This is a genomic window from Streptomyces sp. BV286, from assembly GCF_019090165.1.
GTDB lineage: Bacteria > Actinomycetota > Actinomycetes > Streptomycetales > Streptomycetaceae > Streptomyces.
In genome coordinates, this window is record NZ_JAHRIB010000143.1 from 1 (window position 1) to 56,994 (window position 56,994).

The following is a 56,994-nucleotide window of genomic DNA, read 5'->3' on the forward strand; positions in this document are numbered from 1 at the left end:
CGCCGCGGTCTTGAAGGTGCCGCTGACCGGCGGCTTGCCCGGCTCGACCAGGGCGCCCTCCGAACGCGGGAAGAACTCGTACCAGGAGCCGTACAGCGCCCGCTCCCGCTCCACGCGCAGAGGGAGCGGTTCCGATCGGGAGATCCGCTCCCTGAGGGGGTGTTCGGCGAGCGCCGCGTCCACGTCCGGCGTCAGCGCGGCGGCCAGACGCGCGGCCAGGGGGCGGGACTCGTCGCGCAGAGCGGCCGCGGCGGTCAGCACGGCAGCCCGTCCCGCCTCGCGCGGAATCCCGGAGGCGGCCCGCTCGTACAGCTCGGCGCCCTCCTCCAGGACCAGGCCCACGTCGATGCCGGCCGGGATCTTGATGCGGGCGGACCGGCGCCAGGCGGACACGGGGTCCGACCACGCCTCCACCCAGTAGGACCAGTCGCCCACCGTCCCGGGAGTGACGTCGGCGCCCCAGCGGTCACTGCCGGGGGCGAGCTCCCGCATGGGCGTCCACGGGCCACTGCGGCCCTCGGGATCGCGCAGGACGACGTTCGCGGCGACCGCGTCGTGGCCCTCGCCGAAGAGGGTGGCGGAGACCTGGAACGTCTCGCCCGGAACCGCCTTCGCCGGGCGGTTGCCGCGGTCGACGGCCGGACGGACATCGACGACGGGGACTCGGCCGATCGGAACGACGGGCATGCGGCCAACAGGGGGGACGCGGCCGTCTGCCGGGTTCTCGGTCATGGGATTCACCTCCGTCGTCGTTGTCCTGGTCCGTGGCCGGCCGTCGGGTCGCAGCCCTAGGCCACGGGGCTCGCCGCGAGTCCGTCGGGACGGCCCGGGCGTTCGCCGCGCTGCGGGCCGGCGTTGGCCCGTTCGCGGCGACGGGCGGCCGAGGTGGCCGCCAGGTAGCGCTCGGCGGCGTGCACGGCCTCCCGGGCGCAGCGTTTGCCCATGAGGACACAGAGCGTGTAGCCCGTGTCCTCGAAGTTGCCCCGCGCGGCACGGTCGGCGGGGGCCGCGAGCATCATGCGTTCCCAGGCCCGGTACAGCTCCAGGTGCCTGGCGACCTCGTCCTTGGCAGGCAGCAGCATCTCACTGGTCACCTTCCACTCCCTCGGATGCGCACGGTTCGCTCGGATGTGCGGGAAGGCCGTGCACGCGGAGACACCGGCCGACTACAGCGGCCGACACCCTCACTCATGGTGCACGCGCGGGCACCGAACGTCCTGTTGTCGATTCAACGACACCAAGGGCAACGGACCGGCTCTCGTGTTGCACGAATGGAGTACCACTCCCACTCTGGTGGGAGTGACTCAGGAGCGATCACTGCTCACGCTTTGTGTTCGGGGCCCGGTCCGCGAGGGCCGGGAGGAAGCGAGAGCTTCGCCGGTGAGGAGCCAACGACGATGAAGACCGTAGTGCCCTGCTACTACCACCTCGACGTGGAAGTCAGTCCCGAGCGGGTCGATCACGCCAGGCGCATCCTGGCCGCCCACCTCCGGTACTGGAACCTGGAGAATCTCGTCGAACCCGTCTGTCACTGCGCCGAGACCCTGCTGCGAACCATCGCGGAGCACGCGACGGACAAGAACACCACCATCGAGATGTGGTGGAACGGCCAGCACCTCATCACGGCCGTCGCGGACCACGACGGGGAGTCCCACCCGGAGTCGGCGACGCGCGGCTGCCTGGCCCGCATCGCCGCGCTGAGCGACGGCTGGGGGTGCTGCACCACGGGAAGCGGCGGAAGGATCGTCTGGTTCTCCCGCCGGGCCCGTGCCATGGAACGCGCCCCGCTGGTCCCGCCCGTCCCCGAGCCCAGCCTGCGGGAGGCCCGGCGGACGCCCCGCGAGGTGCCCGTACCGGCTCTGGCGGGGCCGGTGCCCGAGGACCCGCTCGTGGCCGCGGCCGCCCACGCCCCTTCCGAGGGCCTCGAATCAGGCGCGCTCGCCACCGTGCTGCGCCGACCGGTCGGCTCTCCGACCGGGTGAGTTCCGCGCGGTACGGCATCCGGGTGGAACGCCGTCGGCCCGCGACCGCTTCGGCGGCCGGAGGCCGGCGGCGTCGCCCTGCGGTCAGCCGATACGGTCCTCCCCGTCGACGACGGTGGTCCGGGTGGCCGAGGCGCGGGGCCGCCGGTCCTGGACACGCGGGCGCCACGAGGCCAGTTCCCTCGGCTGCGGTACGTCCTTGAAAGAGGTGCGTGCGGTACGCCCGTCCGAGAGCACGGTCCGGTACGTGCCCGCGACCGTGGCGCGGACGGCCAGGCCGGTGTTCGTGCAGCGCACCTCACGAGGCGCGCGACACGGATTCCTGGAGGCGCGGCCTGCCCAGGGCGCCTGCGCGGCCCGTGTCAGACCATGGCCTCGTCGACATAGCACCAGCGCCAGTTCTCGCCCGGCTCCAGCGACTGCACGACGGGGTGCCCGGCTCCGGCCGCGTGCCGGCGGGCGTGCTTCAGCGGAGAGGAGTCGCAGCATCCGACGTGTCCGCAGGTCAGGCACAGCCTGAGATGTGTCCAGGGCGAGGCTAGACGAAGGCATTCCTCGCAGCCCTGAGGGGTGCGGGCCGTGACGGCCCGGACGAGCGCGAGATGCGGATCGGGTCGCGGCATGGCGGGCCTCCTCACGGAGCGGGCGGACACCGGTGGTCCGTGGTCCGGTCCTCGTCCGGCCCGGTCGACGTCCACCACGTCCAGCGTGACCTGTCCGGCGCACTCCCGCGCGACCTGCTCCGGCCCGCGGCTCCGGCCCGCTAACGGCGGACAGCCTTTTTGACGGCAGGCCCTAGCGGCGGATGTCCTCCACCTCGCCGAAACCGCCCGCCGGGCTCCAGCGCAACCGGGTGAGCCACTCGGTGGACGATCGCGAGAACAGCAGGTCCTCGGTGCCGGTCACCGCCCGGACCTTCTCCCAGCCGTCGAAGTCCTTGGTGGTCTTGGTGTCCCACGTCGACAGGTTCCGCGTGCCGACCGCGGCGAGGGACTCCGTCGGCGGTTCACCGTCCGAGCAGTACACGCCCCAGTTCGCCATGACCGCGACCGTGCCGCGGATCGCCTTCAGCGTGATGCTCTGGCAGGGGTCGCCCTCGGTCGCGTACACCAGACGGGGCTTGCTCCACGGGCCGCCCGCGGTGTCCTGGTGCTGCTCCATGAGCCCTCGTCCGGCGGCGTAGTACATGCCCACGCGGCGGCCGTCGGCCCACTCGATCTCCTCCACGAAGCGGGCGTGCGACGGCGAAGGACGGGACGCGGAGGTGGCGGGGGAGCCGGCGCCGGATCCCTCGGCTCCGGCTTCCGCGCTCCCGCAGGCCGCGGTCACCGCCACCAGCACTGCCGTCGTGCCGACCCAGGCCGACAGCCGGGCCCTGTGTACTCGTCGCATAGGTCTCTCCCGGCCCTCACCACGTCAGGTCCTGCGTGAACGGTCCATGTGATCATGCCCCGGCCGCGCGGACGTACGCGGCACCCGTGGAGGGCGCATCGCTCACCTGAAGACGTTGTCCGCGTCGTCCCAGTTGTACGGATCGGCGGGCATGAGGCTCTTGGGGGCGCGGGTGGACGACTGGTACATCGCGTCGATCTCGGCGGCGTAGCGGTGCGCGATGGCGTCCCTGCGCAACTTCATCGACGGGGTGAGCATCCCGTTGGAGAGGTCGAACGGTTCGGGCAGGACCCGGTACACGCGGATGGACTCCGAGCGCGACACGGTGCTGTTGGCCGCGGCGACGGCGCGGTTGATCTCCTCGCGCAGGGCGTTCTCCTCGCGCGTCTCGCGGTCGTGCGCCTCGCCCGGGACGGCGTGGACGGAGCGCCAGTGCGCGAGGAACTCGGGGTCGAGGGTGATCAGAGCCCCCACGCAGGGCCTGTTGTCACCCACGACCACCGCCTGGTGGATGAGCGGATGGACCCGCAGGCGCTCCTCGAGGGCCGCGGGTGCGACGCTCTTGCCGCCGCTGGTGATGACGATGTCCTTCTTGCGGCCGGTGATGCTCAGATATCCCTCGTTGTCGAGGCGGCCGATGTCACCGGTGGCGAGCCAGCCGTCGCGCAGGGCGGCCCGGTTGCCCGCGGCGTCGTTCACGTAGCCCTGGAAGACCGACGGGCCCCGTACGAGGATCTCCCCGTCGTCGGCCACGTGGATCTCCGTGTCGGGCAGGGGCTGTCCGACGGTGCCGAGTTTCTCCCGGCCGACGGGCTGGGCCGTGATGCCGCCGCTCGTCTCCGTGAGCCCGTACCCGTCGTGGACGAAGATCCCGATTCCCGAGTAGAACAGGGCGAGTTCGCGGTTCAGGGGAGAGCCGCCCGACACGGCGCCGCACACCCTTCCGCCCAGTGCCGCGCGGAGCTTGCGGTACACCGTCTTGTCGTAGAGGGCGTGCTGCATCCGCAGATCGAAGCCGGGGCCCGGGCCGGTCCCGAGCCGGTGCCGTTCGGCGGCCGCCGCGAAGTCCTGCGCGGTGCGGACCGCGCGCTCGAACAGGGCGCCCCGGCCCGCCTCCTGGGCCTTGCGGAGGAAGTTCTTGTAGAGCTTCTCGAAGACGAAGGGAACGGCGTAGAGATAGGTCGGCCGGAAGGACAGCAGGGCGTCGGCCAGTGTCTCCGCGCGCAGGTCGGGTTCGTGGCCCATGAGCATTCCGCCGCGCATGCACAGCCCCTGGATCATGAGGCCGTAGACGTGGGAGAAGGGCAGGAAGGCCAGGATGGCGGGCTGTTGTCCCGGCGGCGCCGCGGTGTGCCCCCAACCGGCCAGCAGCGTGTCGCAGGGGCTGGCCAGGCTGCTGTGACTCAGCGCGCAGCCCTTGGGGTGCCCCGTCGTGCCGGAGGTGTAGGCGATGACGGCCGTCGAATCGGGCAGCACGATCCGGCGCATGGACTCGACCGTGGTGAACGGTACCGACCGGCCCGACTCCGCCAGGTCCGCCAGCGCTCCGGCGTCGAGTTGCCAGACGTGCCGCAGGGCCGGCAGCGAGGCGCACACCGAGCCGACCGTCATGATGCTCTGCTCGTCCTCCACCACCACGGCCACGCAGCCCGCGTCGCGGAGGATCCACCCGACCTGCTCGTGCGAGGAGGTCGGGTAGATCGGCACGATCTCGGCGCCGACCGTCCACAGCGCGTAGCTGAGGACGGTCCACTCGTAGCGGGTGCGCGCCATCACGGCCACGCGGTGCCCCGGGAAGATGCCGGCGGCGATGAAGCCCCGTGCGACATCGACCACCTCGTCCCGCAGCTCGATCGCGGTCACCGGTGACCAGGCTGTGGGAGAGGTGTCGGAGCGGCGCGCCAACTGGGGCAGGAGAGGGTCGCGGTCCGCCGTCTCGAAGAGACTGTCGGCGAGTCCTCCCTGCATCAGCGGCGGAGCCGGTCTGGATACTTCCAAGGGGTGCATGTACCGCTCCAGAATCTCCTCAGAGCGCCCCTCCGATGGAGTCCGGAACCGAGGGCGTTCGAAATCTAGCCCACGACGGCCGGGGTTGTGTCACGAACGGTCGATCGCCCCTACCTGACGGCCTTTCAGGGTGCCGCCGAGCCACTTCAGCCCGTCGAGCAGGAACCGGTTCTGGGACGCGCTCGCGAAGGTCGACGACAGCGGGGTGTCGGTCGCGTAGTCCATCGCGTTGTGGCCGACGTTCGCGTACAGCATTCGGTACTTCGTGTTGGACCACAGGACCGGGTAGTGACCGCTGTACCAGGTCTGGTTCGGATCGGTGCCCAGCGGGAAGCTGCTGGGGTCGATCGAGGCCAGGATCCTGATGTCGGGGTTGCGTCGCAGGTCGTTCGACCAGCTGTACCACTCGTTGACCGACGACGTGAACGTGGCGGGCAGGTTCCGGGTCGAGGGGTGGACGCGGTCCTCCACCCGCAGGGCGGCCGTGGTCGGGCCCCAGGTGTTCGACCTGAAGTTCCCGCTGCCGAGGAACTGCTGGTGGTACCAGGGCCACCGCTGCGCCTCCGTCGTGAAGGCGGCGACGTGGAAGCCCAGCCATCCGCCGCCCGCGCGCATGTACCGCTCGAAGCCGGACCGCTGGGCGGCGCTCTGCGGCAGGTCGTCGAGGAACAGGACGACCTGGTAGGCGTCGACGCCCCCGTTGGCCAGCAGATTCCAGTCGGTGCTCGCGGTGTAGGCGAAACCGTTCTCGGCGGCCCGGGCGGGGAACCACCGGTTGGCCTCGCGGACGAAGCTGATGTGCGCGGCGTCCCACGTCCCGCTGTGCAGGGCGAGCACCTTGAACGGTGCCGCCTCGCGGGCCGCGTGGGCGGGCGGCGCCGCGAGCCCCAGCAGGGTCGCCAGCAGGACGAGCACCCGCAGAGCCACGCGTACCGGTCCGGACGGTCTGATTCCGTGCATGGTGTGCCCCTTCTTGTGGGCCTGCCTGTGGGCGTTCCTGTAGGCGGTCACGGGTGGCTGGCGAGGTTGGCGACGTTCGTGGCGGAGTTGGACGGGCCGCCGCGGTCGTTGACGACATGGCGGATCGTGCCGGTGCCGCCCAGCGAGACGGTCACCATGCTGCGGAAGCGCACGTTCGCGTGGTTCGGCGCCTCGATGGCGTGCTCCGCGGTGACGGCCGGGTTCACGTTGAAGTAGCAGTAGCTGCCGAAGCCGTACACCTGGTGGCTGGTCACGGAGTTCGCGACCTTGTAGGCGGCGTAGCCCTGGGTGGAGCCGTTCATCCAGGCCGACTGGGAGGGCGGGTCGTACGGCATCTCGTTCTGGTAGAAGTACGTGCGGCCGCCGTTGCCGTTCCAGATGGTCTGGTGCTTCTGGTAGTGCTCGACGAACAGGCCGTACATGGTGACGTCGTCGCCGTTGACCACGAGTCCGGTGTCGGCGGTGTTGGTGTTCCAGCCGACGCCGTTGCCGTGGTCGGCGCGCCAGATCCACAGGTGGTCGCCGATGACGTCGTCACTGTTGACCGTGAGGCTGGTGGTGGCCCTGCCCACGGCCGCGCCCCCGACACGGAAGAACACGTCGTGCAGGGAGCTGGGGTTGGCGCTGTGGTCGGCCGAGGAGCCGCTCGGACCCATCTCCAGGAGCTGCGCCGAGTTGGTGGTCCCCGCGTCGACGAGGATGCCGGCGAGTTTGACGCCGTCCACGTCGGCGACCGTCATGGCCGTGATGCCGTTGTCCGGGATGAGCGTGGCGAGGCCCAGACCGAGGACGACGGTGTTGGGGCGGGTGACCTTGAGCGTCTGGTCCAGGTGGTAGACGCCGGGGGTGACCAGCAGGTTCTTGCCCTGTGCGAGAGCGGCGTTGAGCTGGGCCGCGGTCGCGCCCGGCTTGACGACGAAGAAGTCGGACAGCGGCAGGGAGGTTCCCGCGGGCGTGCCCGCGCCCCAGGTGGTGCCGCGTGAGTCGGTGCGTACGGCGGGCACGAACACCTTGTAGGCGCCGGCCCCGTCGACGTACAGGAAGGGCTTCTCGCGTGAGAGGGGTGTGCGGTCGACCGTGGTGTACGGGGGGTTGGGGAAGCTGGTGGCGGGGGCGTTCTGCGCACCGACGAAGACCATGTTCCAGTTCGAGCCCGTCCAGCTCGACCATTCGGTGTTCCGCGACAGCCACTGCTGCTGCGAACCCGACCTGACCTGGCCGTCGATTTTGGTGTCGGCCATGTAGCCGCCGCTCGACCAGCCACCGTCGTCGAGCTGGAGGTTGCCGCGCAGGTGCATCCGCCGGTAGGGAGCCGCCTGTGAGACGGCCCAGCGGTCGGTGCCGGACGTCGGTGTCACCGACAGGTTCTCCGCCGAACGCCAGAAGTTCTGGGTGGCGTTGCCCTGGAACCAGTCGGCCTCGGCGTGCACCGCGCCGCGGATGGTGACGTCGTCGGGGGAGAGGCCGAGGCCCGCGACCTGGGTGTAGAAGCCGACGTTGGCGTTCGCGTCGTACGTGCCGGGCTTGAAGAGGAAGGCCTTGCGGGCCGAGCCGAACTGGTTGGTCTCCTGCTGGGCGAAGGCCGCGTCGAGGCTGCGCTGGATGGTGGCGGCGGGGGTGGACGGGTCGAAGACGGTCACGTTGGGGCCGAGGTCCGGTGTTCCGGGCGGCTGCTGGACGTCGACGGGATCGACGCGGAAGGACTGGGCCGCTGAGCCGTTGCAGGTCCACTGCTGGAGCTGTGTGCCGTCGGCGGTCGAGGCGCCCGGTACGTCGAGGCACTTGCCGCTGTGCCGGTTCACGAAGTGATAGGTCCCGCCTGCTTCCGCGACGGGCCGCCACTGCTGGTTGGCGCCGCCGCCGTACGTCCACAGGTGCACGGGCGCGCCGTCGGCGGCCGAGACGTCGGCGACGTCCCAGGTCTTCGTGGCGTCACCGCGGTTGCCGACCCGGACGTGCCCGTCGGTGGTGTCGCGGAGTTCCCACTGCTGGGCCTGGCTGCTGTTGCACGCGTACTGCTGGACGGCGGTGCCGTCGGCCGTCGCGGCCGCCCGGGCGTCGACACACTTGCCGCTGCCCGCGTTGACGACGGTGGCCCAGCCGGTGGGGAGGGCGGCGGCCCGGGCGTCCCGTGTCGGCGGGGCCGCCGCCACGGCGGACGCAGCCGACGCCACCAGGGCGAGGGCGGTGAGGAGGGTGGGTATCCGACGGCTCGGTGATCTCGTCGATCTGAACACGGGTTCTCCTGTGGTGTGGGGGAGGGAGAGAATTCGTCGTTCATGGATGTGAACGACGAGCGCATTCGTGGAATCTCGGCGATCGGTGAACCTAAAGGTCTGAACCAAGCTCGTCAAGATGTGAAGCAAAGACGGGGGGCAATCGCCCGGAATCCGCAAGGAATTGAAGGCATCCCGGCTGCGCGGGGCCGCCGGTCCGTCTCCTTGCGGACGGGCGGTCCGCTCGGCCCCTCATTACGATGGAGAGATCGTCGCGCCGCCCGGCGGTGCGTGTGCGAGGGGGCCGACCGACGTCAGGAGGGCCGCCGTGAGCACGATCGCGGTGAAGGCCGCCCAGCTGAAGGGCGGACTCGTCCTCCCCTATGCCGAGGCGGGCTACCCGGAGGGCGCTCCCGTCGTGTTCGTGCACGGCCTCGCGGACTCCTGGTGGACGTTCGAGCCGCTGCTCAGGCAGCTTCCCGGCACGCTGCACGGGTACGCGCCCACCCAGCGGGGCCACGGCGACGCCGAGCGGCCCGAGGAGGGCTACGGACCACAGGACTTCGCGGGCGACCTCGTGGAGTTCCTCGACGCCGTGGGCATCCGCCGTGCCGTCCTGGTCGGAGCGTCGAGCGGGGGTGTGGCCGCACGGCTGGTCGCGGGCAGCCATCCCGACCGGGTGGCGGGCCTCGTCCTGGCGGGTGTCCCGGCCACACTCGCCGACAAGCCGGGCGCCACGGCGTTGGGGGAGAGCATCCAGAACCTCGCGGACCCCGTGCCGCGTGCCTTCGTGGAGGAACTGCTCGACGGTCTCACGGCCCGGCCACTGGCACGCGGGCTCCTGGCGACACTGGCCGAGGAGAACCTCAAAGTGCCCGCGCGCGTCTGGCGGGAGACCATGCGCGGGTTGCTGGAGACGGACCTCGCGGCCACCCTGAGGGGCATTCTCGTGCCCACGCTCGTGCTCTGGGGTGATGCCGACAGCCTTCTGCCGCGCGCCGATCAGCAGCTGATCCTCGACACGATTCCCGGCGCGACACTCGTCGTGTACGAGGGCGTCGGCCACGTCCTGTACTGGGAGGAGCCCGAACGGCTCGTGCAGGACGTCACCGCCTTCGCCGCGGCGGTCCTGCCGGCCCGTCCCGGCGGCGGCGCTCCCGGCGGGGCCGGGGCGCCGCCCCCGGACGGCCGGGACGGTCCTTCGGTGTGACGCGCGGTCAGGCGTTGGGGTCGAAGGCGATCCCCGCCGGCTTGGCCGACGCGAGGTGCGAGTTGAACGTGCTGTCCTTGATGCCGAGCGTGGCGCTGCCGAAGTTGTACGCGGTCAGTTTGTCGCGCACGCCCGCGGGATAGCCGTTCCAGCCGACCAGTGAGGGGTACTGCCACGTCCCCTTGTGGTTCTCCGGCGGCTCGTCGCCCGAGCCCGCGGCGCGGAAGCAGTGCGTGCTGATCCCGTCCTTGTGGTAGACGATCTTGGGGTGCGTCCCGTCGAAGCGGATCGCCGAACGGTTGTGGACCGTGAACGAGCCGTGGTTGGACGTCGAGACATACTCGGCCTGGTTGTTCTGCACCCACACCACGACGTGCTCCCAGTCGTGCCGGTGCCCGCCGAGCCCGCTGCCGGCGAGGGCCTGGTCCTTCTCGAAGTAGAGGGCGTAGACGATCGCGCACCAGCCGTTGTTGCACTTGGAGCGCGAGTACCCGTTGGTGTTGTCCAGGTCCGACGCGTCACGGCACTGGCCGTTGAGGGCGCCGCTCGGCTTGAGTCCGCCGTTGACGGTCCCGTCGGGGCCGATGGCGGGCGTGGAGTAGCAGCCGTCCGTGTCGTAGTCGTAGGCGGGCTGGAACGTCTGGTCCAGTCCGTCGGCACTGGCGGGCAGGGCGCCGGGCGGGGCCGCCAGGGCGGTCGCCGGGAAAGCCAGGACCAGGGCGGCGGCGCCCGCGAGGACGCCGAGCGTCCTTCGGCGGGCGCGCCGTGATCCGAAGAGCCTCGATGCCGGTCTGCCGTTCACAAGCGTCCTCCTCATCGGCCCTCTGCAGGCCAACGCCCTCTGTGACATGTGCAGTTCAGAGTCCCGGGTTTTCACCCCCGTGCCAAGAGGTCACAGGCGTCACAACGGTTACGGCCCGCACAACACTTGGAGCCCCGCCGGGCAAAAGAGCGCCACGGAAGCGGGGGGTTGGTGGGAAGGTGTCTGCCATGAGCGCGCCGTGGATCTCCCGGCTCGGCGGTGACGAGACCACCGCCCCCGTCCTGCCCGGACCGACGGCCACGGGTGAACGGCCTGACCGGTTCGCCGCGTTCATACGGTATGTGCGGCACCGGCGGTGGCCGTACGTGCTGACCGTCGTCGCACTCCTCGCCCAGATGGCGGTCGCGATGGTCACCACCGCCGTCGAGCAGACCCCCACCATCGACGAACCGGTGTACGTGGCCACGGCCGAGGTCCACCTCAAGGAGCGAAGCCTCCGCCCGAACCCCGAACACCCGCCCCTGGGCAAACTGATCATCGCGTCCGGCCTGGTGTTCACCGACGCACGCCTGGACTCCGGATTCGCCGGAAGCCAGCAGGCCCTCGGGCGGCACCTGCTGTACGAGTCGGGCAACGACCCCGGACAGCTGATGCTGTGGGCACGCCTGCCGATGATCGTCCTGACACTGCTGTTCGGGCTGGTCGTCCTCGCGTTCGCCCGGGATCTCACCGGGCCGGCCGGCGGGCTCGTGGCACTGGCCCTGTACGCGTTCTCCCCGGACGTCATCGCCAACGGATCGCTGGCCACGCTCGACGTGCCCGCGGCCGGGTTCCTGCTCACGTCCGTGTGGCTGCTGTGGCGGGCGCGCCGGCATCCGCGCCTGTGCCTCCCGCTCGCCGGGGTGGCGCTGGGCGCCGCCGCGGCCACCAAGATGAGTGTGCTGCCGGTGGTTCCGGTGCTGATGCTGCTGGGCGTCCTGTCGTTCTGGCAGGCCCGCCGGCCCTCCTCCGGCCCCGACGTCCGCGCCCGGCTGCGGCTCCTCGCGTACGGGGTGGCGGCCGCCGTCGGTATGGCACTGGTCGCGGTCGCCGTCGTGTGGGCCACCTATCTCGTCGTCGACCCCCGGCTGCGCTGGGTGCAGCCCGAGAACGTGCCGGACATCCGTGGGACGCGCGGCCGCGTCGCGGCGTGGCTGCCGTTCCCCGAGCCCTACCGGGACGGCATGCGCATCCAGTTCGGCTTCGAGTACGACATCTGGAAGGGCTTCCTGTTCGGACGACTCTACGAGGGGTCCCTCTGGTACTACCTGCCGGTCGCGCTCCTGGTGAAGACACCGCTCGGCATGCTCGCCCTGTGGCTCGGCGGCGCCGTCGCGGTCCTGACCGTACGCCGGCTGCGCCCCGCGGCTCCCTACGTCCTCGTCCCCGCGGGCATACTGCTGGCGATCTCCATGAACGGCGCCCGTGACCTCGGCGTGCGATACGCCGTGTTCATGCCGATGTTCCTCGCGGTCGCCGCCGCGGGGGTGGCGCTCTCCCGCCGACGCGCGGCCCATCTCGTGACGGCAGCGCTGGTCTGCTTCGTGGCGGTCAGCTCGCTGCGCACCTACCCCTACTACCTGCCGTACTCCAACGAGGCGTTCGGCGGTCCGTCCAAGACCCATCTGCGGCTGCACGACTCGAACGTCGACTGGGGTCAGGACCTGGGCCGCCTCGCCGGACACCTCCGCCGGCACCATTCCGGCGAGCGGGTCTGGCTCGTCTACAAGGGCGCGGGCGTGCCCGCCGCCTACGGGATCGACGCGTCCAACCCGCTGCAGGCACCCCTCGGTGAGGTGCACGGGCTGCTCGTCGTGTCCAACTCCTCGGCCGCGAAGGCCGACGGGCGGCTTGCCGCACTGCTCGACACCAGTACGCCGGTCGACGATGTCGGCCACTCCATCACGGTCCACCGACGGCGCTGACGCCAACTGCCATGGAGGAATGGGCCAGTCACGTCTGTCACTTCGGTCCCGCTGGTTGAGCCCGGTCGCCGGTATCGTCGATGTCATGACAACGCGTCGTACGAGGAGGCGCGGTGGGGCCCGAGCGATCGCGACGGCCCTCATGTGCGTACTGGTGGCACTCCCCGCGAGAAGCGGCGCCGCACCCGACAGGGCCGCCGCGCCGAAGGCCGACCGGGGTCTGTACGTCGGCACGTTCAACATCTACGGGAACATCGGCCACCGGGGCGACGCCGGCGACTGGATCAAGGACGAGGCCGACGCCATCAGGGACCTCACCCCCGGTGACATGGACCGGTGGCTGTTCATCGGCCTGCAGGAAGTCTGCAAGTCCCAAGGTGAGCGCTTCGCCCGGGAGTTGGGGCTGCGCAGCGCGTTCGTCGACACCGGTACGAAGTGTGCGGACGGCCAGCCGTACGGGAACGCCGTCCTGTTCCACTCGGCCGTGCGGATCCTGGCACCGGCGCTGCTCCCCAACCCGGACAACAGGAGCGGGGAGCGGGGCATCATCTGTGCGGTCGTCCGCGCTCCGGGACATACGGACGGGCCTGGCCCGTACGTCACGGCGTGCAGTACGCACCTCAGCGTCGGCGTCACGAAAGACGGGGAACGGGCGGCGCAGACCGCGTTCATCCGCGAGGACTGGAAACCGGACGGCGTCCACGTACTGGGCGCAGACGGCCCGGTCGTCCTCGCGGGCGACCTGAACGCCCCGCCCGACGCGCGGGAAATGGACGTCATGTACAACGGCAGGAGCAGCGAGGCGAGCGGCCCGCGGGAGAGCGGACCGCGATACGCCCGGCCGACCTACGACGACGGACGCAAGATCGACTACTTGTTCGCCTGGGGCACGCGGGGCTCCGCGCGCTGGCGCGACACCGGGGTCCGCCGGACCGTCAACTCGGACCACAGCTTCTACTACGGCAGGTTGTCGACGGGCACCGGATGAGAAGGGAATTCCGGCGCGGGTGAGCGGGCGGCCTCGGGCCGGTGGACGCCTCGCGGCCGGTACCCCAGCCGGTCCGCCACCCCCACCAGATCCGCCAGCAGCCAGATGATGGCCAGCCACATCTCGGTGCCCTGGAGACCGGGATCCCGGCCCGGGCCCGAACCTCCCTCGCCCGGCGGACCGAACCCGAACCCGGCTCCGTCCCGCCACCCCCGCAGAGCCTGCGCCAACTGTTCGCCGGCCCACGACCGTGCCTCGGCCGTCCGGTGGCCCGTCTGCCGGCCGGCGAGCCACAACGGGTGTGCCACGTCCAGCACGTTGCACGCGTTCTGACGGCCCGCCGCGAACCAGCGCGGATCACCGCCGTGGGCGAGGACGGTGTCCACCACGCGCTCCGGGTACGGCAGGCGCAGGCCGAACTGCGCGAACGAGCCACGCGTGAGCCGGTAGAAGCCGTTGACGAGCTGCAGCCGGCCCGCCGCGGGCGAAGGCGCCCGGCCCCACATCCCCGTCCACGGATCCACCCGGGTGCCCAACCAGCCGAACAGCGCCTCCAGCACGCCCGGTTCACCCGCGGCCGCGCCCATCCCGAGGTTGTGGTGCGCACCGGTCGCCCAGCAGTCCACCCAGGCACCGGCCGACCAGGTGCGGGTCTCCCACGGCAGCGACTCCAGACGGGCGACCAGCTGACCGGCCGTCATGCGTCCCACCGCATGCACCGGATGGGCGAACCGGGAGCCCAGCAGGTCCAGCGCGTACCCCACGGACAGCACGTGGTACTCGGCGGCGCCGTCGTCGGTCCAGCCGTCCGGTGCGGGGGCGGGCAGCACGCCCGGGTCGCCGTCGGGGGCGAGTTCGGGCACCAGTCCCTCGGCCGGGTCCTGCAGTGCGCGCAGCCGCTCGGCGTGTGCGGCGGCTGTCAGCTGCGGCGGAGGGGAGCCCAGCAGCAGGTCGGCGATCTCCACGGCGTCGCAGTGGGCGCGAACGGTCGCAGGCGTGCCGGGCCGGTCGCGGTACCTGCCCGCTTCGGCGTCCCAGGCGCGGGCGAGGAGGCCGGCGGACTGCGTCCTGGCCCGGTCGGCGAACCGGGCGGCCGCGTCCCCGAGCCCACCGTCCGCCGTCCCGTTGCGGGAGGGGGCGGGCTCGCGCCGGTCGCGCAGCCGACGGGCCGGGTTGCCCGCGGCGACCGACCAGGCCGGCAGATCCTTGGTCACGACCGCGCCGGCGCCCACCACACAGTGGTCGCCGATGGTCACCCCGTCCAGGACGACGGCGTTCGAGCCGATCCACACGTCGTCGCCGACGGTGATGCCCTTGCGGGTGAGGGGCTGGTGGTGCACCGGCAGGCCGGGCGCGAACCCGTGGTTGAAGCCGAGCAGCGAGCTGTGGGCGCCGATCCGCACCCCGTCCCCCAGCACGATCCTCCCCCGCACGGTGGCGTACGGATTGACGGTGCAGTCGGAGCCGGTGGTCACCTCGCCGGTGACGTAGGCGTGGCCGGCGATGTAGGAGTTCTCGCCGAGACGCAGTACGTCGGTGAACACCCCGGCGGCGGGGGAGACGTAACAGTGCGGGCCGAAGCTCGCCCCGCCTTTGGCCAGCCGCTCCTGATGTTCGGTCTGGGCGTCCCGCTGCGCGGCGGAGGCCCGAGGGCCGAAGTCCCATGGGCAGTAGTCGAAGTAGGCGTCCTCGTACGTGGTTTCCGCATCCATCGCACGCGAGCATAGAGAGCGCTTGCTGTCCCGGCAATGCTCCCTGCGCCGGGCAGGGGCCCGGACGGTCGTGTCAGCCGGATTGTTCGAGGTCCGGACCTTAGCGTGGCCACTGGAAGACCGGATCCCGTGACACGAACCCCTGGTGGCGCGATGTGCTGGAGTGCGACGGCCGACCTCGTGGCGGGCAGCGCAATCGCCGCGGTCGGAGTGGCCTGCCTGGCGCGGGCCCGCCGGGCGGCCGATCTGCCGCTGGCTGCGCTGCCTCTGATCCTGGGCGCCCACCAGTTCGTCGAGTCCGTCGTCTGGCGCTCAGGTGGCGGCCCGGGCCCCGCCACCGTGGCCTGGGCGGTGATCGCGCTCCCGCTGCTCGCGGTGTGGGTGCCCGCGGGGGTGCTGTGCGTGGCACCGCCGCGGAACGTACGGCCGCTGACGGTCCCGCTCGTCGCCGGGCTCGCCACCGCGGCGGTGCTCTCGTACCGCCTCGCCACGCACTCCGTGACGGCCGAGGTCCGCGGCCACACCGTCGGCTATGCCGTCACCCTGCCCGGTGCGGAGGTCATCGTGGTGGGCTATCTGCTCGCCACGGTCGGTTCGCTGCTGCTGTCCGGTCACCATCTCCTGCGCGTGCTCGGCGTCCTGGTGGCCGTGGGTGCGGTGGTCTGCTGGGCGCTGTGGGAACGGGAGTTCATCTCGACCTGGTGCGCGTTCGCGGCCGTGTGCTCGCTGGTCCTGTACCGCTGGGTGCGGCGGCCGGTGTCATCCGGCGTCCCGCGGGTGCCGGCCGGACGGTGACAGGTGTCCGACGGTGGCATCCGCAGGCAGGTGCCGCACGAAGGAGAAGGGGGTGCCGCCTTCACGGCCGGTGGCGGCCGCGTCCCCTACCTCACCTCCGGCCCTCGTGCGTACATGAGTACCTACGCCGTCGCCATGAGTACGCACGCTCAGGACCAGGCGATCTCCCGCGGGCAGAGTTGACCCCGACGGGGGCCGGAGAAGCCGGGCCCCTTCGAACAGGGGAGCACGCGCCATGAGTTCGGTCCTCGGAGCCCGTATGTCCGCCACACCGTTCGGCACGTGGCCCGCCCGCGTGTACCTCGCGGTGTGCGCCGCGCTGATCGTCTGGCTCGCGGTCGTCTCGTCCCAGCCGCAGGACGACGCCTCGCTCGCCGCCGTGGTCCCGCTCCTCCTCACGGCGCCCACCAGCTTGCTCGTACTGGCCGTGCCGGACGGGATGACGGCCGGACTGTACGCCGTGCTCGTCATGTCCGCCGTGGTCAACGCCTGGGTGATAGACGTGATCTGGCGGCGGCTCGGCAGCCGGAGGGGCTGATTCGCCCCTGCTCGGGGCGGGGCCGGGATGCGTATGCTCGCCCGATGACCGGACAAGAGATCAAACAGGGGAGCCACCGGGGTCTGCTCGCGGACCAGGTGGTCATGATCACGGGTGCGTCCAGTGGTATCGGCGAGGCCGCGGCACACCTCTTCGCACAGGAGGGCGCCGCGGTCGTTCTCATGGCGCGCCGGGCGGAGCGGTTGCGTGAGGTCACCGAGAGGATCACCGCGAGCGGCGGTCGGGCCCTCGCCGTCCCGGGCGACGTCGCTGTCGCGGCCGACGTGGGCCGCGTCGTCGACGCGGCGGTGGAGCACTTCGGGGGCCTCGACTCCGCCTTCAACAACGCGGGTTACGCCACGGTCGGGACCCTCCTGCACGAGACGGACGACGAGGTGTACGACCGCACGATGGACGTCAACGTCCGCGGCGTGTGGAACTGCATGAAGCACCAGCTGCCGGTGATGCTGGCCCGGGGCAAGGGCGGATCCATCGTCAACACCAGCAGCACGGCGGGCCGTTACGCGACCGGTGCCTCCGTCCCGTACGTGGCGGCCAAGCACGCGATCCTGGGCATCACCCGGGCGGCCGCCTCCGAGTACGGGGAGCACGGCATCCGGGTCAACGCGCTCGTGGTCGGAACGACGCGCAGCGAGATGATCGACGAGGCGGTGCGGCAGATCCCGGACCTGGAACAGGCGTTCATCGCGCCGCAGATCCAGAAGCGCATGGCGTCGCCACGGGAGATCGCCGAGGCGGCGGCGTGGCTGTGCAGCGGGCGCTCCTCCTTCGTCACCGGTACCGCGATGCCGGTGGACGGGGGCATCTCGGCGCAGGCCAAGGCCGGCTGAGAGCCGCGCGACCGCCCGGCCGGGCACGAGCATCCGCTTCGGGCCCGGCCGGGTCGTCCGTCCTCACCAGCGCTGCGGTTCACTGCCCACGAGGGGAACCGACGGCTTGCCGTCGACGCCGACCGGTACGTCGCCCGCGAGCATCACCCGGTGCATGACGCGTGGATGGTCGAGGTGCGCCGTGTCACTCGGGGCCAGGTGCATGGTGGCCCGGTTGTCCCAGAAGGCCACACTGCCCGGCTCCCAGCGGAAGCGGACCGTGTACTCGGGCCGGGTCGCCTGGCCCAGCAGCATCTCCAGCAGCGGCGCGCTCTCCGTGCGGGAGAGCCCGAGGATCTGCTCGACGTAGTAGCCGTTGACGAACAGCACGCGCTCGCCCGTCTCCGGGTGCACCCGCACCAGCGGATGCTCCGAGGCGACCTGCCGGTCCAGCAGATGGCGTGCGTACGCGTCCTCGCCGGGCCGCGTCTGGTACCCGACCCCGAGCCGGTGCTCCGCGCGCAGCCCGTCGACGAAGTCCCGCAGAGGTGCCGAGAGTCCCGCGTAGGCGGCCGCCAGGTTGGACCAGGTGGTGTCGCCGCCGTACGGGGGCACGGACTCGGCGCGCAGAATGGTCGCGGCCGGCGGATCGACGCGGGCGCCGTGGTCGCAGTGCCAGCCGCGCAGCAGCGAGTGGCGGCGCCTGCGCAGCCACTCGTCCTGGTCCATTCCGTACCGTCCGCCGAGTTCCAGCCGGTCGGCGGTCGTCTCGATCTCCGGGACGCCGACGGGTGACGCGCTGCCGCGCCGGGCCAGACGGACCGGTTCGCCAAAGCGCCGGGCGAAAGCGACGTGGGCGGCGTGGTCCAGTCGCTGCCCGCGGAAGAACACCACCTTCCAGCGCAGCACCGCCGCCCGGATCCCGGCGACCACGGCGTCGTCCAGCTCCCCGGCCAGGTCGACGCCCGTGATGTCGGCGCCGATGTGGCCGGCGGCGGGCCTGACCTCGATCCGTGTGCCCCTGTCCGTCGTCATGCCTACTCCGTCGGTCGTGCGTGGCGGCTCGTCGGGGCCAGCATGACCTTTCCGCCCGGCGCGCGACAGTGCGCCTCGGGACAACGGGTCACGGCTGCGCCCGCTGGGCGCGGGCCCGGGCCGCGAGGGCGTCGAGCAGCAGGTCCACCGCGTGCTCGAAGGAACTGCCGGCCATGGCGTGCAGCTCGTGCCGCACCTCGGCCAGGGCGGGATAGGTCTCCGGGTCGACCGCCTGGTAGGCCTGCGTCCACGCCTGCTCGTCGGCCTCGCGCTGCTGCCGGGGGAGTGCCAGGCACGCGGCGTCCAGGGCCGCGTGACCGAGGACCGTGTCGATGAAGGCCAGGTAGAGGCGGACGGCCTGGGCGGGCGGGAAGCCGGCCGTGAGCAGCAGCCCCACCCCGGTCTCCACCGCACGGAACTCGTTGTCTGCGCGGGTCACACGGTACGAGGCCATGGCGGCGGCGCGCGGATGGGTGAGATACCCGGCGCGTACCCGCATCGCCATCTCGCGCAGCGAGGCGACCCAGTCGGGGCCGGGCGCGAATCCGGCCATGGCGTCGCCGATGATCCGGTCGGACACGGCCAGCAGCAGGTCGTCCGTGTTGCGGAAGTAGCGGTAGAGCGCGCTCGGATCGCATCCCAGGGCCGCGCCCAGGCGGCGCACGCTCAGGGCCTCGGGACCGTGTTCGCCGATGAGGCGCAGCGCGGTCGCCGTGATGAGTTCCCTGGACAGCAGGGCTCCCGTGGCGGTGGGGCGGCGGCGTCGGCTCTGCTGGGGGGCTCGGGTGGACATGGCGAGTGGTTCCTTTCGCGCCGTGGGACCGCCGGGCGGCCCGCCGCGGTGCGGGTGCGTCACCGGCGCGGCTGTCGAGGGGGCTGCGCGGGTTCAGTGAACGGCCGGCCCCAGCCTTATGTCAACGGCATTGACGCAAAGTGTGCCGACGTTGTTCCATCCATCGCATCCCCACACGGCTCTTCCTCCCTGTCCCTCTCCCTCCTCGTGAGGAGCCCTGATGTCTCTCGCCCCAGGCAAGGCCGCCCCGGACCGCCCGCCGGTGGAACTGCGCCGTTCCCTCGGTGTCGTCGACGGCGTCGCCATCGCCGCCTCCAGCACGGCGGCCACGACCAGCATCGCCATCGGCATGGGCACCATCGCCACGATCGTCGGGCTCCAGGCCCCGGCGCTCCTGCTGCTGGCGTTCCTGCCCGTCCTCGGTATCGCCACGGCCTTCGCCCGGCTGAACCGCTCGGAACCCAACTGCGGCAACGGCTACACCTGGGTCGGAAAGTCCCTCGGCCCCTGGCCGGGCTTCCTGGCCGGCTGGGTGACGCTCGTCGGATCGATCATCTTCCTCGCCTACACGAGCGCGGTGACCGGCTCGGTCGTGCTGATCTTCGCCAACAAGGCGGGCCTGGACACCCTCGCCGGGATCGCCCTCGATCCGACGTCCACCGCCGCGAGCACGGTCGTCGGACTGGTGGTCCTCGCCGCCGTCACCGTCCTCGCGATCACGGGGGTGCGCAGCGCGACCCGGCTCCAGTTCGGCCTGCTCGTCTTCGAGTACGCCGTCCTGCTGGTCTTCTGCACCTGGGCCCTGGTCACCGGCCACCAGGACTTCTCCTGGGCGTGGTTCAACCCGTTCGAGATCTCCAGCGGTACGGCCTTCGCCCAGGGCATGGTCCTCGCGGTGTTCTTCTTCTGGGGCTGGGACGCCGCCTTCAGCGTCACCGAGGAGACCCGGAGCCCGGGCGACTCTGCCCGCGGCGGATTCATCGCCCTGTTCGCCATGCTCGGGCTCTTCATCTTCGCCTCGGTCGCCTTCCAGCGGGAGATGAGCCTGACCGAACTCGTCCGCAACGGCCCGCAGGCACTGCCGTACCTCGGCGCCAAGCTGGCCGCCGAACCCTGGGCCAGCCTGCCACTGCTCGCCCTGATGTTCTCGGCCGTCGCCTCCGTCCAGTCCTCCGTCATCCCCACCGCCCGGGGACTGCTCGCCATGGGCCGCGACCGCACGATGGGCCCGGTGTGGACCCGTGTCCATCCCCGGTACGGCACGCCCGCTGCCGGAACGGTGGTCGTCATGTCGATCGCCGCCGCCATCGCCCTGCTCGCCATGGCCCTCCCCAAGCTGAGCGACATGCTGCTCGCCGCGGTCAACGCCATCGGGCTGGTCGTCGCCCTCTACTACGGCCTCACCGCCCTGGCCTGCGCCGTCCGCTTCCGCCGCGCCCGCCACGACGGACCGCGCGAGGCACTGCTCGCCGTCGGCGTGCCGGCCGTCTCGGGACTGATCCTCCTCGGCCTCGGCGGCTACCTCGGCTACTCGTACCTGACCATGACCGACCACATCGAACTCAGCCCCGACAACGGCTGGTTCATGCTCTCCCTGCCGGTCACCATCGTGCTCAGCGGCCTCGTCATGGCCGCGGTCGCCAAGTACGTCCGCCGCTCGCCGTACTTCACCTCAGGACGCGGCACCGACGCCGACGCCCTCGCCCTCCCGATGGACCGCACAGCCGTCTGACCACTCTCCCCTGGAGCGCCGAACCCATGTCCCACCCCCAGGCCGCCGACCTCGTCCTCACCGGCGGACCCGTGCACACCGTCGACGCCGCGCGCAGCCGGGCCACCGCCGTGGCCGTGCGCGGCGGGCGGATCGTCGCCGTCGGACACGACGAGGTCCACGAACTGATCGGAACCGGCACCGAGGTCGTCGACCTCGCCGGACGACTGCTGCTGCCCGGCTTCCAGGACGCCCACGTCCACCCTTTGGGCGCCGGCACCGAACTGGGCCTGTGCCATCTGAACGACACCGTCGACCCGGGGGAGTACCTGCGGCGGATCAGGGCGTACGCCGACGGGCATCCCGAGGCCGAGTGGATCACCGGCGGCGGCTGGTCCATGGAGGCGTTCCCCGGCGGCACGCCCACCGCCGCGCTGCTCGACACGGTCGTCGCCGACCGGCCGGTGTTCCTGCCCAACCGCGACCACCACGGCGCCTGGGTCAACTCCCTCGCGCTGCGACGGGCCGGCATCGACGCCCGGACCCCCGACCCGGCCGACGGACGCATCGAGCGGGACGCCGGGGGAAACCCCACCGGCATGCTCCAGGAGGGCGCGGCGCACCTCGTGTCCCGTCTGATGCCCGCCCGCACACCCGAGGAACAGCTCACCGCGCTGCTGCGAGCCCAGGCCGTCCTGCACGCGTACGGCGTGACGGCCTGGCAGGACGCCATCGTCGGCGAGTTCGCCAACATGACCGATCCCACGCCCGCCTACCACGCGGCCGTCGACCGGGGTCTCCTCACCGCCCGGGTCGTCGGCGCGCTGTGGTGGGACCGGGGACGCGGCGCCGAGCAGATCCCCGAACTCGTCACCCGCCGGGCCGAGTCGAGCCGGGGGCGGTTCCGCGCCACCAGCGTGAAGGTCATGCAGGACGGCATCGCGGAGAACCACACCGCCGCACTGCTCGGCCCGTATCTGACCGGCTGCGGCTGCGCCTCCGACAACTCCGGCATCAGTTTCGTCGAGCCGGACGAGCTGAAGAAGTACGTCACCGAACTGGACGCGCTCGACTTCCAGGTCCACTTCCACGCGCTCGGCGACCGGGCGGTGCGTGAGGCACTGGACGCGGTGGAGGCCGCCCGCACGGCCAACGGACGGCGCGACACCCGCCACCACCTCGCACACCTTCAGGTCGTGCACCCCGAGGACGTACCGCGCTTCCGGGCGCTGGGCGCGACCGCCAACCTGCAGGCGCTGTGGGCGGCCCACGAACCGCAGATGGACGAACTCACCATCCCGTTCCTCGGCCCCGAACGAGCCGCGTGGCAGTACCCGTTCGGGGACCTCCTGCGGGCCGGGGCGACCCTCGCGGCGGGCAGCGACTGGCCGGTCAGCAGCCCCGACCCGCTGGCGGCGATCCATGTCGCCGTCAACCGGATCGCCCCCGACGCGCCCGACGGCACCCCGGCCTTCCTCCCCGGTCAGAAGCTCGACCTCGGCGCCGCCCTCGCCGCGTACACCGCGGGCAGCGCCCACGCCAACCACCTCGACGACAGCACCGGCAGCATCACCGTCGGCAGGCTCGCCGACCTCGTCGTCCTGGACCGCGACCCCTTCGCCGGGCCGCCGCAGGAGATCGCCGCCACGCGGGTCCTCCAGACGTTCGTCGACGGCCGCCGGGTGTACGCGGCGGCCGACGCGTGACGGACCGGCCCAGGGCGGACCCGGACGACCTGCGGGGCATCAGGACGCGTACGAGGCGTTCTGCGCGGTGGTCACCACCTTCTGGCCGTCGGCCTGGGCCAGGAGGCCCGCGGACACCCAGGAGTTCACCGTGCTCTGCACACGCGAGACCAGGGCGGCCTTTCCGGTGAACGGCGCGCCGGCCCAGATCTCGTCCAGCAGCGTCGTGCCGTCGGACTTCGCCGGGTTGGTGACGCCGGAGTCGCTGGTGCCGAAGACCACCTTGGGCTCGGAGCGCCGGAAATAGGCGTGGGTCGGGTCCTCGGTGCCTTCGAAGAACGGGGCGAACTCCGTGCCGTTCAGCGTGTAGTGGAGCGGCTTGCCCGCCACGGGGGCGAGACTCGGCAGCAGGTCGCCGGAGAGAGCGGCGTTGCGGTAGAGCCCGAACTGCAGGTAGCTCGTGGCGCTGTTGCGGCCGACCAGGTTGACCGGGCCGTAGAACAGGGTCTGGAGTCCCGGGTCGTCGAGTGCCTTCTCGACCCGGGCCCGGAAGGGAATGGTCACCTTCACGACGTCACCGGCGCGCCAGGTCCGCGAGACGGCGAAGTAGCTCCCGGCGGCCGGAGTCCCGCTCACCGCCTTGCCGTTGACAGTCACTCTGAAGCCGCTCGTCGCCCAGGACGGCACCCGCAGCCGCAGCTCGAAGGCCGCGCTCCCGCCGCCGATGGTGAGGGTGGAGCCCTGTTCCCTCGGGTAGTCCGTCGTCTGCGTGACGGTGACGCCCTTCTCGGACCAGGTCAGGGTGGTGGGGCTGTACAGGTTGACGTACAGCGCGCTGCCGTCGGCCTTCTTGAAGTACACCGAGTCCTGGTACTTGGTGGCGCTCTCCATGCCGGTGCCCTCGCAGCAGGTGGTTCCCTGCTTGGGGGTGTAGTCCCGGACGTGCCCGGGCGTCAGGCCGATGAAGTAGGTGACGAGGGGCTTCTCGGCGTCGGCCCTGTCCTGCTTCGAGCCGAGGACCTGGTTGTAGAGGGCCCGCTCGTAGTAGTCCATGTACTTGGGGTCCTGCTCGTGGAAGAACAGCATGCGGCTGAGCTTGAGCAGGTTGTACGCGCAGCAGGATTCGGCGCTGGTGTCGCTGATGGTTCCCGCGACGACCCCGCGGGCCTTCCAGAACTCGGCCGTGCTGGTTCCGCCGATGCCGAACATCCGGTGGGGGACGACCATGCCCCAGAAGTTCTTCGCGGCGGTGAGGTAGCGCGTCTCACCCGTCACGTCGTACAGCCTGACCAGACCGGTGAAGATCGGGATGTGCTGGTTGGCGTGCAGGCCGTCGAGGGTGTCGGTGTTCGCGGCGCAGGCGTCGATGAGCTTGTCGAGGTCGAACAGCCTGGCCAGCGCGAGGTGATCGGCCTTGCCCGTGAACGAGTACAGGTCGACGATCGTCTCGACGATGCCGCCGAACTCGCCGCTGGAGAAGATGCCCCACATCCGCTGCAGGGTGGAGTCGGGCAGCTTGGACAGCCGGGAGTACATCCAGTCGCACATGCCCGACGCGAGGTCGAGCGCCCGGGCGTCGTCCGTGGCGAGATACGCGTCCAGCAGCCCTTGGAGGATCTTGTGCGCGGTGTAGTAGGGCGCCCACACCTTCGTGTAGTCGGCGCTGGTCCTCGACTCCAGGTCGATGAACTGCGTCTCCGGGTACGCGGCGAGGAACCCGGCGTGGCTCGGCCCGCCCCAGGTCCGGCGCAGGGTGGCGGTCAGCCCTCGGCCGGACGCGTCGGCGAAGGTGCCACCGGTGGTCTCGTCGAAGGTGTACGAGGCCAGGGTGCCGCGCCCCGCCGAGGAGGCGGCGGCGCGGTTGCTCTGCAGTGAGGTGATCTCGGCGGCGGTCAGGGCCCGTGACCAGACGTTGAACTCGTCGTAGGCGCCGGCGAAGACCGGGTCGTCGAAGTTGGAGCGGCCGAGCCAGTTGTTCGTCAGGGCGCCCAGCGACGAGGGGTTGAGCGTCATCGAGGTGTTCTGGGCGACGGAGGCGCCGTTGACGTAGAGGGTGCCGGTGCTGCCCGAGATCGTGACGGCCAGGTGGCTCCACTGGTTCAGCGGGAGGGCGGCGGTGCCGTTGAGACCCTGTTCGCCGCCGGGCCCGCTGGTGGTGATGGCGAAGCGAGGTACCCCGCCGGCGTTGCGGGCGGCCAGGTACATGTAGCGGGTGTTGTTGTTGCCGAAGTCGAAGACCCGGGTCCAGTTGGCGTTGTGGGTGGGCCTGACCCAGGCCGACAGGGTGATCGCGGCCGACCCGTTCAGTACGGCGGCCGGCAGGTTGACGTACTGGTACGAGCCGCGCACGTTCTCGGCGGCGGTGCCGAACTTCCCGGTGACGGCGAGAACGGCCGGGTCCTTGCGCAGGGCCGCGCGCACGTCGGTGAGCGCCCCGAGCATGGTCCGGATCCTGTCGGCGTACGCCTGGTCGCCGGTGCTGGCCCAGGCCTGCGACAGCATGGTCAGGAAGTGGCCGGTGTAGTGACCGCGGAGGTTGCCGTTCGCCTCGCCGTCCAGGCCCTCCCAGCCGCCGGGGGCCACCGCACCGCCCGTGGAGAGACCGGCGTTGGCGCGGAAGACCTGGAGCAGCCGGTTCACGTCGTAGCCGCGGCCGTGGTCGAGCATGAGCTGGCGTTTCGAGGCGAAGAGGCCCTGACCGACCTTCACGTCCTTGAGTTCGAACGGCCGGAGCGTCCAGGCGGACGGGGCCGGCAGCGTGGCCGCCACGGCGGAGCTGCCGCCTCCCGCGGCGTACGAGAACGCCGGGGTCGCCGTGGCGAACAGGGCGGCCTGGAGCAGTCTGCGGCGGGGGAGGGCGGGGGGCATGCGGTTCCTCGTCTCTGCGCGGGGTGAGGGCCGGGCTGTGATGGGCGGAGGTCGCGAATGTTCGAAATCCCGTACGCTGTGCGGAAGTTCGACCAAAACATAGGTTTGGGGTGCGATCACGTCAACGCTTCCGGCAGGTTCAGTTCCGGTTGGTTTCACGCGGAGGACCCGCGGCGCGCGTTGTTCCGGAACTCTCATGTCACGGTTGGAAATCCGGTGGTGACCATCCGTTGACTTGCGCGTGGTGAGGGCTCTAGCTTCGCGTCACCGGTTCGGCAGTTCGAGCATCGTTCGATATGTCGACCCATCGTGCGCTGGGTTGTCGCGCCCCCCGGAAGGAACCCCCATGCCCCTCCCGCATTTCGTACCCCGTGCGAGACGCCTGTGCAGAACCGTCGTGATCCGCGCCGCTGTTCTCGCGCTGGCCGCCGGCGCCCTGGTCGGCCTTCAGGGACAGGGGCAGGAGTCCGTCGGTCCCGGCCTCACGCAGCCGGTCGCGGTGACGTCGAACCAGATCCCGGTCCCGGCGGCGCCGATGGGCTGGGCCTCGTGGAACACCTTCGCCGCGAAGATCGACTACAACGTCATCAAGACGCAGGTCGACGCGTTCGTCGCGGCGGGCCTGCCGCAGGCCGGCTACAAGTACATCAACCTCGACGAGGGCTGGTGGCAGGGCACCCGGGACAGCGCGGGCAACATCACGATCGACGAGTCGGAGTGGCCCGGCGGCATGAGCGCCATCGCCGACTACATCCACAGCAAGGGCCTGAAGGCGGGCATCTACACCGACGCGGGCAAGGACGGCTGCGGCTACTACTTCCCGACCGGCCGTCCCGCGGCTCCGGGCAGCGGCAGCGAGGGCCACTACGAGCGGGACATGCTCCAGTTCTCCAAGTGGGGCTTCGACTACGTCAAGGTCGACTGGTGCGGCGGCGACGTCTAGGGGCTCGACGCCAAGTCCTCCTACCAGGCCCTCAGCGACGCGGCCGCGAAGGCGACGGCCGCCACCGGCCGGCCGCTGACCCTGTCGATCTGCAACTGGGGCAAGCAGAACCCGTGGAACTGGGGTGCCGGTATGGCTGCCCTGTGGCGCACCAACACCGACATCATCTTCCACGGCAACGCGCCGTCGTGGGACAGCATGCTGACCAACTTCGACACCAACGTGCACCCCGAGGCCCAGCACACCGGCTACTACAACGACCCGGACATGCTCATGGTGGGCATGGACGGCTTCACCGCCGCCCAGAACCGCAGTCACATGAACCTGTGGGCCGTCTCCGGGGCGCCGCTCCTCGCCGGCAACAACCTGGCGACCATGAGCACCGAATCGGCGAACATCCTGAAGAACCCCGAGGTCATCGCCGTCGACCAGGACCCGCGCGGCCTCCAGGGCGTCAAGGTCGCCGAGGACAGCACCGGACTGCAGGTCTACGGCAAGGTCCTCGCCGGCACCGGCAAGCGGGCCGTCGTCCTGCTCAACCGCACCGCGAGCGCGAAGAGCATGACGGTCCGCTGGTCGGACCTGGGCCTCACCAACGCCTCCGCCACCGTGCGCAATCTGTGGACGCGGTCCGACGTGGGCGCCTTCGGTACGAGCTACACGGTCGACGTCCCCGCCAAGGACTCCGTGATGCTCACGGTCACCGGCGCCACCGAGGCCGCGAGCAGCACGTACGAGGCGGAGGCCGCGGCCAACACCAAGGGCGGCGCCGTGGCCGACGCCACCTGTGCCAACTGCTCCGGCGGCACCAAGGTGGGCGGGGTCGGCAACGGCTCCGCCAACACCCTGCGGTTCAACGGTGTGTCGGCGGCCGACACGGGCATCAAGGTCGTCGACATCGCCTACACCAATGGTGACAGCGCGGCGCGTACGGCGGTCCTCCAGGTCAACGGGCAGACGGCCACCAAGGTCTCCTTCCCGCCGACCGGTTCCTGGTCGACTCCCGGCACCGTCTCGGTCGAGGTCTCCCTGGGGAAGGGATCGGCGAACACCCTGACGTTCTCCAACGGCTCCGCCTGGACGCCCGACCTGGACGCGATCGCGGTACGACCGCTGCCCGGCACCAACGGCACGCAGTTCGCGGGGCAGCAGTCGAGCCGCTGCCTGGACGTCGACAACAACACCATCACCAACGGCACCCAGGCCCAGCTGTGGGACTGCGCGGGCGGAGTCAACCAGTCCTGGACGTACACCGCCCGCAAGGAACTCGTGGTCTACGGCAACAAGTGCCTCGACGCCAACCAGGCGGGAACCAGCAACGGCACGAAGGTCGTCGTCTGGGACTGCAACGGCGGCAACAACCAGAAGTGGAACGTGAACGCCGACGGCACCGTCACCAACGTCAACGCCGGCCTCTGCCTGGACGCCTTCAACGGGGCGACCGCCAACGCCACGAAGACCGTGCTGTGGACGTGCAGCGGGGCCGCGAACCAGAAGTGGACGCGGCGGTAGCCCGGTGTCCTGATGCCACGAAAACGCGGGGGCCCGGTCCGGCAAGGACCGGGCCCCCGCGTTTCGGGTCGTGCTGTCAGCGCGTGACGTTGGCGGTGAGCAGGCGGAGCAACTGCTTGGCCATGGCGTCCTGTTCGGGGCTCAGCCCCATGGCGTCACCGATCGCGAGGGGGACCGCGTCCGCCCGTTCCCGAAGGTGCGCCCCGGCGTCGGTGAGCCGCAGGGCGACGGAACGCTCGTCCTCCGTGCGGCGCTCGCGCCGCAGCAGCCCGTTCGCCTCCAGGCGCTTGAGGAGCGGCGAGAGGGTGCTGGACTCCAGCTGCAGAGCGGTGCCCAGGTCCCGTACGGAGATCGCGTCCTGTTCCCAGAGGACGAGCATGACCAGGTACTGCGGGTACGTCAGTCCCAGCTCGTCCAGCAGCGGCCGGTAGCGGGCGGTGACCGCCCGGGAGGCCGCGTAGAGGGCGAAGCAGAGCTGGTCGTCCAGCAGGAGCGAGCCCTCCTGCGCCGGTTCGGCTCCGGCAGCGCTCACGGTGTACCTCCCTGGATCCGCACTCCGAGCCCGGGGGCCCCGTTCCGCCCGGCCGCGGTGATCTCCACCCTATCGTTCAAGTCGACCCGATCGTATCGTGCCCTAATAAGTTGTGTGCGACTTAGTCGTGCGCTACTGTTTTGGCTGTGCCGCCGCTTCCGGCGAAGTCCGCCCGCGGAGCCTGCCCACGGCACCAGATCCGAGGAGATCGCCATGACCGACACGACCGGTATCCGTCCCGTCCTCGAGCCCGCCGCCGCGGCCTTCGCCGAAGCGACCGCGAACCCGCCGTACCTCTTCGACCTCGGACCCGCCGAAGGCCGCAAGGCCGTGGACGAGGTCCAGTCGGGCGACATCGCCAAGCCGGCCGTCGACGAGGAGTGGATCACCGTCCCCGGCGGCCCCACCGGCCAGGTCCGCACCCGGATCGTCCGCCCCGCGGGCGCCACCGGCACCCTGCCGGTGATCCTCTACATCCACGGCGCCGGCTGGGTGTTCGGCAACGCCCACACCCACGACCGCCTGGTGCGCGAACTGGCCGTCGGTACGGGCGCCGCGGTCGTCTTCCCCGAGTACGAGCTCTCGCCCGAGGCGCGCTACCCCGTGGCCATCGAGCAGAACTACACCGTCGCCCGCTGGGTCACCACCGACGGCGCCGGCCACGGGCTCGACGCCTCCCGCATGGCGGTGGCGGGCGACTCCGTCGGCGGCAACATGAGCGCGGCCCTGACCCTCATGGCCAAGGAGCGCGGCGACGTCACGCTCGTCCAGCAGGTCCTCTTCTACCCGGTCACCGACGCCGCCTTCGACACCGGCTCCTACCGGCAGTTCGCCGAGGGCTACTTCCTGCGCCGCGACGCGATGCAGTGGTTCTGGGACCAGTACACGACCGACGAGAAGCAGCGCGCCGAGATCACCGCGTCCCCGCTGCGCGCCACCACCGAGCAGCTCACCGGTCTGCCGCCGGCCCTGGTGGTCACCGCCGAGGCCGACGTCCTGCGCGACGAGGGCGAGGCCTACGCCGGCAAGCTGCGTGAGGCCGGCGTCCCGGTCACCGCGGTCCGCTACCAGGGCGTCATCCACGACTTCGTGATGCTCGACGCCCTGGCCGGCACCCACGCGGCCCGCGCCGCCGTCGGCCAGGCCGTCGCCGTGCTGAGGAGCGCCCTGACCGCAGGCTGACCCTCCCGGCCACCGGAACCCGGCCCTCTTCGCCCCCGCACCACGCACACGGGGGAGGGGAGGGCCGGGCCGTTCGCGGTCCTCGGCGGCACGCGGGTCACGCATTGAAGGAAGTCAGGCTGTGTACGGTCCGGTTCTTCGGGTAGGGCCGACGTACATGACCACTGTCCTGGCCGGAGTTGACTGAAAGAGAAGTGCGTGTGACCACTCCCGTGCCGGATCTCCGCCGAACCCGTCGAGGCGGGTTCCCTCGCTTCCCCCGTACGGCGCCGATCCGTTCACCCGTCTCCCCTGCCCCCTCTCCGGGGCGCACCCGGCAGGATCGCGACAGGGCTCGTGGACACTGACCGCGCCGTGAGCTGCGCACAAGACCCGGGCCACCGGCCCGACCCGCTTGCCGATCAGGTACTCGACACGGTGGAGAGCCTGGTCGCGCTGTGGGTCGCCGCGGCCGAGGAAGTCACCCCCAGCCTGTCCATGCGGCAGCTGCTCGCCCTGCAGACGGTCCGCCGCCGGCCGGAGCTCAATCTCACCGCTCTGGCGGAGCACCTGGGCATAGCGCTGCCCACCGCGAGCCGGCTGTGCGGGCGGCTGGAGACCGCCGGCCTGCTGCAACGGACCGTTCAGCCGCACAACCGCCGTGAGGTGCAGCTGGTGGTCACCCCGCAGGGGCGCCGTCTCCTGGCGGACGTCACCGAACGCCGGTCCGTGTGCCTCGCCGTCGTGTTCGAGGCGATGACACCCGAGGAGCGTGCCTCGATGCAGCGGGGGCTGCGCGCCTTCCACCAGGCCCATTCCCTCCTGCGGCCGGAGCCGGCCACGCGGGGGCAGGACACCCGGCCCGGCGAACAGCGGTGACCGGCGGCCGGGGGCACTCTCAGGAGGACAGCCCGGTGGGGGAGGGCCGGGCCATCTCCGCCGCCCTGCTGTGCAGATGGCACAGCAGGAGACACACGTCGTCGTCCCGCTCGGAGTCGCTCAGCAGCGGATGCAGGAGGCTGTCGGCGGAGCCGTCCAGGTCTGCGTCGAGGTCGGCGGACCTGAAGGTTCCCAGCGCCGTGGCCAGACGGGCGATGCCCGGGTCTATGCCCTGCGCACGCCGTTCCACCAGACCGTCCGTGTAGAGGGCCAGGGTCGAACCGGGCGTGAGGGTCACGGTGTGGTCGTGGATCTCCTGCTTCAGCGGGATGCCCAGCATCGCCCCGGGCTTGGCGTCGAGCGTGTGCACCTGCCCGTCGGGGGTACGCAGCACGGGCGGCGGGTGGCCCGCGGCGGCCCAGGTGAGGGTCGGGTCCTCGGGGTGGAAGCGCGCGATCACGGCCGTGGCGTACAGGTCGGGCTGCAGGTGGTGCAGGAAGATGTGCAGACGGGTGAGGAGCTGGCCGGGAGAGCCTCCGTCGACGGCGTACGCGCGCAGCGCCGTGCGCAGCTGGCTCATCATGACGGCGGCGTGCAGCCCATGGCCCGTCACGTCGCCGATCACGGTGATCAGGCTGCCGTCGGGCTGACGGAAGGCGTCGTACCAGTCACCGCCGATGTTCAGACCGTGGGTGGCCGGCAGGTACCGGGCGGCCAGACGCAGTCCGGGGGTGGGGGGCAGGTCCGTGAGCAGGGCTCTCTGCAGGGTCTCGGCGATGTCCCGGTTGTGCTCGTAGCGGCGGGCGTTGTCCATCGCGATGCTGGCGCGGCGGGTGAGCTCGATCAGCATGACGGCGTCGTCGGCGTCCCACCGCTCACCCGGCGGGGAGAGGATCAGCACCCCCAGGGGTGAGCGTCGCGTCGGCAGCGGAATGCACAGCAGGGGCACCGCGGGATGCAGCGTGGACGGGGGCTGGTCGTCGACGCCGGACAGGCCGCCCGGATGGTCGGCGGCGTACTGCGGTCTCCCGCTGCGGGCCGCGACGACCGCCGCGGCGGGACGAGGCGTGTGCACCGGCTCGTCGTCCTCACCGTCGAACAGCCACACGTCGACACTGCGGGCGTACTCGGGAACCAGGAGGCCCTGCAGACGGCGGACGATCTCGTCGTGGTTGAGCGAAGCGGTCAGCACGGCACTGGCATCGGCGAGGAACGTCAGCCTGCGCCGGGCGCTCTCCGCTTCCGTACGCGCTGCGCGCTCGGCCGCGAACAGGTCGCGCTGGGTCCGGCCGGCCGCGTCCAGTTCGGCGTGCAGGGCGAGCACGCCCTGATTGGTCTGGTGGAGCTCCTCACGGTGGAAGGTGACCAGGTCCTCCTGCTCGCCGAGTTTCCGCAGCACGTGGACCGTGTCCTCGTCGGCGCCCAGCAGCGCCTCGGCCAGCGTCTCGGGGTCGTCCGCCCCGAGCCCGGCGACGTCCGTCGGCTCCACGCCCTCGGCGCAGGCGACCGTCATGTGCCACGGCGTCCGCGCGTCGGCGCCCGCGCCGTCGCACGAGGTCACCTCGGCCCGCAGCCGGCTGTCCTGCGGCGGCGTCGTGGTCGCCGCCAGGTCGAGCCGCCACGTGCCGCCCTTGGCGAGGCACTGCCGCAGGTGCGCGCTGAGGGCGGCCGTCAGACGGGTCCGCTCCATGCCGGACACGCCGTACGCGGCTGCCAGGCGTGCCGTGTCGATACGGGCCCGTGCGGCGTCGGTGACGGTGGTGATGTGCCAGGTACGAGTCATGGGGTGCGGTCCGGCCGGGTGGGGGCCAGTACGGCGACGGCGGTGTCGTCCCTTACCGGCCGGGCGGAGCTGCTCGCCTCGCGCACCGTCACGGCGGCGATCACGGCAGGGTCGAAGGACGGGAGGCGGGCGTCGGAGGACGGAATCCACCGGCTGGGCAGGCCGTCGGTGTGCAGGACCAGCAGGCAGTCGGCGCCCCACGGCACCTGCTGTTCGGGGAGGGTGTGGGGCCGGTGGGCTCCGACGATGCCGGGACGGGACAGCAGCGGCCGCCAGCCGTCACCCGTGCGCAGCCGGGCACCGATGTTGCCGACACCGGAGAAGTGCAGTCGCCCCGTGTCGGCGTCGAGCTGGGCCACGGCGACCGCGGCGCCCCGCGTCGACCGGAGCGCCGTGTCGAGCTGCCGGAGCATCTCCGCGGGCGGCAGGTGGCCCGAACGGTGCAGCGTCTCGACCGCCGCCGACGACGCGACCGCGGCCTCGCGGCCGTGGCCCAGCCCGTCGGCCAGCATCAGGGTGGTGCGACGGCCGTCCCGGACCCACGCCCAGGCGTCCCCCGAGTACTCGGCGCCGGCGAAGGGAACGTTCACGCCACCCGCCCGTACCGTGGCGGCGGCCGGCACCGACGTGTCCGCGGTGCCACCGGCGCGGGCGGGACCGATCCTCGCCAGCGCGACCGTGCCCCTGCCCGGCACGCTGTGCAGCTCGAAGTCGTCGGCGACGCGCCGGCACGCTCCGAGTCCGGCGCCGAGCGAGGACGCCGTGGAGAAGCCGTCCCGCAGGGCTGCCGGTACGTCGGCCATGCCGGGGCCGTGGTCGATCGCGGCGATCTGCACGACGGACATGCCGCCGGGCACCGCCCCCGCCGCCGGAGCCACGTTCTCTATGAGCAACTGGCCCCCGCGCCCGTGCTTGAGCAGGTTCGTGGCGAGCTCGGTCGCCACGAGGGCGGCCGCGGCGGTGCGCTTCCCGTCGAGACCGGCGAGGCCGGCCGCGAGCTCCGCCGCGACCCTGGCATCGCGCACGCGTGTCGAGTCGTGCACCGGGACGTCCCAGACCCGCGGCATCACATCTCCTCACGCGGGCGCGGCGGACGCCGGGCCCAGGACGTCACGGTGACCTTGGTGCCCGCGCCGGGGCCGCAGTCGACCGCGAACTCGTGCACCAGACGCCGGGCACCGCCCAGGCCCATCCCGAGGCCGTCGCCGGACGTGAAGCCGTCGGTGAGGGCCCGGTCGAGGTCCGGGATGCCGGGACCCTCGTCGGAGAAGACGAGGCGGAGCCCCTGGACATGGCCGTCCGTCAGACAGGTGGCCTCCACCTGCCCGCCTCCGCCGTGCACCAGGGTGTTGCGGGCCAGCTCGCTCGCCGCGGTGACCAGCTTGGTCTGCTCCACCAGGCCGAAACCGAGCTGAGCGGCACTCTGCCGCACGTGCTGCCGTACCCACACCAGATCCATGTCCGAGTGGATCGGCAAGCAGGCGTCGACACAGCCGGCTGTCTGCATCACAAACTCTCCTGGCGTGTGCCGCTGGGACGGGACGTCGACGGTTCCTTGGCCAGGAGGCTCAGGGCCTCCTCCGTGCTGAGCGCGGTCAGCAGACCGGGCAGCGTCAGCCCCAGCTCCACCAGGGTGATCGCCACCGCGGGCCGCATGCCGGCCACGACCGTCCGGGCCGCGAGGAGGCGGGCCTTCGCCGCGATCTCCGCCAGCACCCGCCCCAGGAAGGAGTCGACGATCTCCACACCGGAGATGTCGATGATCACGCCGGTCGCCGAGCTGCGCGCGATCGTCTCACTGATCTCCTGCTGGAGCTGCTCCGCCGTGCTGTCGTGCAGATCGCCCTGGAGGGTGACCAGAAGGACGTCGCCGAGCCGGAGAACCGGCACGTGTCCCCAGGGAGGGCTGGAGTGCGCGTCCGTCACCGCGTCCCCGCACCGTGGGGCGCCGGGGTCACGATGTCGGTGCCCTGCTTGTCGAGGGCGTACGCCAACGCGTCGGCGAGGCTCGCACGGGTGATCACCGTGCCCAGGTCGAGGCCGAGGTGGACGATGGTCTGCGCGATGGCCGGCCGGATGCCTGAGACGACGCACTCCGCTCCCATCAGCCGTGCGGCCGCGACCGTCTTCATCAGGTGCTGTGCCACGAGCGAGTCGACGGTCTGCACGCCGGTGATGTCCAGGATCGCGAACCGGGCGTGGTGCTCGACGACGGAGTCGAGGAGCGTCTCCATCACGACCTGGCTGCGGGCGCTGTCGAGCATGCCGATCAGCGGCACGGCCACGATGCCGTCCCAGAGCTTGATGACGGGGGTGGCGACCTCCAGCAGCTCCATCCGCTGCCGGTCGATGAGGGCCCGGCCCTCGTTCAGCGCCGACTCCATGACGACCAGGCGCAGGGTGCCCATCAGGGCGGTCAGCGCGGTGGCGCACTCCCGTACGTACTCGGCCGGCGCCTGCGGCAGGTCGGCCACGAGGAGTTCCACGGCGGGCGGCCGCAGGGCGTCCACCTCGTTGGACACCTGAGCGGGGCCGGCGCCGGCGCGTGACCGCGCGGCGGCCGTCCTCGTCAACTGCTCGCGCACCACGGTGAAACCGGCCGCCTCGGTGTCCTCGACACGTCCGGCCGCGGCCACCGCGGCCAGCGCCTCGATCACCGCCTTGCCCGCTTCCACCGCTTCGTCCCTGGAGACGGTGAACACCGAGCGGAACAGCGGCGCGTCGGCCCACCGCTGGGCGATCTGCTCACGCCGACGCCGTAGGAAGTCCCCGACCTCCTGCGCGGGCGATCCGTGCTGTCCTGCCGTTTCGTGCTCCGGCACCTTGTCTGTCTCCTCACTGCTTCGGATCGCTTCGACCTCGCTGGAAGCAACGAGACGGCGATGAAACCATTGCCGGACGACAACTGTAGCTGTGGCCCCACCCGGCACAACACCTCGTCCGGCTTCGGAGGTTCGGGCGGGCGCCGGCCCTAGGGCTCCGGCTGCCTTCCGTACCAGTCGACACAGACGACCAGCGCGTCGTCGTCCGCCTCGATCTCGCCGCGGTGACCGGTGAGCTCTCTCAGGACGGCCCCGGGGACCTCGGCCGGCGGCACCAGGCTCGTCGACGAGATGGCCCGGGCCAGCGCGCGCTCGCCGTACCTCTCGCCACCCGGCCCCGCCACCGCGTGGACCCCGTCGCTGACGAAGACGAGCCGGTCGCCGGGCTCGATGGTGAACTCCTGGGCCACGTAGTCGGATTCCTCGAACATGCCCAGCGGGAGCTGCGCGTCGAAGTCGACGGCCGTGACGGTCCTGTCGCGCAGGCGCAGCATCTGTGGTGAACCGGCGTCGACGACCTGCAGGCGGCCGGTGGACAGTTCGAGGTCCAGCAGCAGTACGGACAGATACGCGTCACCGCGGTAGTGGGCGTGGATCGCCTGATCGGCCAGGGCTGCCTGGTCCGCGATGGGGATGCCCGCCCTGCGCGCGTTGCGCAGCGCGTTGATGCCCAGGCTGGTCAGCAGTGAGGCCTCGATGCCCTCGCCCATGCCGTTGGTGACGTACAGCATCAGGTGGTCGGCGGTGGCGCTCCAGTCGAAGTTGTCGCCGAAGACGGCGTAGGCGGGCTGCAGTTGGGCGCCCAGCGCGTACTGGGGTCCTGCGCAGGAGCGCGCGGGCAGCAGCTGCCACTGCATCTCCGCTGCGAGCGTGAGCCGGTCCTTGCGCCGCGCCTGGAGGTACAGGTCGGTGTCACGCTCGGCGACGACCACCTCGTGGCCCAGGACCTCCGCCACCTCCACCAGTTCGGCCGCGCACTCGGCGGCCGCGTCCGCGGAGGGCAGGGTGACGGACAGGACTCCCAGCCTGTCGCCGCGCACGGTCACGGGCAGGTGGATGCGCGCCGCGCCGCCCGCGCACTCCTCGGTGACGGGCTCCTGGGCCCCGAAGGCCCGGCCGGCGGGACCGGTGTGCACGGACAGGGGGGCCAGTGTGTGGGGCAGCGCGGACACGGGCTGCAGCACGGTCAGTCCGTAGTCGGCCATGAAGAGTTCGACCTCCCGCGCCGCGTAGCGGCCGCACAGCACCTCCCGGACCGCGTCCAGCAACTGGTGCGGAGCCGCGGAGCGCAGTGCGCGCTCGGCCGCCACGAATCTGTTCACGATGTCGGACACGCCGTTCTCTCCGCGTCGGGGGTCTCGTGTTCGCGCCGTCGCGAACGCGACGGCGCCGGGCTGCGCCTGCCCGCGCAGGTGAGGCGGGCGGGCGGCCCGAAGCGGCGGGCTGACAGCGTTCGTGAAGCCTGGAAGAGTGTCACCGTGACTTCCTCCTCCGCGCGCCCGCAGCCCCATGAGGTGGCGCGAGTGACCTCCGAAGCGGCGGAGCTGCTCGAGGTCCTGTGGGGGCGCGCCTCGACAGCGCCCGTCTCGGCGTCCCAGCTGCGCGTGCTGTTCATCCTCGAACACAACGAGGGCATCAACCTGCGCACGCTCGCGGACGCCCTGGGGTCCACGCCCCCGTCGACCAGCCGGCTGTGCGACCGCCTCCAGGCCGTGGGGTTCGTCGAGCGCAGGCCCGGCGCGACGAGCCGCCGCGAACTGCGGTTGTACCTCAGCCGTCGGGGGCGTGCGTTCCTGACCGACCTGCGCTCGCGCCGCGAGCGGGCGCTCCAGTCCGTACTGGAGCAGATGCCGGCGGTACGGCGGACCCAGCTGCTGCAGGGCCTGGTGGCGTTCTGCGCCGCCGCGGCGCAGGAGATCCACGAGGACGACACCACCGCCGACGCCAGGACGGCCTGACCGACCCGCCGTCCGCCGCGGGGCACCGGCAGACACGGGAACCCGCACAGGACGCGCTTTGTGCGGGGGCAGGTCCCGGTCGACAGCTGCATCCCGGATCCCTCCCGCGCCCGCGCGCCGCTCACCCTCTTGCTTCGCCTTCTTGCTTCGGCCCACTGTTTCTTGTTTCGACCCATTGTTGTCAAACGGCAACTGTTGTACGTGAGTGCGCTCCGCCGTCCCTCTGGCGGCGGGGCGCGCGGGAGCGTGGTTCAGGCGCGGGGCTCGCCCTGCTGCTTGTCCACGAGGGCGAGTGCGTCCTCGACACTGTCCGAAAGGGGAACGGTGATGCTCACACCTGTGAGGTCGAGGACCCGCCGCACGGCCGGAGTCGGCGAGACGATGTGCACGCTTCCCTCCGATTCGCGGGTCTGCTGGTACGCGCGGATGATGATGTTCATACCGGACGAGTCCATGAAGGGCACCGAGGCGAGGTCCAGCAGGAAGTGGCGACGGCCGTGCTGGAACTGGTTCGCCAGGTGATGCTGCAGTCCGGTCGCGGTGTCGATGTCCAAGTGGCCCTCGACCGTGAGCAGGACGACTCCCTCGCGCGGCAGAGTGACCTCGACGGACAACGGGTTCTGGGCTATGGACACAGGTACCTCCCACAGGTGTTGACGGCTTGGGCTGGCTACCCCCGCACGCGGATTCGATGCCGTCGGTACCGGTCCGCGCGACGTGATCAAGCTCTCGTCCGCGCATGCTCCCGGCACGCGTCGGACACGTCGGGCGGAGGGCGGACGCGCGCGTGACGCACCACGCCGTTCACGGGTCGCCCCTCGCCCGCGGGTCTGTGTCTCTCGTCGCGCATGCCCGCGCATCTACCCCCGCATCTGCTGCATATGCGGGCGAGTTTCCGCGGACGCACACACGACCGCCACATCCGCTCCATGAGCCGTGGCCCGGCCGCGTGCACCGGTGCGGACAGGGGCTACGACACGCGGATACCGACGATGCAGGTGTCGTCGTCGGTGTCCGACCTGCTGTACGTGAGGAGCCGGTCCAGCTGCTGGTCGAGCGTGCACGGCGCCGTACGGATCGTGGTCAGCAGCTGCGTCATGGATTCCTCCATCGAGCGGTCCCGCCGCTCGATCAGGCCGTCCGTGTACATCAACAGCGTGTCGCCGACCGCCAGCTGGACCTCCTCCTCGCCGTACGTCACCTCGGGCACGGCGCCCAGCAGCAGGCCCTTCACGAGGGGCAGGGACACGGCCTCCGCGTCACGCACCAGCACGGGCGGCAGATGGCCCGCCCTGGCCCAGCGCAACGTACGGCGGCTCGGGTCGTAGAGGCCGCAGACCGCCGTGGCGGTGATGGACCCCGTCAGGTGGTGCGCCACGCTGTTGAGCCAGGACAACAGCTGGCCGGGGCCCGCGCCCGTCACGGCCAGGCCCCGCAGCGCGTTCCGGAGCACGACCATGCTCGTCGCCGCCTCTATGCCGTGACCGGCCACGTCACCTACGCACAGGAGCACCATCCCCGACGGCAGGACGACCGCGTCGTACCAGTCGCCGCCCACCAGCTGTTCGGTCTCGGCGGGCCGGTAGCGGACGGCCACGTCGAGCCGCGGAGCCCGCAGCGGGGCCTGGGTCGGAGGCATGATCGCGTGCTGCAACTGCAGTGTCAGACGGTTGCGTTCGGCCGCCTGCTGCTCGCTGTGCGCGAGCTGGTCGCGGGTGGCGGCCAGCGCGACCTCCGTCCAGTGCTGGGCCGAGATGTCCTGGTAGGCACCGCGCACGACGAAGGTCCGGCCGTCGGCGTCGAGCACCGGCTCCGCCACCACGCGGATGTGGCGGGTCACGTCGTCGGGACGCTGGAGCCGGAACGCGGCGGACGCGGGCCGCCGGTGGTGGAGCAGCGTGCGCAGGAAACGGCCGATGGCGACGGCGTCGTCGGGGTGCGCGTGCAGGGCCAGTTCCTCCAGCGGCACCGGCGTGCTCGACGGCGACCTGCCGTACAGACTGAAGAGCTGACCGTTCCAGGTGATCTCGCCCGTGAGCAGGTTCTCCTCGAAGCCGCCGATGCGGCCCAGCCGCTGTGCGTGCTGCAGCAGGCTCGCGAGCCGTGCCGTCTCGTCCTCGATGCGCCAGATGAGCAGCACACTGTTGCCGTGGCGGCTGATGCTGATGTCGGCTACGGACGACAGTGGCACCTGGTCGACGAGGGCCATGAGGTTCATGCGCCGCGCGCGGAACGGCTCCCCGGTGGCGTATACGCGTTCGATCCGCTGGAAGAGTTCGCTCTCCCCGGCGGCCATCGGGTAGGCCTCCAGCAACAGGGCGCCGTGGATGAGGCCGCGCGGCCGGCCGGCCGGATCGAGGAAACGGCTGTTGACGTGATGGATGTGGAAGTCCACGAGATGCCCGTCGTCGTCGACGTACGGGACGAGGACCAGCGCCGGGTCGTGCAGCCCGTCGGCCAGGTCCACCAGTTCGGTGGCGTCCGGGAGGACGCGGGGTTCGCTGACGGTGTCGCCGCCGTTGACGAACGCGTACGTCTCCAGGGTGTGGGCGCACAGTTCCGCCAGCGCCTCGACCTGGCGGACCACCTGCGGAGACTGAGGGGGCAGAGGAGTGGCCCAGACGACTTCGAGGACTCCGTGGACGCGGCCTCCGGTACCGGCCGGAAGCGCGGCCCGTCCCCCGTCGGGGAAGTGGTGCTGGCCGATGGAGGGCAGGCCGGTCTCGGAGAGGGATCCGATCCACTGCCCCGCCCGCTCGGTCAGGCTCGTGCGGGCCACCGTCACGACCCCGGGGGGCACGTAGTGCCAGCGCCCGGCCTCCGCCGGTGAGAATCCGGCGCTGCCCGCCAGGGTGAGGGAACCGTCGGACCGAGCGGTCCAGATGGCCACGGCCACCGCGCCGAGCGGGTGCAGCGCGTGGTGGAGCAGGGAGTCGGCGACCGCCTGGGTGTCGGGAGCCGCCAGTGCCCCGCTCTCGGCCTCCCGCAGCCGTACGGCGGGGGAGGGAATCCTCTTGACGGGCTCACCCGCCGGGGCGTCGCCGTCCCTCGCGCCGGCCAGGAAGGCGCCGGCCACGTCGGACAGCTGGTCACGGGCGGACTGGTTGATGACGTCGACGGCGAGTTCGAGCGGCGGCACCCCGGCCTGCTCGGCCAGTTCGGCGAGCTGGCGGGCGGCCTGGGCGGGCCCGCACCCCAGCCGCTCGACCAGGATGCCCTTGGCGAGTTCGATCAGGGCACGTCCGTCGGCCTCGGCCTGGGCGGCTCGTACCTCGTCGCGCAGGCGCTCGACCGTGGCGGCCAGCTTCCCCACCGGATAGGTGGTGGTGAGCGTGGTCTGCTCGTCCGCCGGTACGTCGTCCGCCGGTACGTCGTCCGTGTCGGCGGTGTCGACCGGGTCGGTGCGCGAAGGCTGTCCGGGCGACGACAGTGCGGGCGGTGACTGTGCGGGCGGTGACTGTGCGGGAGTTTCGGATCCGGGCGTCGACGCGTCGTCGGCCGGATCGGGGCGCTGTTCGGAAAGGCTCACGGTGCCAATGCTCCTCGGCTGGGATGCCCATGGGGGCGGGGCGCGGGGAGGGCACCCGGCCGGCGTCGGATGATCGCCGGCCGGGTGCCGTCACTCACGCGGGCAGCCAGCGGCGGACGCAGGCGATCAGGTCGTCGGTGTCGACCGGCTTGGTGACGTAGTCACTGGCCCCGGAGGCGAGACTCTTCTCCCGGTCGCCGGGCATCGCCTTCGCCGTGACCGCGATGATGGGAAGTTCCGCGTACTGGGGCATCTTCCGGATCTCCGCCGTGGCGGCGTAGCCGTCCATCTCCGGCATCATCACGTCCATCAGGACGAGCGCGATGTCGGAGTTGTTGACCAGTGCCTCGATGCCCTTGCGACCGTTGTCCGCGTGCAGGACGTGGAACCCCTGGAGCTCCAGGATCCCGCTCAGCGCGAAGAGGTTGCGCGCGTCGTCGTCGACCACCAGGACCGTACGGCCGAGGAAGGCGTCCTCGACGGGCCGGGGCGTCTCGGACTGCGGCTCCTCCGCGCGGGCCAGGGACGGCACGTCACCCAGCTCCTCGGCGGAGAGGTGCAGGGCGATGCGCTCGCGCAGTTCGTCCAGGCTGGACAGGAACTCCAGGGCACGCGTGCCGGAGCGGGCCTGCAGTGCCTGTTCCTGCGCCAGGTCCGCGCGGTGACCGCTGTGGACGAGCACGGGGACGTTCGCGAGTGCCGAGTCGCCCTGCATCGCGTCGAGGAACCGGGGCGCCTCGCCGCCGGGCATGCCGAGTTCGAGAACGACGCAGTGGCACGCTCCGGCTGCCAGCGCGCTCGCCGCCTCGGGCGCTCCCGCGGCGGTGACGATGTCGACCGTGCCACGCGGATCACCGGCGTCCTGGCCGCGGGTGACGTCCGAGACCGCGCTCTCGGCGACGAGCGTCAGCAGCCCGCGCTGACGCTCCTCGACGACCAGGAGACGACGCCTTGGGTGCCTGGCCGGGGCGGCCGGACCGGAGGGCGCGGCATGGGCCGCCGACTCCTCGTCCGGAGCCACCGCTCCCGGCGACTGCTCGAGGAGACGGGGGCTGATCACGAGGTTCTCGAAGTCGGGGCGCGCCACCGGCAGGAACAACGTGAACGTACTGCCCTGTCCCGGCGTGCTGTCGACGGTGACGGCACCGCCGAGCAGGTGGGCGATCTCCCGGGTGATGGACAGACCCAGACCGGTGCCGCCGTACTTGCGGCTCGTCGTCCCGTCCGCCTGCTGGAAGGCACCGAAGATCGTCTCCAGGTGCTGTTCCGGAATTCCGATCCCCGTGTCCTGCACCCGGAAGGCGACGATGGTGCCGCCCCGGAACACACCGGCGGGCACCTCGTGGTCGGCCGCCGGTTCGATCCGCAGCTCGACGCCGCCGTGTTCGGTGAACTTGACCGCGTTCGACAGCAGGTTGCGCAGGACCTGGCGCAGCCGGGAGTCGTCGGTGAGCAGGTCGGCGGGCGCCCCGGGTGCGGTACGCACGGTGAATTCCAGGCTCTTCTGCGTCGTCATCGGCCGGAAGGTGGCCTCGACGTACTCCAGCAGCTGGCGCAGCGGGACGACCTCGGGACTGACGTCCATCTTGCCGGCCTCGACCTTCGACAGGTCGAGGATGTCGTTGATCAGCTGGAGCAGGTCCGATCCGGCGGAATGGATGATGCCCGCGTACTCGACCTGCTTCGGAGTGAGGTTGCGCGACGGGTTCTGGGCCAGGAGCTGGGCGAGGATCAGCAGGCTGTTCAGCGGAGTCCGCAGCTCGTGGCTCATGTTCGCCAGGAACTCCGACTTGTACTTCGAGGCCAGCGACAGTTGCTGGGCGCGGGTCTCCAGCTCCTGTCGTGCCTGCTCGATCTGCAGGTTCTTGGCCTCGATGTCGCTGTTCTGCGCGGCCAGCAGGGAGGCCTTGTCCTCCAGCTCCTCGTTGGAGCGCTGCAGTTCGTCCTGCTGGACCTGCAGCTCCTCGGAACGGGCCTGCAGCTCGGCGGTCAGACGCTGGGACTCGTCGAGCAGTTCGTCGGTCCGGGCATTGGCCACGATGGTGTTGACGTTGACGCCGATGGTCTCCATCAGCTGACCCAGGAAGTCGTGGTGGATCTGGGTGAAGCGGGTGATGGAGGCGAGCTCGATGACTCCGAGCACCTGGTCCTCGACCACGATGGGCAGCACCACCAGGGCCGTCGGCACCGTCCGGCCGAGCCCCGAGGAGATGGTCACGTATCCCGGCGGCAGTTCGTCCACGGTGACGGCACGGCGGCTGCGCGCGGCCTGGCCGACCAACGAGCGGCCGAAGGGGATGCGATCGGGGCGGCCGACCTCGTCGGGGTACCCGTAGGAGCCGACGAGCCGCAGTTCGGCACCGCTGCCGGTGTCCTCCGCGAGGTAGAACGCGCCGTACTGCGCCACCACCAGGGGAGCGAGCTCGTCCATGATCAGCTCGGCGACCACGGGCAGGTCGCGGTGGCCCTGCATCAGGCCCGAGATCCGCGCGAGGTTGGTCTTGAGCCAGTCCTGCTCCTGGTTGGCCCGCGTGGTCTCACGCAGGGACTCGACCATGGAGTTGATGTTGTCCTTGAGCTCGGCGACCTCGCCGGAGGCCTCGACGTTGATCGAGCGGGTCAAGTCGCCCTCGGCGACGGCGCTGGCGACCTCGGCGATCGCGCGTACCTGGCGCGTCAGGTTGCCCGCGAGTTCGTTGACGTTCTCCGTCAGGCGCTTCCAGGTTCCGGAGACGCCCTCCACCTCGGCCTGGCCGCCGAGCCGGCCCTCGCTGCCGACCTCGCGGGCGACGCGGGTGACCTCGGCCGCGAAGGCGGACAGCTGGTCGACCATCGTGTTGATGGTGGTCTTGAGTTCGAGGATCTCGCCGCGGGCGTCGACGTCGATCTTCTTGGAGAGGTCGCCCTTGGCCACCGCCGTCGTCACCAGGGCGATGTTGCGCACCTGGCCGGTGAGGTTGTTGGCCATGGAGTTGACGTTGTCGGTGAGGTCCTTCCAGGTGCCCGCCACGTTGGGCACCTGGGCCTGTCCGCCGAGGCGTCCCTCGGTGCCGACCTCGCGGGCGACGCGGGTGACCTCGTCGGCGAACGCGGACAGCGTGTCGACCATCGTGTTGATGACGTCCGCCAGGGCGGCGACCTCGCCCTTGGCCTCGACGGTGATCTTCTGCGAGAGGTCGCCGCGGGCGACGGCGGTGGCGACCTGGGCGATCGAGCGGACCTGGCCGGTCAGGTTCGACGCCATCACGTTGACGTTGTCGGTGAGGTCCTTCCACGTTCCCGAGACCCCACGGACGGTGGCCTGGCCGCCCAGGTTGCCGGCGGTGCCGACCTCGCGGGCGACGCGGGTGACCTCGTCGGCGAAGGCCGACAGCTGGTCGACCATCGTGTTGAGGGTTTCCTTGAGCGCGAGGATCTCGCCGCGGGCGTCCACGGTGATCTTCTGGGAGAGGTCGCCCCTGGCCACCGCGGTCGCCACCTGGGCGACGTTGCGGACCTGCGCGGTGAGGTTGCCCGCCATGAAGTTCACCGAGTCGGTGAGGTCACGCCAGGTGCCCTTGACGCCCTTGACGTCCGCCTGGCCGCCGAGGCGTCCCTCGGTGCCGACCTCGCGGGCGACGCGGGTGACCTCGTCGGCGAAGGCGGACAGCTGGTCGACCATCGTGTTGATGGTGTTCTTGAGTTCGAGGATCTCGCCGCGGGCGTCCACGGTGATCTTCTGGGAGAGGTCGCCCTTGGCCACCGCGGTCGTCACCTGGGCGACGTTGCGGACCTGGGCGGTGAGGTTGCCCGCCATGAGGTTGACCGAGTCGGTGAGGTCGCGCCAGACGCCGCCGACCCCGGGCACCTGGGCCTGGCCGCCGAGCCGGCCCTCGCTGCCGACCTCGCGGGCGACGCGGGTGACCTCGTCGGCGAAGGCGGACAGCTGGTCGACCATCGTGTTGACGGTCTCCTTGAGCTGGAGGATCTCGCCCCGCGCCGGTACATCGATCTTCTGCGACAGGTCGCCCTTGGCCACCGCGGTCGCCACCTGGGCGATGTCACGGACCTGGGTGGTCAGGTTGCCCGACATGGCGTTGACCGAGTCGGTGAGATCGGCCCAGGTCCCGGAGACGCCCGGTACCTCCGCCTGTCCGCCGAGTGTCCCCTCGGTGCCCACCTCGCGCGCGACGCGGGTCACTTCGGAGGTGAACACGGACAACTGGTCGACCATGCCGTTGAAGACGGTGGCGATGTCGCCCAGGAGTCCGTCCCCGTCGTCCGGCAGCCGCGTGCCGAAGTCTCCGTCCCGCACCGCCGTCAGGCCGGCCAGCAGTTGCCTCAGCTCCTGCTCGCCCGGCGTCCGGTCGACGGCGTCGGTCGTCTGGCTGGTCATGCGCACCCTCGTTCCATGCCTCATGGGTCCCTGTTGGAGGGACTCGGAACATCAGGCCCACTGCCGGACCAATTCCTCGTCGGTGTGCCCCGCTCCACGGGGCCGCCGACTCGGAAATACGCCGCAGGCTAACCCGTAGGTCAGGGTGTGAACAAAGTGTGGCGACAAAATCGCCAAACCGAGGACATGCCGAGGGTGAGGGCCTGCCCGGCCGGTGCGGTCCGGAACGTGGTGGGGGAGCTCAGGTCCCGGGCGCCGACGCGCTGTGGAGCCGTGGATCACGGACCTCCGCGGCCCACGGATCTTCCGGCCGACCCGTCCGTCGCGGGCCTCGCATCGCCGGCCGGGCCGTGCACCGTGAACCGCCCCAGCCCATGACTGAGCCCGCCGTCGCGGTCCCGGTGAGTCGAACTCGGGATCGCGACCGCGGGCTCGGACACCGGCGCGGGGGCCGGTCGGACGAGGCGGGGGTGGGACGTCAGGCCACCGCGGGGTCGAGCAGACCGGCGCGGAGGCGCTTGATGATGCGGCTGATCAGGCGCGACACGTGCATCTGGGAGATGCCGATCATCTCGCCGATCTCCGCCTGGGTGCGCTCCTCGACGAACCGCAGGTGGATGATCAGGCGCTCGCGCTCGTCGAGCTCCGCGATGAGGGGCGCCAGGGAGTGCAGGTCGTCCACGAGCTCCAGCGAACGGTCGTCCTCCCCGATGAAGTCGGCCAGGACGGACTCGCCGTGCGAGCCGTTGTCGGGGGCCAGGGCCGCGTCGAGCGACGAGGAGTTGTAGCAGTTCGCCGCCTTGCGGGCCTCGATGACCTCCTCCTCGGGCAGCGACATGAGCTGCGACAGCTCGCTGGTCGTGGGGGTGCGTCCCAGGCGGGTCCGCAGTTCCTCCGTGGCCTTCGCCAGCTCGACCCGGGCCTCCTGCAGCCGGCGCGGCACATGGACGGCCCAGCTCGTGTCACGGAAGAAGCGCTTGATCTCGCCGACGATGTACGGAACGGCGAAGGAGGTGAACTCCACCTCGCGGGACAGCTCGAACCGGTCGATGGCCTTGATGAGGCCTATGGTGCCGACCTGGACGATGTCCTCCATCGAGTCCCCCCGGCCGCGGAAGCGCGAGGCCGCGTACCGGACGAGCGAGAGGTTCATCTCGATCAGGGTGTTGCGCGCGTACTGGTACTCGTGCGTGCCCTCTTCGAGCACGGCCAAGCGGTCGAAGAACTGCCGGGACAGCTCCCGGGCGTCCTTCGGCTTGACGCGCGACGGGTCGTCGATGAAAGGGAGTCCCGTCTCGTGCGCCGCCTGAGTCCCCTGCGCCGTGGCCGTTGCCTCGCCTGCCGTCACGGCTGCCATGCCGTCCACCCCACTCGTCGTCGCTGTTGATGACACACGCCGTCTGCCCCGCTTCACGCGACTCATTCCCCCTGATCTGAAAAAAAGTACGGGGGCTGTGGGCGATCTGGCCAGAAGTCGACGCCGGCCGCTCTCCGTCGAGCGCGTGTCGACGGTGCGTACGTGCGGGCCGCGAGGCGGACGGGGTGACGGGTCGTCAGTACGCCGCACCGTCGATTTCGAGACGGGGTGTTTCTCCTCCGTGAGCAAGGGCAAGCGGAATTTCGTGCTTCGGACCGGAGGCACACCCCGCAGGAGCGGCTCGGCCCGCTGCGGTGGCCCTCCGGCATATCGGTGGCCATCCTTCTGCGGCATCCCCTCGCAAGCCACTTGTTCAGGAGCGAATCCGCATGCGTATCGACTTGTCGACAAGCCGCCTCGAGGAGCCTGCGCTTACCGAGGCGAAGCCCGTTTCCACGGGGGCGGCAACCGAACCAGGCCCGTCCGTCCGGTCCACCACGAGGCATCCGCACGACGACGCCCCTGACTCCGCGACCGACTTCGCCCGGCTGGCCGGGCTGGAGGACGGACCGGAACGGGACGCCGTCCGCGACGAGCTGGCGACGGCGTGGCTGCCCATGGCCCACCGCATCGCGGGCCGGTTCCGCGACCGGGGCGAGTCCATCGAGGACCTGCGCCAGGTCGCGGCGGTCGGGCTGGTGAAGGCGATAGACCGGTACGACCCCTCCCGCGGGGCCTTCGAGAGCTACGCCGTGCCCACCATCACCGGTGAGGTGAAGCGGCACTTCCGCGACCGCATGTGGGCGCTGAGAGTGCCCCGCCGGGTGCAGGAGCTGCGCAACAAGGTGCGGATCGCCCGCCGGGATCTCACGCTGAACCCCGGGGCCCCGGAGCCGACGGTCGCCGATATCGCGGCGCACACCGGGCTGACGGAGGACGAGGTCGGCGCGGGCATGGAGGCGATGGAGAGCTTCAGCACGCTGTCCCTGGACGCCGAGTTGTCGTCCGCGGACGACAACTACAGCCTCGCGGACACCCTGGGGGAGTCGGACTCCTCCTACGACGTGGTCGTCGACCGAGAAGCGGCGAAGGAAGGGCTGCGCCGGCTCCCCGAACGCGAGCGGAACATCCTGTACATGCGCTTCTTCGAGGACATGACGCAGAACCACATCGCCGACCAGCTCGGCATCTCCCAGATGCACGTCTCGCGCCTCATCAGCCGCAGCTGCGCACGCGTGCGGGAGGAGGCGCTGGGCAGGCCGCCGCGCTCCGCCCGCGGTGGCTCCAAGGGCCGGCCGGGGGCCGTGTGACACGACCCCCAGGGCCCCGGCGCCACACGTGGTGCCCCACCGGGACCCCTCGAACCCGCGGTTGATCCACGGTTACGTCCTCAAGGAGTGAGACACATGCTGATGCCCCACCCCGCAACACTGCGCAAGCTCGTCGAGGAGTACGAGGCGCTCATCGCACGCGAGGCCGAGAGCGGCGCGGCGAAGACGAACCAGCGGTCGCAGGACCTCGCCTACACCCTCTGCGTGTCGACCGGCACGCGCGACGTACCGCTGGCCCTGGAGAAGGCGCGCCGCCAGCTCGCCGCGGCGCAACGGCCCGTGGCGCCGATGCCGGTTCGGTGCACCGGCGCCGGTGTCGTCGAGGCGCGTGAAGCCGGCGAGACCGTGTCGCAGTGAACCCCGGGGCCGGTCGCACTCGGGTGCGGCCGGCCCGGCCTGTGCGCCCTGTTCGTCCGAGGACGATGAGGGAACGCCAGTGCGACGGCGTATTGTGGCCCCCGGGGTGAGACCGGTGGACCTGATGGGCAGCAAGGACAACTCGTCGTCGATCCCGTGGCCGGGCGGTGGCGAGCCGCCCCGGCCGAACCGGTCGGCAGCGGCCTTCGCGCAGGTCGCGCGGACGCGGCGACGGAGCCGTCCGGAAGACGGGCCCGTACCCCCGCCGACGGGAGCGCCTGTATGACGACGGCCACCGCGCCGGGATCCGATGCCTCTTTCGTGCACCCGGCGCTCTTCTACCGTGACGACCAGGAGTACCTGGCGGGCACGGTGCCTTTCGTGCTGGAAGGGCTGGCGGCGTCGGAGCCCGTCGCGGTGGCCGCCCCCGCCCCGCGGCTCGAGCTGATCACCACGGCACTGGGACAGGCGGCGAAAGCCGTGCATCTCGTCGACATGACCATGGCCGGCCGCAACCCGGGCCGCATCATCCCTTCCGTCCTGCGCGCCTTCGCGGACTCCCGGACGGATCGTCGCGTGCGCATCATCGGCGAGCCGATCTGGCCCGGCCGCACCGCCGCGGAGTACCCCGCCTGCGTCCAGCACGAGGCCCTCATCAACGAGGCGTTCAGCGGCCGGGACGTGATCATCCTGTGCCCGTACGACGCCCGGTCGCTCTCGGAAGACGTGCTCACCGACGCCCACGCCACCCACCCCGTCCTCATCATCGGCGGACGGGAGTGGGCCAGCGACGCGTACGACCCGGGGAAGGTACTCGCCCGCTGCAACGAACCGCTGCGCCACCCGCCCGGCGCCGCGACCTTCGACTTCGACGCCGAAGCGCTGCCCGCGGTCCGGGACTTCGCGCTCGCGCAGGCGCGGGAGCGGGGGATGGGCGAGGTCCGTCTGCAGGACCTGGCCCTGATCGTCGCCGAACTGACCACGAACAGCGTGGTCCACGCGGGCGGCGCGGGGACGTTGTGCCTGTGGGCGCAGAGTGAACAGATCGTCTGTCAGGTCAGGGACGTCGGCCGGCTGTCCGACCCGCTCGTGGGCCGCCGCCCCGCGCGCCCCGACCAGCTCGGCGGCCGGGGTCTCCTGCTCGTCCACTACCTCTCGGACCTGGTGCGCCTGCACAGCGACGACGACGGCACGACGATCCGCAGTTACGTGTCCCGCGCCTGACGCAACAGCCCTGACGCAACAGTGGGGCCCCGGATCCACCGCGGATCCGGGGCCCCACTCGTGCGCCCGCCTGCTACGGGGTGCTGCTCTGCTGAGCCGAGCGCGCTGCCTGGTTCTCGGTGTGGGCGCCGGCCGTGGACAGGGCGCCGCCGGAACTCTCGAGGTGCGCACGCACGAACCACTGGAACTGTTCGAGAGCGCGCAGCTGCTCGATGAGGAGGTCCTCCGTCACCGGGTCGACCTCGCCGACCTCGGCGAGCGTGGCGCGGTGGCCTTCGATGATGCCGGTGTACACCAGGTCGAGGGCGCCGAGATGCGCGATGGCATCGGCCCGCCCGACGTCGTAGTCGTCCCAGGTCCGCTCGGCGACGAGGGCGCCGGGTGTGCCCGCGGGCACACCTCCCAGCGCCGAGACGCGCTCGGCGGTGTCGTCGGCCATGCCGCGGACCTGCTCGACCTGCGGGTCGAGCATTTCGTGAATGGCGATGAAATGCGGGCCGACCACATTCCAGTGAATGTGCTTCAGAGTCAGCGAAAGGTCATTGAGCGCGTGCAGCCTCAGGCGGAGCTGCTCGATAATCTTGCCGCCGTCCTGGGTGCTGAGTCCGGGAACGGTGTACTTGGGCTCGGTTCGAGACGACGTCATTCCTCATTCCTCCCTGGGAATTCTCGCTGTTCCGGATGACGGGTGCCATGGTCGGCACTCCGGAGCTCATGCCCTGCTACCAGCGGTACCACCGTCCGCGGCGACCACCGGAAGCGGTCGGCCGCACGATGAAGCCGAGCAGCCACAGCACCAGCACGATGACCGCGATCCACCACAGCGCCTTGAGTGCGAAACCCGCACCGAAAAGCAGCAGGGCGAGCAGAAGGACAAGAATAAGGGGAACCATTGCTATCAACCTCCAGAACCTCTGGTGCCCCGCTGTCCGGGGGGTACGCCACCCGATTTCGACGCGCCGCGCTTTCTCGTCCGTTCGTCGCGCGGAGGCGGAGTCTCCGCCTCATGGGCCCGACGGCCCGCCCGGGGCCGGAAGCGGCCGTTGTGAGGAAGCCGTCACGAATGCCGGTCCGGCAGCGGGGTATTGGCTGCCCGTGGAGGAAAGGCGGACGGCGGATGCCGACCGCGGTACTCCTCACGGACTCGAACACGGGGAAGGCAGGAGCGGCGTGACCACCGACGGAATCTGGTCGTACTCATCGGGCAGCGGGCACATGGAGGGACAGCGGCTCACGGGGTTCACGGTCGCCGCGGTCGACGGGACGATCGGGCGAGTGGACCGGCAGGCGGACGAATCCGGGATGCGGCATCTGATCGTCGACACCGGGGTCTGGCTGTTCGGCAGGAGTGTGCTGATACCCGTGGGCGTCGTCACGGCCATCGACCCGAAGGCCCAGGAGATCAAGGTGGCGTGCACCGAGGAGGAGATCAAGGCCGCGCCCCGGTTCGAGACGGACCGCGAGACGCTGGACCCCGGGTATCTCGCCGGGGTCGGTGACTACTACCGGAGCCTTCCGCCCCGGCCGTCCACCACGGCCTGATCGGGTGCGGTGGACGGCCGGGGGATCTGCCGGCACTGGATACGGGTTCAGGGGGAAGACGGATCCCGACGGGACGTGGCGCGAGGGAACGGACGCGAAGCCGACGGCGAGTGGCTCGCCCCCGCGACAGGACCCGGCAGTGAGGGCGGTGTCGTGCACGGTGACCTGGCCGTGAGGCCGCCCGGGGGTACCAGGCCGGCACCCGGCACCGAAGAAGCAGAGTTCAGGGGCACGACGCACATGGACCCAATCCACATGACCGCCTTCGCGTCGGCGGGCCGCACCCTTGGGGGGACGTCGATGGCGGCAGCCCCCATCACGACCGCGGCGATGGCCCGCGCGCACGCCCGGGCCGTTGTGGTCGAGCGCTGGAACCGCGCCGGCCGCACGGCGACGGAGGCGGCCCTCATCGATCTCTCGCTGGTGGTCTCGGAGCTCGTCACCAACGCCATTCGGCACGGCGGCGGGCTGGCCGGGTTCGACGTGACGCCCACGCCCGAGGGGGTGCGACTGGCCGTGCACGACCACAGTGACGTCGTGCCCGCCGTCGCCTTCGGCCCCGGAGCGCTTCCGCCCAACCACCAGGTCAACGGGTACGGCTGGCCGCTGGTGATCCGGCTGGCACGTGAGATCGCCATCGACAGGCGACCGGGGGGCGGCAAGACCGTCAGCGTGCTGGTACCGCTCGTCTGACCGGGAACGGCCGACCACGAAGGGCCTCGGACGAAGGCGGTCTCCGCTCGTCCGAGGCCCTGTCCGAGGAATCCGGCCCTCTCGTTTCCGAGGTGTGCCGTGGTGCGACGTACGCGGGTCGATGCCCTCACCAGGGCAGGAACACGTGGATGTCCTTGCCCTTGTCGGTGGCCACGACACTCACCTGGTCGCACAGCGTGTGGATCAGGTGCCATCCGACTCCGCCGCCACCCCGGCCGGGATGGAAGGGACGAGGCGCGGGCGGGGTGCTGCTGGTGTCGTGCATCGTCACGTGCACACCGTCGAACGTCCGCCGCAGGCGCAGCTCGAAGGGGCCCGGCGCGTACTGCACCGCATTGGCCGCCAGCTCCGTGACGACCAGCAGGATGTCGTCCCAGTGCTCCGGGGCGGTCGGCGGTGCGGTGCGCGTGAGCGCAAGAAGAAAATCCTCCGCGGCGATTCTGGCGCCCGTCACATTGGGCAGCTCGCCGGGGAAGGTCGTGGTCCGGGTGTACGTCTCCTCAGAAGGCAGTTTGTCGTCCCAACGCGGCTCGGTCGCCATTGCGCCTTCCCCAGCCCGCTCCCCGCAGGGCTGTGCTGATTCCGTGCTTCCACCTTCCCGATGGCGGGGGGCTTACTCATGCCGGGTCTGGTGGGGATGCTAGGTAATCCAGAATGCGATGGTCTCTGGTGATTCCCGTGTGGTGGGCGAGTACCACGATCGGTGCGATTCATGGGTGCCCGTCTGCGGCCGCCTTCCGAGCGGCAGCCGGACTCGTACCGCGGCGCGTCTCCCGCGTCTGTTCCGGCCGGGCCGGGGCACACGGCAGGTGTGGGGTGTGAGCCGATCACGCCCCGACCACCTAAGAGAGGAGAATCCGTGCTCAGCATCGCAGCGGCGGTCCTGTTCCTCATCGCTTTCCTGATCAATGCCGCGGACATCTCGACCAACGACGTATTCACATCGACGAACGTGATGCTCATCGGGCTGGCACTGCTGGCCCTGCATGTCGCCGGGGTCGGTAGCGGGTGGGGGAGCAGGAGCCGCCGGCGGTGACGTGCCGGACCCCGCCCCGGCACGCACGCAGCACGAGAACGGACCGTACGGTGACCCGCTGTCACCGTGCGGTTCTTTCGTGCACGGCCCTCTCGACCGTGACCGCCGCCCCGGCCGGACCCTCCGAGGACCGCCCTGCTCAGATCCAGGTGTCGAACCACATCCTCGAGTACCAGCTCGCATGCGGGATCGTCTCGCCCGTGTAGACGGGGAAGAACCAGATGAAGTTCCAGACGACGAGCAGCACCAAGACGCCCGCGGCGACCGTGCCCGCCACCCGGCGCCTCTCACCTGCCCCCGGTGGCCCCGGCAGCGCCCCCACCGCCATCGCCACGGCCAGGCACAGATACGGCACGAAGGCGACCGCGTAGAAGGAGAAGATCGTACGGTCCTGGTACTGGAACCAGGGCAGGTAGCCCGCCGCCACCGCGCACAGGACGGCCCCCGCGCGCCAGTCGCGGCGCATGGCCCATCGGTGGAGGAGATACAGCAGCGCGAAACACGCCGACCACCACAGCAGCGGTGTGCCCAGTGCAAGGACGGCCTGGGAGCAGCCGTCGGCGGTGCGGCAGCCGTCCTGGGCGAAGTCCGTCTCGTAGGAGTAGGCCACCGGGCGCCCCAGCACCAGCCAGCTCCACGGACTCGAGTCGTAGGGGTGCGGGGTGTGCAGCCCGACGTTGAAGTCGTAGACCCCGCTCTCGTAGTGCCACAGACTGCGCAGCGCGGCCGGGATCCACGACCAGAGGCCGCCGCGGTCGTCCGCCCAGTGCCGACCGTAGCCCTTGTCGGTCAGGAACCAGCCGGTCCAGGTGGCGAGGTAGGCGACCAGGGCGACCGGCACGACGGAGAGCACCGACCACCCGGCGTCCTTGCGCAGGACGGCCAGATACGGTCGTCGTGCTCCGGCGACGCGGCGCGCCCCGACATCCCACAGCAGGGTCATGACCACGACGAACGCCAGGAAGTAGAGGCCGTTCCACTTGCTGGCGGCGGCCAGCCCCAGGAAGACGCCGGCCGCGACCCGCCACGGCCGGAAACCCGTTCCCGCCTGCTCGCCCGTGTGCCGGTCGGGGCCCGCGAAACCGTCCGCGCCCACCGGCAGACTCGCCGCGAGACGGGCCCGGGCCCGGTCCCGGTCGACGAGCAGGGAACCGAACGCCGCCAGGACGAAGAACATGACGATGAGATCGAGCAACGCCACCCGGCTCATCACGAAGTGCAGGCCGTCCACCGCCATCAGCAGTCCGGCCAGGCAGCCCAGCGCCGTCGAACGGAACAGACGGCGCCCGATGCGGCACAGCATCAGAACCGACAGCGTGCCGAGCAGCGCGACCATGAAACGCCAGCCGAACGGATCGAGACCGAACATCCACTCACCGAGGGCGATCACCCACTTGCCCATCGGCGGATGCGCGACGAAACTTCCGGCGTCGGAGAGCGGGATCACCTGCGGGTCCGCCACGATCTGCGGATCGGCGACCTTGCGGTCCGGCCAGGTCCCCTCGTAGCCGAGCCTGAGCAGCGCCCACGCGTCCTTGGCGTAGTAGGTCTCGTCGAACACGAGGCTCCGGGGCCGGCCCAGGTTCCAGAAGCGGATCGCCGCGGCCAGGACGGTCACGAGGAGCGGACCGATCCAGCCCATGGCCTTCGCGACGCGGTACGCCGACACGGGGCTGAGGCCGATGAACTCCCCGGCGCGGGTGCCTGGTTCGGGGAAGGGCGGAACCAGCAGTTCCCGGGTGTCGGTCCGCGGGTGCCCTGCGAACCCGAACCGGCGCAGCCGCTGGGGCCACGAGCCGACCTCTGTCTTCGTGTGGGCGTCGGCGTCGGCGCCCGCCTCCGCCGCGGTGTCACTGGTCACCGGGTCATCGTAGGGAACGGATGTGTTCATGACGGTCCCCGCCTGTCACGGTCTCGGCGCGAGGCGCCGGGACATCGGCCGGTAAGGCGTCGTCGGTCCCTTTGGAACCGGACGGGAAAGTCGGGTGGACATACGTCTGTGCCCGCCGTACGGGACGGCGGGCACAGAGATGGGTGGCGGTGGTGACGCCAGGGCGGCTGCTAGTCGGCCTGGTGGGACACGTCCGAGACCTTCCAGCGCTGGTTGTTGCCCGAGTTGGGCGTCCACAGCGTCACGGCCGCTCCCTCGTTGGTGGCCTGACCGCCGACCTCGAGAAGTCGCCCGGTGGCCGCGTTGACGAGGGTCCAGGTGCCGTCACCGGTCGTCGACATGATCCACTGGGTGGCCTTGTCGCGCGGGCCGGTGTCGGCCTCCAGCACCGGGGCGCCGTCACGGACGGCCAGGCGCTTGCCCTCCACCGGGTTGCTGAACACGTACCGCTGCCGGTTGCCGGTGTCGCCGGAGATCTGGCGCAGCTTCCACTGCTGGCCGGCCGCGTCTGTCTTCGCCGTCCTGATGACGAGGCCCGTGCCGTTGTCGGCGACGGTCAGCGCCTTGCCGCTCTGGACACCGGTCAGCTCGTAGGTGTGACCCTTGCGCAGCTCGGCGGCGTCCTTCGCGACACCGGAGACGCCCTTGACCACGAACGAGGTCACCGACTGAGCCGGCACGGTGAAGGTGGCCTTGCGGTCACTGACCTTGACGGCCTTGTGGCGGTCGAGCTTGCCGTCGGCGCTCGTCACGACGGGAGTGACGGTGGCGTTGCGGCTGACCTTGCCGAACTTCGACAGGTCGACCGTGACCGCACGGGACTCGGCGGTGCTGTTGACGTGGACGACGGTCGCGCCGTCGCCCTTCCTGGAGACGGCCGCCGCGCTGGAGGTGTCGTCCGTCTTGATCAGCCGGTCACCCGGCTTGATGTAGTGCGTGAAGTTGCGGGCGGTGTCGAACTTCGTGTTGGTGTAGATCGGGCAGGACTTCAGCGTGTCCTTCGAGGTGCAGCTGAACGAGAGCTGGATGCTGCCCCAGTTGCCGCCCTTGGCGGACTCGCCGCCCGGCTTCATGTTGTCGTAGTCCTCGACGGGCTGCCAGAACACCCAGGCCTTGGGCTCCAGTTCACGCAGGTCGTCGACCATGCGCTGGGCGAGACCCAGTCCCGGCCGCATGTCCGTGAAGCTCTGCCCGTCGCCCCAGTCGCCCTCGACCTCGCTCTGCCACAGCGGCTTGTCGGCCGCCTTGGCCAGGTCACGGACGGTGGTGCGCTGACCGGTGCCGTAGGTGTGGACGTTCATCTGGTCGACGAGGTCCCGCACGTCCTGCGGGTAGGTGTTCCAGTTCTGCGAGAAGATGGACGGGTTGGTCTCGTCCATCGCGGAGATCTCCGCCTTGGTCTTCGCCTTCTTCAGCGCGGGGGCCAGGGCCTTGATGACCTTCTGCTGGAGCTCGGGGCCTATGTGCGCCCCTTCCTGACGGCCCCCGACCGGCTGGCCGTCGGCGCCCAGGCGGGTGCTCCAGTAGTTGGTGTTGGGCTCGTTGAACGGGTCGACGGTGTCGACCTTGATGTCCTCGGCCTTCTCCAGCCGCTTGGTCGCCCCCGCCATGTAGGCCGCGAAGTCGTCGACCGACTCCGTCTTGAGCTGGTCGTCGGTGGCGTTGAACCCGCCGGAGACGTAGCCGCTCTCGGTCATGAACCACGGCGGGGAGTTGCTGAACGTCTCCCAGTGGTCGATGTCGTCCTTGATGTGGTCGACCCACCAGCGCTGGGTGGCGTCGGCGTTCTTGTTCCAGTCGGCCGGGTCGTCGGCGCTCCACCAGTCGGTGTCCTCGCGCGTGGTGCCCGCGGGGGCCTTCCACCAGCCCTCGACGGCACCGCCGGCGCGCAGGTAGTCCTTGACGTCCGGGGCGTTGCCGCCGCCTATGTTGTAGCGGGCGATGTTCAGCGCGAGACCGTCGTCGCCGAAGAGGAGCTTGGCGAGCTTCTCGCGTATCGGCTTGGGATAGTCGCCGGTGGCGTTGGCGAACCAGACCAGGCTGGTGCCCCAGCCCTCGAACTTCTCCTGCTTGTACGAGGGGTCGGGCTTCACGGTGACGGACGCGGTGTCCGCCGCCGTGACCTGTGCCGTGGACGACGGGGCGGATACCAGAGCGGCCCCGGTGGCCAGGGCGGTGAGGCCGGCGGCTCCGAGGAGCCGTCTGTTGCGGGTACGGCGTGCCATCGTGTGCTCCCAACTGCGGTGGTGGTAGCTGCGCGGTGGAGACCCCCCGCCCGTCGGGCAGGAGGAAGGGCTCTCGGACAGGCGTGGTGCCGTTCGAGGAGTCGGTGCGGGAAGTGCGGTGTGCGGTTCAGCCGGCGGGCTGTCGCACCACGGCGACGTCCCTGGGCCCCAGGACGAGACCGCCCCCGGCGTCTGTGTCGCCGACCAGGACCTCTCCGGCGAGGCCCGTCAGCGGCACGTTCTCGTCGGTCCGGTTGACCAGGAACAGGAACCGGCCGTCGGGTCCACGGCGGACGGTCTGCTCGACCGATCCCCGTGCGTCCTCGGGCAGTTCGCTCTCGACGCCGGCCGGG

General features: G+C 71.0%; 47 protein-coding genes and 2 pseudogenes (1 of these 49 only partly in view). 19 read left to right on the forward strand and 30 right to left on the reverse strand.

The window, feature by feature from the left end; translation table 11 throughout:
• Both KUF83_RS22470 and KUF83_RS22475 read right to left on the reverse strand, forming a co-directional pair.
• A partial coding sequence (locus KUF83_RS22470) for a maltotransferase domain-containing protein (protein ID WP_217456582.1) occupies positions 1 to 687 on the reverse strand: 687 nt, incomplete at its 3' end.
• Between the two features lie 101 nt (positions 688 to 788).
• Entirely contained in the window at positions 789 to 1,082 is a 294-nt protein-coding gene (locus KUF83_RS22475; RefSeq protein ID WP_217456735.1) for a DUF5133 domain-containing protein, read from the reverse strand.
• Between the two features lie 315 nt (positions 1,083 to 1,397).
• On the opposite strand from KUF83_RS22475, the gene KUF83_RS22480 reads away from it, so the two are divergent.
• Complete coding sequence (locus tag KUF83_RS22480) at positions 1,398 to 1,982, forward strand: pep a2 (protein WP_217456583.1); 585 nt, start codon at positions 1,398 to 1,400, stop codon at positions 1,980 to 1,982.
• 84 nt (positions 1,983 to 2,066) lie between these two features.
• On the opposite strand, the gene KUF83_RS22485 is transcribed toward KUF83_RS22480, so the two are convergent.
• The 6 genes and pseudogenes from KUF83_RS22485 to KUF83_RS22510 all read right to left on the reverse strand — a co-directional run bounded on the left by KUF83_RS22485 (position 2,067) and on the right by KUF83_RS22510 (position 8,536).
• Positions 2,067 to 2,279: a hypothetical protein gene (locus KUF83_RS22485; protein ID WP_217456584.1), complete on the reverse strand. Its 213-nt coding sequence runs from the start codon at positions 2,277 to 2,279 to the stop codon at positions 2,067 to 2,069.
• Between the two features lie 65 nt (positions 2,280 to 2,344).
• A complete protein-coding gene (locus KUF83_RS22490; protein ID WP_217456585.1) occupies positions 2,345 to 2,605 on the reverse strand; it encodes a UBP-type zinc finger domain-containing protein in 261 nt (86 codons plus the stop codon).
• A 172-nt stretch (positions 2,606 to 2,777) separates the two neighbouring features.
• The gene (locus KUF83_RS22495; protein ID WP_217456586.1) at positions 2,778 to 3,374 is read right to left on the reverse strand and encodes a hypothetical protein; all 597 of its coding nucleotides are present in this window, start codon (positions 3,372 to 3,374) and stop codon (positions 2,778 to 2,780) included.
• Positions 3,375 to 3,476: 102 nt separating this feature from the next.
• Positions 3,477 to 5,381, reverse strand: coding sequence for a long-chain fatty acid--CoA ligase (locus KUF83_RS22500; protein ID WP_217456587.1), 1,905 nt, complete (start codon positions 5,379 to 5,381; stop codon positions 3,477 to 3,479).
• Between the two features lie 132 nt (positions 5,382 to 5,513).
• A pseudogene (locus KUF83_RS22505) lies at positions 5,514 to 6,341 on the reverse strand (ThuA domain-containing protein); the annotation flags it as partial.
• A gap of 47 nt (positions 6,342 to 6,388) precedes the next feature.
• Complete coding sequence (locus tag KUF83_RS22510; protein WP_308403106.1) at positions 6,389 to 8,536, reverse strand: RICIN domain-containing protein; 2,148 nt, start codon at positions 8,534 to 8,536, stop codon at positions 6,389 to 6,391.
• A gap of 370 nt (positions 8,537 to 8,906) precedes the next feature.
• Between KUF83_RS22510 and KUF83_RS22515 the strand changes: the two genes are divergently transcribed.
• Positions 8,907 to 9,788, forward strand: a complete 882-nt coding sequence (locus KUF83_RS22515) for an alpha/beta fold hydrolase (RefSeq protein ID WP_217456590.1) — start codon at positions 8,907 to 8,909, stop codon at positions 9,786 to 9,788.
• A gap of 7 nt (positions 9,789 to 9,795) precedes the next feature.
• Here KUF83_RS22515 and KUF83_RS22520 read toward each other — a convergent pair whose 3' ends face one another.
• Complete coding sequence (locus tag KUF83_RS22520) at positions 9,796 to 10,605, reverse strand: NPP1 family protein (RefSeq protein WP_217456591.1); 810 nt, start codon at positions 10,603 to 10,605, stop codon at positions 9,796 to 9,798.
• Positions 10,606 to 10,778: 173 nt separating this feature from the next.
• Here KUF83_RS22520 and KUF83_RS22525 point away from each other — a divergent pair, with 173 nt between their 5' ends.
• Both KUF83_RS22525 and KUF83_RS22530 read left to right on the forward strand, forming a co-directional pair.
• Complete coding sequence (locus KUF83_RS22525; protein ID WP_217456592.1) at positions 10,779 to 12,515, forward strand: phospholipid carrier-dependent glycosyltransferase; 1,737 nt, start codon at positions 10,779 to 10,781, stop codon at positions 12,513 to 12,515.
• Positions 12,516 to 12,600: 85 nt separating this feature from the next.
• A complete protein-coding gene (locus tag KUF83_RS22530) occupies positions 12,601 to 13,503 on the forward strand; it encodes an endonuclease/exonuclease/phosphatase family protein (protein WP_217456593.1) in 903 nt (300 codons plus the stop codon).
• On the opposite strand, the gene KUF83_RS22535 is transcribed toward KUF83_RS22530, so the two are convergent.
• Complete coding sequence (locus KUF83_RS22535) at positions 13,473 to 15,215, reverse strand: DapH/DapD/GlmU-related protein (RefSeq protein WP_217456594.1); 1,743 nt, start codon at positions 15,213 to 15,215, stop codon at positions 13,473 to 13,475. The genes KUF83_RS22530 and KUF83_RS22535 overlap by 31 nt on opposite strands.
• A gap of 153 nt (positions 15,216 to 15,368) precedes the next feature.
• Between KUF83_RS22535 and KUF83_RS22540 the strand changes: the two genes are divergently transcribed.
• The 3 genes from KUF83_RS22540 (at position 15,369) to KUF83_RS22550 (ending at position 17,399) form a co-directional block, all read left to right on the forward strand.
• Entirely contained in the window at positions 15,369 to 16,010 is a 642-nt protein-coding gene (locus KUF83_RS22540; protein WP_217456736.1) for a DUF6629 family protein, read from the forward strand.
• A gap of 235 nt (positions 16,011 to 16,245) precedes the next feature.
• Positions 16,246 to 16,548, forward strand: a complete 303-nt coding sequence (locus tag KUF83_RS22545; RefSeq protein ID WP_217456595.1) for an SCO4225 family membrane protein — start codon at positions 16,246 to 16,248, stop codon at positions 16,546 to 16,548.
• A 44-nt stretch (positions 16,549 to 16,592) separates the two neighbouring features.
• A complete protein-coding gene (locus tag KUF83_RS22550; RefSeq protein WP_254644236.1) occupies positions 16,593 to 17,399 on the forward strand; it encodes an SDR family NAD(P)-dependent oxidoreductase in 807 nt (268 codons plus the stop codon).
• Between the two features lie 63 nt (positions 17,400 to 17,462).
• Here the strand turns inward: KUF83_RS22550 and KUF83_RS22555 are convergent, their stop codons facing one another.
• Both KUF83_RS22555 and KUF83_RS22560 read right to left on the reverse strand, forming a co-directional pair.
• Positions 17,463 to 18,413: a TauD/TfdA family dioxygenase gene (locus KUF83_RS22555; protein WP_217456596.1), complete on the reverse strand. Its 951-nt coding sequence runs from the start codon at positions 18,411 to 18,413 to the stop codon at positions 17,463 to 17,465.
• A gap of 88 nt (positions 18,414 to 18,501) precedes the next feature.
• Positions 18,502 to 19,206 carry a TetR/AcrR family transcriptional regulator gene (locus KUF83_RS22560; RefSeq protein ID WP_217456597.1) on the reverse strand — a complete coding sequence of 235 codons (705 nt, stop codon included), beginning with the start codon at positions 19,204 to 19,206 and terminating at the stop codon, positions 18,502 to 18,504.
• Positions 19,207 to 19,426: 220 nt separating this feature from the next.
• On the opposite strand from KUF83_RS22560, the gene KUF83_RS22565 reads away from it, so the two are divergent.
• Positions 19,427 to 20,938, forward strand: a complete 1,512-nt coding sequence (locus tag KUF83_RS22565; protein WP_217456598.1) for an APC family permease — start codon at positions 19,427 to 19,429, stop codon at positions 20,936 to 20,938.
• Between the two features lie 26 nt (positions 20,939 to 20,964).
• Entirely contained in the window at positions 20,965 to 22,623 is a 1,659-nt protein-coding gene (locus tag KUF83_RS22570) for an amidohydrolase (protein WP_217456599.1), read from the forward strand.
• A gap of 39 nt (positions 22,624 to 22,662) precedes the next feature.
• Here KUF83_RS22570 and KUF83_RS22575 read toward each other — a convergent pair whose 3' ends face one another.
• A complete protein-coding gene (locus tag KUF83_RS22575; protein WP_217456600.1) occupies positions 22,663 to 25,470 on the reverse strand; it encodes a beta-L-arabinofuranosidase domain-containing protein in 2,808 nt (935 codons plus the stop codon).
• Between the two features lie 346 nt (positions 25,471 to 25,816).
• Between KUF83_RS22575 and KUF83_RS22580 the strand changes: the two are divergent.
• A pseudogene (locus KUF83_RS22580) lies at positions 25,817 to 27,925 on the forward strand (ricin-type beta-trefoil lectin domain protein).
• A gap of 76 nt (positions 27,926 to 28,001) precedes the next feature.
• Here KUF83_RS22580 and KUF83_RS22585 read toward each other — a convergent pair.
• A complete protein-coding gene (locus tag KUF83_RS22585; RefSeq protein ID WP_217456601.1) occupies positions 28,002 to 28,457 on the reverse strand; it encodes a MarR family transcriptional regulator in 456 nt (151 codons plus the stop codon).
• A gap of 213 nt (positions 28,458 to 28,670) precedes the next feature.
• On the opposite strand from KUF83_RS22585, the gene KUF83_RS22590 reads away from it, so the two are divergent.
• Positions 28,671 to 29,639 (forward strand): alpha/beta hydrolase, encoded by a 969-nt coding sequence (locus KUF83_RS22590; RefSeq protein ID WP_217456602.1) that lies wholly within the window; start codon positions 28,671 to 28,673, stop codon positions 29,637 to 29,639.
• A gap of 354 nt (positions 29,640 to 29,993) precedes the next feature.
• Positions 29,994 to 30,497, forward strand: coding sequence for a MarR family transcriptional regulator (locus KUF83_RS22595; protein ID WP_308403096.1), 504 nt, complete (start codon positions 29,994 to 29,996; stop codon positions 30,495 to 30,497).
• Positions 30,498 to 30,516: 19 nt separating this feature from the next.
• On the opposite strand, the gene KUF83_RS22600 is transcribed toward KUF83_RS22595, so the two are convergent.
• The 6 genes from KUF83_RS22600 to KUF83_RS22625 all read right to left on the reverse strand — a co-directional run bounded on the left by KUF83_RS22600 (position 30,517) and on the right by KUF83_RS22625 (position 36,424).
• A complete protein-coding gene (locus KUF83_RS22600) occupies positions 30,517 to 32,280 on the reverse strand; it encodes a PP2C family protein-serine/threonine phosphatase (RefSeq protein WP_217456603.1) in 1,764 nt (587 codons plus the stop codon).
• Positions 32,277 to 33,347, reverse strand: coding sequence for an ATP-binding SpoIIE family protein phosphatase (locus KUF83_RS22605; RefSeq protein WP_217456604.1), 1,071 nt, complete (start codon positions 33,345 to 33,347; stop codon positions 32,277 to 32,279). The genes KUF83_RS22600 and KUF83_RS22605 overlap by 4 nt, the downstream gene beginning before the upstream one ends.
• On the reverse strand, positions 33,347 to 33,787 hold the full coding sequence (locus KUF83_RS22610; RefSeq protein ID WP_217456605.1) for an anti-sigma regulatory factor: 441 nt from the start codon (positions 33,785 to 33,787) through the stop codon (positions 33,347 to 33,349). Before KUF83_RS22610 ends, KUF83_RS22605 begins: the two co-directional genes overlap by 1 nt.
• Positions 33,787 to 34,206: an STAS domain-containing protein gene (locus KUF83_RS22615; RefSeq protein WP_217456606.1), complete on the reverse strand. Its 420-nt coding sequence runs from the start codon at positions 34,204 to 34,206 to the stop codon at positions 33,787 to 33,789. Before KUF83_RS22615 ends, KUF83_RS22610 begins: the two co-directional genes overlap by 1 nt.
• Positions 34,203 to 35,102, reverse strand: a complete 900-nt coding sequence (locus KUF83_RS22620; protein ID WP_217456607.1) for an STAS domain-containing protein — start codon at positions 35,100 to 35,102, stop codon at positions 34,203 to 34,205. The genes KUF83_RS22615 and KUF83_RS22620 overlap by 4 nt, the downstream gene beginning before the upstream one ends.
• A gap of 149 nt (positions 35,103 to 35,251) precedes the next feature.
• Positions 35,252 to 36,424, reverse strand: coding sequence for a PP2C family protein-serine/threonine phosphatase (locus KUF83_RS22625; RefSeq protein WP_217456740.1), 1,173 nt, complete (start codon positions 36,422 to 36,424; stop codon positions 35,252 to 35,254).
• 201 nt (positions 36,425 to 36,625) lie between these two features.
• On the opposite strand from KUF83_RS22625, the gene KUF83_RS22630 reads away from it, so the two are divergent.
• A complete protein-coding gene (locus tag KUF83_RS22630; RefSeq protein WP_217456608.1) occupies positions 36,626 to 37,060 on the forward strand; it encodes a MarR family transcriptional regulator in 435 nt (144 codons plus the stop codon).
• Between the two features lie 251 nt (positions 37,061 to 37,311).
• On the opposite strand, the gene KUF83_RS22635 is transcribed toward KUF83_RS22630, so the two are convergent.
• From KUF83_RS22635 to KUF83_RS22650, 4 genes are all read right to left on the reverse strand, one after another.
• Positions 37,312 to 37,695, reverse strand: coding sequence for an STAS domain-containing protein (locus tag KUF83_RS22635; protein WP_217456609.1), 384 nt, complete (start codon positions 37,693 to 37,695; stop codon positions 37,312 to 37,314).
• Positions 37,696 to 38,030: 335 nt separating this feature from the next.
• A complete protein-coding gene (locus KUF83_RS22640; RefSeq protein ID WP_308403097.1) occupies positions 38,031 to 40,589 on the reverse strand; it encodes a SpoIIE family protein phosphatase in 2,559 nt (852 codons plus the stop codon).
• A 94-nt stretch (positions 40,590 to 40,683) separates the two neighbouring features.
• Positions 40,684 to 44,964, reverse strand: coding sequence for a HAMP domain-containing protein (locus KUF83_RS22645; RefSeq protein ID WP_217456610.1), 4,281 nt, complete (start codon positions 44,962 to 44,964; stop codon positions 40,684 to 40,686).
• 478 nt (positions 44,965 to 45,442) lie between these two features.
• A complete protein-coding gene (locus KUF83_RS22650) occupies positions 45,443 to 46,321 on the reverse strand; it encodes an RNA polymerase sigma factor SigF (protein WP_217456611.1) in 879 nt (292 codons plus the stop codon).
• A gap of 389 nt (positions 46,322 to 46,710) precedes the next feature.
• Here KUF83_RS22650 and KUF83_RS22655 point away from each other — a divergent pair, with 389 nt between their 5' ends.
• The 3 genes from KUF83_RS22655 to KUF83_RS22665 all read left to right on the forward strand — a co-directional run bounded on the left by KUF83_RS22655 (position 46,711) and on the right by KUF83_RS22665 (position 49,233).
• Entirely contained in the window at positions 46,711 to 47,631 is a 921-nt protein-coding gene (locus KUF83_RS22655) for a SigB/SigF/SigG family RNA polymerase sigma factor (RefSeq protein ID WP_217456612.1), read from the forward strand.
• A gap of 96 nt (positions 47,632 to 47,727) precedes the next feature.
• Positions 47,728 to 48,009: a DUF5133 domain-containing protein gene (locus KUF83_RS22660; RefSeq protein ID WP_217456613.1), complete on the forward strand. Its 282-nt coding sequence runs from the start codon at positions 47,728 to 47,730 to the stop codon at positions 48,007 to 48,009.
• 282 nt (positions 48,010 to 48,291) lie between these two features.
• Positions 48,292 to 49,233 carry a sensor histidine kinase gene (locus KUF83_RS22665; protein WP_217456614.1) on the forward strand — a complete coding sequence of 314 codons (942 nt, stop codon included), beginning with the start codon at positions 48,292 to 48,294 and terminating at the stop codon, positions 49,231 to 49,233.
• A 73-nt stretch (positions 49,234 to 49,306) separates the two neighbouring features.
• On the opposite strand, the gene KUF83_RS22670 is transcribed toward KUF83_RS22665, so the two are convergent.
• Together KUF83_RS22670 and KUF83_RS22675 are read right to left on the reverse strand one after the other, a co-directional pair.
• The gene (locus tag KUF83_RS22670) at positions 49,307 to 49,879 is read right to left on the reverse strand and encodes a DNA starvation/stationary phase protection protein (protein WP_217456615.1); all 573 of its coding nucleotides are present in this window, start codon (positions 49,877 to 49,879) and stop codon (positions 49,307 to 49,309) included.
• 76 nt (positions 49,880 to 49,955) lie between these two features.
• Positions 49,956 to 50,126 carry a hydrophobic protein gene (locus tag KUF83_RS22675; protein ID WP_217456616.1) on the reverse strand — a complete coding sequence of 57 codons (171 nt, stop codon included), beginning with the start codon at positions 50,124 to 50,126 and terminating at the stop codon, positions 49,956 to 49,958.
• Positions 50,127 to 50,403: 277 nt separating this feature from the next.
• On the opposite strand from KUF83_RS22675, the gene KUF83_RS22680 reads away from it, so the two are divergent.
• Complete coding sequence (locus KUF83_RS22680; RefSeq protein WP_217456617.1) at positions 50,404 to 50,775, forward strand: PRC-barrel domain containing protein; 372 nt, start codon at positions 50,404 to 50,406, stop codon at positions 50,773 to 50,775.
• Between the two features lie 255 nt (positions 50,776 to 51,030).
• On the forward strand, positions 51,031 to 51,468 hold the full coding sequence (locus KUF83_RS22685; protein ID WP_217456743.1) for an ATP-binding protein: 438 nt from the start codon (positions 51,031 to 51,033) through the stop codon (positions 51,466 to 51,468).
• Between the two features lie 127 nt (positions 51,469 to 51,595).
• Here the strand turns inward: KUF83_RS22685 and KUF83_RS22690 are convergent, their stop codons facing one another.
• The gene (locus KUF83_RS22690; protein ID WP_217456618.1) at positions 51,596 to 52,030 is read right to left on the reverse strand and encodes an ATP-binding protein; all 435 of its coding nucleotides are present in this window, start codon (positions 52,028 to 52,030) and stop codon (positions 51,596 to 51,598) included.
• 318 nt (positions 52,031 to 52,348) lie between these two features.
• On the opposite strand from KUF83_RS22690, the gene KUF83_RS22695 reads away from it, so the two are divergent.
• Positions 52,349 to 52,525: a hypothetical protein gene (locus KUF83_RS22695; RefSeq protein WP_217456619.1), complete on the forward strand. Its 177-nt coding sequence runs from the start codon at positions 52,349 to 52,351 to the stop codon at positions 52,523 to 52,525.
• Positions 52,526 to 52,664: 139 nt separating this feature from the next.
• Here KUF83_RS22695 and KUF83_RS22700 read toward each other — a convergent pair whose 3' ends face one another.
• From KUF83_RS22700 to KUF83_RS22710, 3 genes are all read right to left on the reverse strand, one after another.
• Positions 52,665 to 54,386, reverse strand: a complete 1,722-nt coding sequence (locus KUF83_RS22700; protein WP_308403098.1) for a phospholipid carrier-dependent glycosyltransferase — start codon at positions 54,384 to 54,386, stop codon at positions 52,665 to 52,667.
• Between the two features lie 200 nt (positions 54,387 to 54,586).
• The gene (locus KUF83_RS22705) at positions 54,587 to 56,641 is read right to left on the reverse strand and encodes an RICIN domain-containing protein (protein WP_217456621.1); all 2,055 of its coding nucleotides are present in this window, start codon (positions 56,639 to 56,641) and stop codon (positions 54,587 to 54,589) included.
• Between the two features lie 127 nt (positions 56,642 to 56,768).
• Positions 56,769 to 56,994, reverse strand: the 3' portion of a protein-coding gene (locus tag KUF83_RS22710; protein WP_217456622.1) for a beta-galactosidase. Its footprint extends 1,817 nt past the window's final position; 226 of the gene's 2,043 nt are visible here — the last part of the coding sequence; its start codon lies off the right edge, out of view; the stop codon is at positions 56,769 to 56,771.

Excerpts from the sequence above, each read along its gene's own strand:
- KUF83_RS22475 (WP_217456735.1), bottom strand. The coding sequence starts at position 1,082 with ATGCTGCTGCCTGCCAAGGACGAGGTCGCCAGGCACCTGGAGCTGTAC.
- KUF83_RS22480 (WP_217456583.1), top strand. The coding sequence starts at position 1,398 with ATGAAGACCGTAGTGCCCTGCTACTACCACCTCGACGTGGAAGTCAGT.
- KUF83_RS22490 (WP_217456585.1), bottom strand. The coding sequence starts at position 2,605 with ATGCCGCGACCCGATCCGCATCTCGCGCTCGTCCGGGCCGTCACGGCC.
- KUF83_RS22495 (WP_217456586.1), bottom strand. The coding sequence starts at position 3,374 with ATGCGACGAGTACACAGGGCCCGGCTGTCGGCCTGGGTCGGCACGACG.
- KUF83_RS22500 (WP_217456587.1), bottom strand. The coding sequence starts at position 5,381 with ATGCACCCCTTGGAAGTATCCAGACCGGCTCCGCCGCTGATGCAGGGA.
- KUF83_RS22520 (WP_217456591.1), bottom strand. The coding sequence starts at position 10,605 with ATGAGGAGGACGCTTGTGAACGGCAGACCGGCATCGAGGCTCTTCGGA.
- KUF83_RS22525 (WP_217456592.1), top strand. The coding sequence starts at position 10,779 with ATGAGCGCGCCGTGGATCTCCCGGCTCGGCGGTGACGAGACCACCGCC.
- KUF83_RS22530 (WP_217456593.1), top strand. The coding sequence starts at position 12,601 with ATGACAACGCGTCGTACGAGGAGGCGCGGTGGGGCCCGAGCGATCGCG.
- KUF83_RS22535 (WP_217456594.1), bottom strand. The coding sequence starts at position 15,215 with ATGGATGCGGAAACCACGTACGAGGACGCCTACTTCGACTACTGCCCA.
- KUF83_RS22540 (WP_217456736.1), top strand. The coding sequence starts at position 15,369 with ATGTGCTGGAGTGCGACGGCCGACCTCGTGGCGGGCAGCGCAATCGCC.
- KUF83_RS22545 (WP_217456595.1), top strand. The coding sequence starts at position 16,246 with ATGAGTTCGGTCCTCGGAGCCCGTATGTCCGCCACACCGTTCGGCACG.
- KUF83_RS22550 (WP_254644236.1), top strand. The coding sequence starts at position 16,593 with ATGACCGGACAAGAGATCAAACAGGGGAGCCACCGGGGTCTGCTCGCG.
- KUF83_RS22555 (WP_217456596.1), bottom strand. The coding sequence starts at position 18,413 with ATGACGACGGACAGGGGCACACGGATCGAGGTCAGGCCCGCCGCCGGC.
- KUF83_RS22560 (WP_217456597.1), bottom strand. The coding sequence starts at position 19,206 with ATGTCCACCCGAGCCCCCCAGCAGAGCCGACGCCGCCGCCCCACCGCC.
- KUF83_RS22565 (WP_217456598.1), top strand. The coding sequence starts at position 19,427 with ATGTCTCTCGCCCCAGGCAAGGCCGCCCCGGACCGCCCGCCGGTGGAA.
- KUF83_RS22570 (WP_217456599.1), top strand. The coding sequence starts at position 20,965 with ATGTCCCACCCCCAGGCCGCCGACCTCGTCCTCACCGGCGGACCCGTG.
- KUF83_RS22575 (WP_217456600.1), bottom strand. The coding sequence starts at position 25,470 with ATGCCCCCCGCCCTCCCCCGCCGCAGACTGCTCCAGGCCGCCCTGTTC.
- KUF83_RS22590 (WP_217456602.1), top strand. The coding sequence starts at position 28,671 with ATGACCGACACGACCGGTATCCGTCCCGTCCTCGAGCCCGCCGCCGCG.
- KUF83_RS22600 (WP_217456603.1), bottom strand. The coding sequence starts at position 32,280 with ATGACTCGTACCTGGCACATCACCACCGTCACCGACGCCGCACGGGCC.
- KUF83_RS22605 (WP_217456604.1), bottom strand. The coding sequence starts at position 33,347 with ATGCCGCGGGTCTGGGACGTCCCGGTGCACGACTCGACACGCGTGCGC.
- KUF83_RS22610 (WP_217456605.1), bottom strand. The coding sequence starts at position 33,787 with ATGCAGACAGCCGGCTGTGTCGACGCCTGCTTGCCGATCCACTCGGAC.
- KUF83_RS22645 (WP_217456610.1), bottom strand. The coding sequence starts at position 44,964 with ATGACCAGCCAGACGACCGACGCCGTCGACCGGACGCCGGGCGAGCAG.
- KUF83_RS22650 (WP_217456611.1), bottom strand. The coding sequence starts at position 46,321 with ATGGCAGCCGTGACGGCAGGCGAGGCAACGGCCACGGCGCAGGGGACT.
- KUF83_RS22655 (WP_217456612.1), top strand. The coding sequence starts at position 46,711 with ATGCGTATCGACTTGTCGACAAGCCGCCTCGAGGAGCCTGCGCTTACC.
- KUF83_RS22660 (WP_217456613.1), top strand. The coding sequence starts at position 47,728 with ATGCTGATGCCCCACCCCGCAACACTGCGCAAGCTCGTCGAGGAGTAC.
- KUF83_RS22665 (WP_217456614.1), top strand. The coding sequence starts at position 48,292 with ATGACGACGGCCACCGCGCCGGGATCCGATGCCTCTTTCGTGCACCCG.
- KUF83_RS22670 (WP_217456615.1), bottom strand. The coding sequence starts at position 49,879 with ATGACGTCGTCTCGAACCGAGCCCAAGTACACCGTTCCCGGACTCAGC.
- KUF83_RS22675 (WP_217456616.1), bottom strand. The coding sequence starts at position 50,126 with ATGGTTCCCCTTATTCTTGTCCTTCTGCTCGCCCTGCTGCTTTTCGGT.
- KUF83_RS22685 (WP_217456743.1), top strand. The coding sequence starts at position 51,031 with ATGACCGCCTTCGCGTCGGCGGGCCGCACCCTTGGGGGGACGTCGATG.
- KUF83_RS22690 (WP_217456618.1), bottom strand. The coding sequence starts at position 52,030 with ATGGCGACCGAGCCGCGTTGGGACGACAAACTGCCTTCTGAGGAGACG.
- KUF83_RS22705 (WP_217456621.1), bottom strand. The coding sequence starts at position 56,641 with ATGGCACGCCGTACCCGCAACAGACGGCTCCTCGGAGCCGCCGGCCTC.